Here is a 55,839-nt window from a genome sequence, read left to right on the forward strand (position 1 = left end):
CTTTATCGCTCTCCCAAGCGACAACTATATCAGTATATCACCTATCTACTCCCTTGTCAACACTTTTTTTGAAATTTTTTTATCTTTTCTTCCAACCCCCTCTAAAACTACCTTTAACTCAATAACTTAAAAGGGAAAGGCAACCTCTCCCTCTTACCTCTCCCTTATTCTCTATATCACCGTGCTGCTAAAGTCTTTTAATGCTCTAGCTACAATTAAATTCATTCAAATATACTCAAACTAGTATAATACACAGTCCAATCAATCACATAAAGAAATTTACTTCGACTTGCTATTAGAAGTTAATAAGAAATTACTTTATCCCTCATTCATAAGCGGAAACAAGTAGCGCTCCTCCCCTTTTTTTCGTTTTTCCAAACCTTTAAAAGCTAATTGAAGGAGATCGGATGCAAATGATTGAATAGAGTCTTGATCCGCTTGTGTTAACTCGATTTGAGAATACTTTCGGCGAAGATCTTTATAAGCACGACCTTCCAATTTAAAGAAATCGCAATCCTTCAGATATGTAGTCACTTCCTCAAGGTTAGCTAACAAGCCTAAATGAAAGGCTGCTGGCGCGAAGGTTCTATTAAGAGGCTGAGCGCAAGTGCTCCTAAATTCGATCGTTCCTCGCGTCGTCAAATCCTGATATTGGTAGCTTCTGTGATAATGAAAATCATCTGCACGAGGACTGACTAGGCTTTCCTTGCCACTCAAATTGTATCCCTTGATTTGCCCCTGCTTTAGATACTCTCCAGCTGCAATAGGAGGGAAATAGTAGGTGTCACCCTCTCGCTCAACATTGAAAATGGCTGTATGATTTAAATAATTGAAAAAATCTTCCTCATCTTTGAAATCATGGGGATTAACACCGACATTTTCTACTAACAAGCCATGCATGGACTCTTCCCAGAAGCGGTCTCTCGAGATTCTAGTGTTGAAATCTTCTGTAAGTAATTCTGAATTGGCAAAAAGATAAGCTTTGGCAGCCTCGATTTGATTAAAGGTGTTAATTACCTGTATGAAATTTGCCCGTGAAACATCTAACTGTACCTGGCTCCCACAGATATAGCTACCATAATCAGGATGGCGATGGAAGAAATCTCCTCCAATTTTTTCACTCAAAGTTAGATATTGCATTAACATTTGATAGCGGGGATATTTAACAGGACCATTATCATTCTCCTTCCAGAATGGATGTAAACCATGTCCCTGGAGTTCATGATGATTTTTGCGCAAAAACTTTTGAATGGCGTCTAGGTAATGATTAAAGTGTCTTTCGACTTCCTGAATCGTTTTCGCTTTTTCAAATGCGAACTCTAAAATATTGTAAGACACTTCAAAAAGTATCCGATCTTCGCTATCTGAAGCTTTTAATTGGATGGGATTGCCCTCTGAATCCCTTCTTTCTACGATAAAGCCATAGTCTGAATTTAATCTTACTAATAGCTCCTTTGTTACACGAGTATCTGTCGCACCTCCCTGAAGATTCACAATCGGAAATTCTAACTCAATCCCAATGTACAAGTCTGGATTTTCTTTTATATTTGCCAAATAACGTTCTTTCAAAATAGCAATCGAATCTTGCATTTCTTCTCCTTCCCTCAAGAAAGTTTTTCTTTTCCCATTCAAAAACGCCTGCTTACGAAATTGTTTTTCACTAAAAGCAATTTCGTAAACAAGCGTCTACCCTTTCATCATGATGATGAGTGTTCCCGCTAGGAAAAATCCTAGCGGTAGACCAGAGCTAGACTAAGAGTATAAGAACTCCATCATCATAACACTCAACAAAATTGATAAAAATTATACTAATTCAATAATTGCCATTGGCGCAGCATCCCCACGGCGTGGTTCAGTCTTAAGAATACGAGTGTATCCACCATTGCGCTCAGCATAGCGAGGTGCCAATTCAGAGAATAATTTTTGAAGAGCTGTAGTTGTAGTGTATTTGTTAGTCTCTTCATTGTAGTTTTCTGATGCAATTTCGTTACGTACAAAAGCTGCTGCTTGACGACGAGCATGCAAGTCACCACGTTTACCAAGAGTAATCATTTTTTCAACTGTTTTACGGATTTCTTTAGCACGAGCTTCAGTTGTTACGATTGATTCATTGATAATCAAGTCAGTAGTCAAATCGCGAAGCATTGCTTTACGTTGTGAGCTAGTGCGTCCTAGTTTACGGTAAGCCATGTATTCCTCCTTTATTTATCGTTTCTTAACCCAAGACCAAGGTCAGCAAGTTTAACTTTAACTTCTTCAAGACTCTTGCGGCCCAAGTTACGAACTTTCATCATTTCAGGCTCTGATTTTTCTGTCAAATCAAAGACAGTATTAATTCCTGCGCGTTTTAGACAGTTGTATGAACGAACTGATAAATCCAATTCTTCAATAGTACGTTCCAAAATGCGATCATCTGAAGATTTTTCTGCTTCCTTCATCACATCAGTTGAAATAGCAACTTCTGTCAAATCAGTGAAGAGGTTCAGATGCTCTGTCAGGATACGAGCTGATAGTCCCAAAGCGTCTTCGGGAATAATCGTTCCATTCGTTAAAATTTCAAGGGTAAGTTTATCAAAACCATCGTTGCTACCAACACGAGCTGGTTCAACCTGGTAATTTACTTTTGTCACAGGCGTATAGATAGAATCTACCGCAAGTGTGCCTACTGGTGCATCATCTTTTTTATTTTCGTCAGCTGGCACATATCCACGACCGCTATTCACAGCCATTTTCGCTTTAAAGCGAGCACCTTCACTGATTGTAAAGAGATAATGATCAGGGTTTACAATTTCGATATCACTGTCTGTCAAAATGTCTCCAGCAGTTACTTCTGCAGGACCTTCAACATCCAATTCAATCATCTTTTCGTCTTGGACGTAAGATTTTACAGCAATCCCCTTGATGTTCAGAATAATCTGCATAACATCTTCACGGACCCCAGAAATCGTATCAAATTCGTGCAATACTCCTTCAATGTTGATAGAAGTCACTGCTGCACCTGGAAGTGAGGCGAGAAGTACACGACGAAGCGAATTTCCAAGTGTTGTACCGTAACCGCGTTCTAGCGGCTCAACTACAAACTTGCCATAATTTTTATTTTCATCAATTTTTGTTATATTTGGTTTTTCAAACTCAATCATTTAGTTAACTCCCTCTTAAACGAAAAGCAGTGTAATTGTTTATGATTATACACGGCGACGTTTTGGAGGACGAGCACCATTGTGTGGCACAGGAGTCACATCACGAATAGCAGTTACTTCCAGACCAGCTGCAGCAAGTGCACGAATAGCTGACTCACGACCAGAACCTGGACCTTTAACTGTAACTTCAACTGATTTAAGACCGTGTTCTTGTGCAGACTTAGCAGCTGCTTCAGATGCCATTTGGGCAGCAAATGGTGTAGATTTACGAGAACCTTTAAAACCAAGAGCACCAGCAGATGACCAAGCAATCGCGTTACCATGCACATCAGTAATCATAACAATAGTGTTATTAAATGTAGCGTGAATATGTGCAATACCAGATTCGATATTTTTCTTCACACGACGTTTACGTGTTGGTTTAGCCAAGACTTTTACCTCCTATATTATTTTTTCTTACCTGCAATCGCAACGGCTTTACCTTTACGAGTACGAGCATTGTTTTTAGTGTTTTGTCCACGGACAGGAAGTCCACGACGATGACGGATACCACGGTATGAACCGATTTCCATCAAACGTTTGATGTTAAGGTTTACTTCACGACGAAGGTCACCTTCAACCTTGATTGCATCCACTTCGCGACGGATAGCGTCTTCTTGATCTGATGTCAAATCTTTGACACGGATATCTTCTGAGATTCCAGCTGCAGCCAAAATTTTCTTAGAAGTTGGAAGTCCGATACCATACACGTAAGTAAGTGAAACGACTACACGTTTGTCATTTGGAATGTCAACTCCAGCAATACGAGCCATGTTTTCTCCTTTCTATCTTATCCTTGACGTTGTTTGTGTTTTGGATTTGCTGGGCAAATTACCATAACACGGCCATTACGACGAATAACTTTACAGTATTCGCAAATTGGTTTGACCGATGGTCTTACTTTCATTTCTTATCCCTCCAAGTTTTTCGATTATTTAAAGCGGTAAGTGATCCGTCCACGTGTCAAATCATAAGGACTCATCTCGACAGTAACACGATCTCCCGCTAAAATACGAATATAGTTTTTACGAATTTTACCAGAAACTGTTGCTAAAATCTGATGTCCATTTTCAAGTTCAACCGTAAACATTGCGTTCGGCATCGTATCAACTACTTTGCCTTCGACTTCAATCACATCGTCTTTTGCCACGCAAAAGCACCTCCCTAAATTTCGATAGATTCCTCTGAGCACAGAGGTAACAATTATAAGTCAGACTAACTCATTGTATCACTACTTGTCAAATATTGCAAGCGGGAAAAACACTTTTATTTTAAATTTGACAAGACTTTTTCGATATCTGAGAAAACTGCCTCAATCTCTTGATTGCCCTGAATGTCGTGAACGAGTCCTTGAGAACGGTAATGATCAATAATTGGTTGACCTTGAGCGATATTAACATCCAGACGACGTTTTACTGTTTCAGGTTTGTCGTCTTCACGTTGATAGTAATCTTCTTCTTTGTAATCCACTGGTGGGTTGAAAACTTTATGGAAGGTTTCCCCTGTTTCGCGGTGGATAATCCGTCCACTCAAACGTTCTAACAAACTATCTGGATTTACTTCGATATTGATAACTGCGTCAAGTTGGATGCCTAGATCCGCAAGGATTTTATCCAAAGCATGTGCTTGATCAATTGTCCGTGGATAACCGTCCAACAAGAAACCTGTTTCTTTAATATCATCTTGTGCCAAGCGCTCTTTCACGATTCCGTTTGTCACTTCATCTGGCACCAACTCTCCTTTAGAAATGTAGGATTTCGCTAAAACACCCATTTCTGTTTCATTGGCCATAGCAGCACGGAACATATCCCCAGTTGAAATATGTGCCACGTGGAATTGTTCCACAATTTTGGCTGCTTGTGTTCCCTTGCCTGCACCTGGCAAGCCCATAATCAAAAGATTCATGTTTTGTCTCCTTTTTTGTTTTTAAAGCAATCTATTAAAACACTTAATAAACTTTTTTAAAAACAAAATAGAAGGTTGACTAAGTCAACCTATTTCTATTCTGTTGTAGTATCCATAAATCCGATATACTTACGCTTCAGAAGGTAACCTTCCAACTGTTTCATCCCTTCAATACCAGTCGAAATGATGATAAGAAGACTAGTTCCTCCAAGAGCAACTGCATCGGTCAGACCGAAAAGATCTTTGGCTAGGATCGGAATGATTGTAATAATCCCTAAGAATAGCGATCCAACTGTCGCCAAACGGCGAAGCAATTTAGACATATATTCTTCCGTTCCCTTACCTGGACGAACACCTGGGATGTAGGCTCCACTCTTTTGTAAATTCTCTGCTGTCTTTTCAGGATTAATTTGTACAAATGTATAAAAGAAAGTAAAGAGAATAATCAAGAGTGCATAGGTAAACATACCACTGATGGTTGTAGTCGCCAGAAGCGCCTGTGCCGTCCGAACCCAGGATGCGTTATAGCCCATAGCACTTACAAATTGGAAGATAGCTGCTGGAGCAGCTGTAATCGAACTTGCAAAGATAACTGGGATAACACCAGCAGGATTCACTTTTAACGGTAGGTAGGAACTTGAAGGGGCACCTTGAGCAATCTTCGTATATTGAATTGGAATTTTGTACTCAGCTTGTTGCACAAAGGTTGTGAAATAGATAATCACCAAAACTGCAACAATTAAAATGCCAACGAAAATCAAAGACGAATTGAGTCGATCGCTCGGGATATTAACAAAGTAATCTTCATAGATCCCTTTGATCATACCAGGAATACCAGATACAATCCCTGCAAAGATAATCATGGATACACCATTACCATAACCCTTATCTGTGATTTGCTCTCCTAACCAGGTCACAATAACTGAACCTGTCGTGAGGAGGGCACCAATCAAAAGATAGGTTTGCCAATTTGGATTCGCTACTAGTTTGGTTCTTGACAAAGTCGCAAATCCAGCTGTAATCCCGATGGATTGGACAAATGCCAATACCAGGGAAATATAGCGAGTTGCTTGATTAAGCTTTCTCCGTCCTACTTCCCCTTGCTTGCCCCACTCTACAAATTTTGGAAGCAAATCCATTTGCAAGAGCTGAACCACGATTGAAGCCGTGATATAGGGACTAACCCCAAGGGCAAAAACAGAGAAGTTACGCATGGCATTCCCAGAAACCAAACTAAGCATGTTTAAGAAAGGTAAATCGCTTAAACTATTCAATGCTTTCGCATTAATTCCTGGAACGGTTATAGTTGTACCAATACGGAAAACTAAGATGATGAACAGTGTGAACAAAATCTTAGACCGTACTTGTTTTATTTTAAGTGCGTCTTTTAATAGCTTGAAAAACATAGGTCACCTCTCTTAGATGACTTCGACTGAACCACCTTTAGCAGTGATAGCTTCTTCAGCTGATTTAGAGAATTTAGCTGCTTTAACAGTCAACTTCTTAGTCAATTCTCCGTTACCAAGAATCTTAACACCAGATTTTTCAGCTTTTACAATACCTGCTTCGATGAGAACCACTGGAGTTACTTCTGCACCATCTTCGAAAAGATTTAATTGGTCAAGGTTAACAATCGCGTATTCTTTACGGTTTACATTCAAGAAACCACGTTTTGGTACACGACGGAACAATGGAGTTTGTCCACCTTCAAAACCAAGACGAACACCACCACCGCTACGTGCTTTTTGACCTTTTTGACCGCGACCAGAAGTTTTACCGTTACCTGATGATGTACCGCGACCTACACGGTTGCGAACTTTACGTGAACCTGCAGCAGGTTGTAATTCATGAAGTTTCATTATATTATTTCTCCTCTTTTGTAAAATGCTAGCGCTCATATAGGAGAAAAGGTGTCTCCTATATAAACTCGCCTATACATATATTTAGTTTTAGGGGCTGAGAAAGTTCTCAAATCCCCTAATGTATCTTAATAAAAGTTATTCAGCTAACCAGCCTACTTAACTTCTTCAACAGTTACCAAGTGAGATACAGCAGTAATCATACCGCGTACTGCTGGGTTATCTTCTTTGATAACTGAGCTGTTCAATTTGCCAAGTCCAAGTGCTACAACAGTTTTACGTTGTGACGGAATGCGTCCGATTGGAGACTTAGTCAAAGTAATTTTAATTTGAGCCATGAGTTCCCCTTTCTTAAGCCAAGTCAGAAACTGAAATACCACGAAGAGCAGCAACTTCTTCAGCGCGTTTAAGTTGTTTCAAACCTTCAACAGTTGCGCGAACGATGTTGACTGGAGTGTTTGAACCAAGTGATTTAGATGTAATATCTGCCACACCTGCCAATTCGATGACGGCACGAACAGCACCACCAGCAGCAACTCCAGAACCTTCAACAGCTGGCTTAAGCAATACTTTCGCTCCACCAAATTCTGAAAGAACTTCGTGAGGAATAGTTGTACCAACCATTGGGACTTCGATCAAGTTTTTCTTCGCATCTTCAACTGCTTTACGGATAGCTTCTGGTACTTCTTGAGCTTTACCAGTACCGAAACCAACACGACCGTTGCGGTCACCAACTACTACAAGAGCTGCAAAACGAAGACGACGTCCACCTTTAACAACTTTAGTAACACGGTTGACAGCAACTAAGCGTTCTTCAAGTTCAACTGCATTGTCTTTAAATGCCATTTTCTAGTGTCCTCCCTATTAGAATTTCAATCCGTTTTCACGAGCTGCATCAGCCAAAGCTTTTACACGTCCGTGATAGAGATATCCACCGCGGTCAAACACCACTTCAGAAATACCTTTAGCAACTGCACGTTCTGCAACGAGTTTACCTACAACAACGGCTTGTTCAGTTTTAGTTCCTTTTGAAACTTCTTTGTCAAGAGTTGAAGCGCTTGCGAGCGTTACACCCGCTACGTCATCAATCACTTGAGCGTAGATGCCTGTATTAGAACGGAATACGTTCAAACGTGGGCGATCAGCAGTTCCAGAGAGTTTTCCGCGAACGCGACGGTGGCGTTTTTGGCGGATTTTATTTTTATCTGGTTTCGTAATCACAATTTTCACCTCTTATTATTATTGACGTGCCTCAGCACAAAATCGGAAAATAAACTGGCTGGCTGAAATCATCAGCCAATCAAGATTATTTACCAGTTTTACCTTCTTTACGGCGAACGAATTCACCAACGTAACGGATACCTTTACCTTTGTAAGGTTCTGGTGCACGAAGGCTACGTACATAAGCAGCTGTTTGACCAACCGCTTCTTTTGAAATTCCGCTAACAACGATTGTTGTTGGGTTTGGAAGTTCAAAAGTAATTCCTTCTGGAGCTTCAACTTCGTCTGGATGAGATTTACCAACAGCCAAGACAAGTTTATTCCCTTGAAGTTGTGCACGGTAACCAACCCCGCGCATTTCAAGTTCTTTCTTGAAGCCTTCTGATACACCAACAACCATGTTGTTAAGAAGGGCACGAGTAGTTCCGTGGATAGTTTTCATTTCTTTTGAATCGTTTGGACGGTGAAGAGTTACTTCAGTACCTTCCACACGGATTTCAATATCTTTTGAGAACTCACGAGTAAGTTCTCCTTTAGGTCCTTTTACAGTTACTACGTTGTCATTGTTAGTGAGTTCAACACCAGCAGGCAACACGATAACTTTATTACCAATACGTGACATGTTTATTTTCTCCTGTTAGATTGTCAGGCCATGACGGCCAGTTTTCACGGGGTTAAATCGATTTCTCGATTAAAGGAACATTTAGGTTTCAATTCAAAGTGAATCTAGGCATCATCTCGCAGGCATAACTTGAGTTAGGCAAAAGACGATAACGAATAGCCACAAAGAAATTGGGAGCTAAATATTACCAAACGTAAGCGATAACTTCTCCACCAACATTCTTTTGGCGTGCTTCTTTATCAGTAAGCAAACCTTCAGATGTTGAAAGGATAGCAATTCCAAGTCCGTTCAAGACTTTTGGAAGATCTTCGCGTTTCTTGTAAACACGCAGACCTGGTTTCGAAACACGTTTCAAACCAGTGATAACTTTTTCACCATTTTGACCGTATTTAAGGAATACACGGATGATGCCTTGTTTGTCATCTTCGATGATTTCAACGTTTTTTACAAAACCTTCACGCTTCAGGATTTCAGCAATCCCTTTTTTGATATTTGATGCAGGTACTTCAAGTACTTCGTGGTTCGCTTGGTTAGCGTTACGGATACGAGTCAAAAAGTCTGCAATTGGGTCAGTCATAACCATTTTATATTTCTCCTCTTACTAGTAGTTTGCAAGTTGCACTTGCTAGTTAATGATTGAGCTGGGCTCAGATAGTATTGACACATTCAAATGAGAAAACTCTTATTTGAACACGAGCTACAACCTGGGCAAAAAAGATAAATTTGTTTTGGAGCATCGCTCCTTCACCAAATTTCCTATTTTTGCTGTGGTTGTTACGCTCTTTGTATCATGATATTACCAAGATGCTTTGGTAACGCCAGGGATTTGTCCTTTGTATGCTAATTCACGGAAGCAAACACGGCAAAGTTTAAACTTGCGGTATACTGAATGTGGACGGCCACATTTTTCACAACGAGTATAAGCTTGCGTAGAGAACTTAGCTGGACGTTTGTTCTTAGCAATCATTGATTTTTTAGCCATTTGTTTTACCTCCTATATTATTTTGCAAAAGGCATTCCAAGGCCTGTAAGCAATGCGCGTGACTCTTCGTCAGTATTAGCTGTTGTTACGATAACGATGTCAAGACCGCGAGTCTTATCAACATCATCAAAGTTGATTTCTGGGAAGATCAATTGTTCTTTCACACCAAGTGTATAGTTTCCGCGTCCATCAAATGATTTTGTTGGAACACCATGGAAGTCACGTACACGTGGAAGTGATACAGTAACCAATTTATCCAAGAATTCATACATACGTTCGCCACGAAGGGTTACTTTCGCACCAATCGCTACACCTTCACGAAGACGGAAGCCGGCGATTGATTTCTTAGCTTTAGTGATAAGTGGTTTTTGACCTGAGATAAGAGCAAGCTCTTCAGCAGCTTTTTCAAGGTTTTTAGCATTTGATACAGCGTCACCGACACCCATGTTCAAAACGATTTTATCCACTTTTGGCACAGCCATAACAGATGAGTAGTTGAACTTTTCAGTCAGAGCAGGAACTACTTCTTTAAGATATTTTTCTTTTAAACGATTTGCCATTATACTTCTCCTTTCCTTCGTGATTAGTCAAGTACTTCGCCTGATTTTTTATTGTAGCGAACTTTTTTGCCATCTACAAATTTGTAACCAACGCGTCCTGCAACACCATTCTTGTCAAGAACTTGAACGTTTGACACATGGATTGGTGCTTCTTTTTCAACGATAGCACCTTGAGGGTTTTCGCTATTTGGTTTTTGGTGCTTCTTAACAAGGTTAACACCTTCAACAACAACTTTGTTTACTTTTGGAAGAGCTGCAACAACAAGTGCTTCAACACCCTTGTCCTTACCAGCAATTACGCGAACTTTGTCGCCTTTTTTTACAAACATTCTTAGGTTTCTCCTTTAATTTCTTACGCCCATGAGGGCACCCTGGAAAACTTCCAGGGGACTTGTTTGATTTTTTAGATTAAAGTACTTCTGGAGCCAATGATACGATCTTCATGAAGCCTCCGTCACGCAATTCACGAGCAACTGGGCCGAAGATACGAGTTCCGCGAGGAGTTTTGTCTTCACGGATGATGACTGCAGCGTTTTCGTCGAATTTGATGTATGAACCATCTTTACGACGAGCACCTGATTTAGTACGAACGATAACAGCTTTTACAACGTCACCTTTTTTAACCGCACCACCAGGAGTAGCTTGTTTTACAGATGCCACAATAACATCACCGATGTTCGCAAATTTACGTTTAGAACCACCAAGAACTTTGATAGTCAAGATTTCGCGTGCACCGCTGTTGTCTGCGACTTTCAAACGAGTTTCTGTTTGAATCATTTCAGTTTTCTCCTTTCAGGCTTGATTAGATGATAACCGCTTCTTCAACAACTTCTACAAGACGGAAACGTTTTGTAGATGAAAGCGGACGAGTTTCCATGATACGTACGATATCGCCTTCTTTGGCAACATTGTTTTCATCATGTGCTTTGTACTTCTTAGAGTAGTTAATACGCTTACCATAGACTGGGTGGTTACGTTTTGTTTCAACTACAACTGTGATTGTCTTATCCATCTTGTCAGAAACGACGCGTCCGACAAGAGTTTTACGTTGATTACGTTCCATTTAGAATTTCTCCTTTCCCAAGTCTATTATTTAACTTCTGATTGAACAGTTTTGATACGTGCGATTTGTTTTTTCACTTCTTTCAAACGCGCTGTCTGCTCCAATTGACCAGTAGCGGCTTGGAAACGAAGGTCAAACAATTCTTTCTTCAATTCATTTTCACGCTTCGCGAGTTCTTCTTGAGAAAGACCACGAAGTTCTTTAACAAAATCTTGAATTTCTTTAAGTTTCATGCCTTCTCCTTATTCTGCTTCACGCTTTACGAATTTACATTTAACTGGCAATTTGTGGCTTGCAAGACGAAGAGCTTCACGAGCGATTTCTTCTGATACACCAGCGATTTCAAACATCACTTTACCACGTTTAACTGGTGCTACCCAACCTTCTGGAGCCCCTTTACCAGATCCCATCCGTACACCGATTGCTTTTGCAGTGTATGATTTGTGTGGGAAGATTTTGATCCAAACTTTACCACCACGTTTCATGTAACGAGTCATAGCGATACGGGCAGCTTCAATTTGACGGTTAGTGATCCAATGGCTAGTAGTTGCTTGAAGACCATATTCTCCAAAAGTTACTTCTTTACCACCTTTAGCTTCACCACGCATTTTTCCGCGGAATTCGCGACGGTGTTTAACACGTTTAGGTACTAACATTGGTTATTTACCTCCTTTAGTGTTTTTACGAGCTGGAAGAACTTCTCCACGGTAGATCCATACTTTAACTCCAAGTTTACCGTAAGTAGTATCAGCTTCTTCCCAAGCGTAATCGATATCCGCACGAAGGGTGTGAAGTGGAACAGTTCCTTCAGAGTATCCTTCGCTACGGGCGATATCTGCACCATTCAAACGACCTGATACTTGAGTTTTGATTCCTTTAGCTCCTGCACGCATTGCACGTTGGATTGCTTGTTTTTGAGCACGACGGAAAGCAACACGTTGCTCCAATTGACGAGCAATTCCTTCACCAACAAGGTGAGCATCCAAATCTGGAGATTTGATCTCGATGATGTTGATGTGTACTTGTTTTCCAGTTAATTTGTTAAGTTTTGCACGAAGTGCATCAACGTTAGCTCCACCTTTACCGATAACCATACCTGGTTTAGCAGTGTGAAGTGAAACGTTAACTTTGTTTACTGCGCGTTCGATTTCAATAGTTGAAACAGCTGCGTCAGCCAATTCTTTTTGAACGAATTTACGGATTGCAAGATCTTCATGAAGGTAATCCGCGTATTCTTTTTCAGCATACCATTTGGCATCCCAATCACGGATGATGCCGACACGCATACCAATTGGATGTACTTTTTGACCCACGATGTTACCTCCTTATTTTTCTGCAACAACCACAGTGATGTGGCTTGTGCGTTTGTTGATTGGTGAAGCTGAACCTTTAGCACGTGGACGGAAACGTTTCATAGTTGGTCCTTCGTTTGCGAAAGCTTCAGATACTACCAAGTTAGCTTTTTCCAAACCAAAGTTGTTTTCAGCATTAGCGATTGCAGAGATCAATACTTTTTCGATAATGCCAGCAGCTTTGTTTGGAGTGAATTTCAAGATTGCGATTGCGTCAGCGACGTTTTTACCACGGATATTGTCAAGAACTAGACGAGTTTTACGAGGTGAAACACGCACTGTACGAGCCATTGCTTTAGCTGAAGTAATTTCTGCCATTTATGTTCTCCTTATTTTCTACGTGTTTTCTTGTCGTCTGCAGCGTGACCTTTGTAAGTACGAGTTGGTGCAAATTCACCAAGCTTGTGACCTACCATGTCTTCTTGGATGTAAACAGGCACGTGTTTACGTCCGTCATAGACTGCGATTGTGTAACCGATGAAACTTGGGAAAATCGTTGAACGACGTGACCAAGTTTTGATAACTTTTTTCTTTTCGTCGTTAGCTTGAGCTTCAACTTTTTTCATCAAATGCTCATCGACGAAAGGTCCTTTTTTAAGACTGCGTCCCATTTTTATGTTTTCTCCTTTAAAATAAGTACCACAGCGGCCTGCGCTGCTAAGCAGCGCTACCGAGCTGGCGGATAGATTGTTTTAAATTATTTCTCGTTGCGACGACGAACGATAAGTTTGTCAGATTTCGCTTTCTTGTTACGAGTTTTAAGACCAAGAGCAGGTTTGCCCCATGGAGTAGATGGCGCTTTACGACCAACTGGTGCTTTACCTTCACCACCACCGTGTGGGTGATCGTTAGGGTTCATTACAGAACCGCGAACTGTTGGACGGATACCTTTCCAGCGGCTACGTCCTGCTTTACCAAGGTTAACCAAGCCATGTTGTTCGTTTCCGACAACACCAACTGTAGCACGGCAAGTGCCAAGGATCATACGAACTTCGCCTGATTGAAGACGAACAAGAGTGTATTTACCTTCTTGACCCAATACTTGAGCAGAAGCTCCAGCAGCACGGACCAATTCACCACCACGACCTGGTTTCAACTCAATGTTGTGAACCAAAGTACCAACTGGGATGTTAGCAAGCGGAAGTGCGTTACCGATCTTGATATCTGCTTCAGGACCTGAAACGATGCGTTGACCTACTTCAAGACCTTTAGGAGCGATGATGTATGCTTTCACACCGTCAGTGTAGTGTACCAAAGCGATGTTTGCTGAACGGTTTGGATCGTACTCGATAGTTTTAACTACTGCTTCAACAGCATCTTTGTTACGCTTGAAGTCAATCAAACGGTAGTGACGTTTGTGACCGCCACCTTGGTGACGAACAGTGATGCGTCCGTTGTTGTTACGACCAGCTTTGCTCTTAAGAGAAACGAGCAAAGATTTTTCTGGAGTGCTAGTAGTGATTTCAGCGAAATCCAAAGAAGTCATATTACGGCGACCGTTTGTTGTTGGTTTATAAACACGAATTCCCACGATATTTCCTCCTTAGATTATTCTGCTTCAGCAGCTCCGAACAACTCGATTGCTTTAGAATCTGCTGTCAGAGTGATGATAGCTTTTTTAGTTTTGTTTGTAAAACCAGTGTAACGTCCAACGCGTTTTGCTTTAGGTTTTACGTTGATAGTGTTGACATTAGCAACTTTAACTCCTTCAAAAGCAGCTTCAACAGCTTGCTTGATCAAAAGTTTGTGAGCGCGAGTGTCTACTTCAAATACGTATTTGCCTGCTTCAAGCTGAGCCATTGAGCTTTCAGTGATGACAGGCTTTTTGATAACGTCATACAAATTCATTATGCAAGAACCTCCTCAATTTTAGAGATAGCTGCTTGAGTAACAAGAAGTTTGTCGCTGTTTGCGATGTCAAGAACACTTGCTGTTGTTGCTGTTGCAACTTTAACATTTGGAAGGTTACGTGCTGAAAGTGCAGCAAATTCATTTCCTTCTTCAAGAATAACAAGTACTTTTGTGTCGATGCTCAATGCTGCAAGCACTTTTGCAAACTCAGCAGTTTTTGGAGCTGTAAATGAAAGGCTGTCTACAGCTACGAATTTGTTTTCAGCAACTTTTTCAGAGTAAACTGATTTCAATGCCAATCTACGAACTTTTTGTGGAAGTTTGTAGGCATATGAACGAGGAGTTGGACCGAAGACGATACCACCACCACGCCATTGTGGAGAGCGGATAGAACCTTGACGAGCACGTCCAGTTCCTTTTTGACGCCATGGTTTGCGTCCGCCGCCTGATACTGCAGAACGGTTTTTAACAGCGTGAGTTCCTTGACGGAGGCTAGCGCGTTGGCTGATGATCACGTCGAAGACAACTGATTCGTTTGGTTCGATACCAAAGATTGCGTCGTTAAGAACTACTTCACCAGCTTCTTTACCAGTTTGGTCAAATAATTTTACGTTTGCCATTGTGACTGATTTCCCCTTTCTTTATTATTTACCAGCTTTAACTGCTGATTTGATAGTGATAAGAGATTTCTTAGCACCAGGTACGTTTCCTTTGATCAAGATAACGTTTTTCTCTGGAACAACTTGAACGATTTCAAGGTTTTGAATCGTTACACGGTTGCCACCCATACGTCCAGCCAAGTGTTTGTTTTTGAAAACACGGTTTGGCGCAACTGGTCCCATTGAACCAGGACGACGGTGGTAACGTGAACCGTGAGCCATTGGACCACGAGATTGGCCGTGGCGTTTGATTACACCTTGGAAACCTTTACCTTTTGAAGTTCCTGTTACATCAACAACATCACCAGCTTCGAATGTATCAACTGTGATTTCCGCACCAACTTCCAAGCCTTCAATGTTTTTGAATTCACGAATGAAGCGCTTAGGAGCCGTGTTAGCTTTCGCTACATGTCCTTTAGCAGGTTTGTTGCTCAATACATCACGAAGGTCATCGAAACCAACTTGAACTGCGTTGTAACCGTCTGTTTCAACTGTTTTAACTTGAAGAACCACGTTTGGAGTTGCTTCAACAACAGTTACAGGGATTAATTCGCCAGCTTCAGTGAAGATTTGAGTCATTCCCACTTTTTTCCCTAAGATTCCTTTTGTCATGAGAAAATGTTTCCTTTTCTAAAATTTTGTTTAAAAAGTTTTTAACGAGCGTTTTTCATGCTCAAGATATCAAGCTTTGGATTAAAGTTTGATTTCTACGTTCACACCACTTGGAAGATCCAATTTCATCAAAGCGTCAACTGTTTTTTGAGTTGGGTTGATGATGTCGATCAAGCGTTTGTGAGTACGCATTTCAAATTGTTCGCGAGAATCTTTGTATTTGTGAGTCGCACGAATGATTGTGTAGAGGCTACGCTCAGTTGGAAGTGGGATTGGGCCCGCAACTTCAGCACCTGTACGTGCGGCAGTTTCTACGATTTTTGCAGCCGCTGTATCAAGTGTACGATGTTCGTAAGCTTTCAAACGGATGCGGATTTTTTTGTTTGCCATCTTTTTTCTCCTTTTCGTCTATTTAAGATAATAGGCTAGCTCCACAAGAAAACCGACAGGTGGTTGCGTGGCAATGCAACCGAGCGTGTCGCAACCTCTTGCATCAAAGCTAAAGACTGTTTTACACAGCACCATAGTATCTTAACACAAAGAACCAAGCATTGCAAGGGATTTGAGCAAGTTTTTTAAGGATTTTTAGGATAATTTTTTATGAAAGTGTTTTCTAAGTAATTTATAAGCCTTGTAAGCCATTATCTAGAAGAAAATTTAGACTTTTTCACCTATTTATTCGAGTTTGTATTCAGAAAATACAAAATCCCACTGACGCACATCAGTGAGATTGAAAATTAAAATTTACCCTTGGCTACTTTGTCTTATAACAAGGTGCTGTCCTTTTCGATGCGAAAGCTGTTGTCCGACTGGCAGATGACAAGGTCTGCAGCCACTAGATAGAGTTGATAAAAGTGCTGATATTGCTCTCTCCGATCTAAATGCGTCTGCTCTATCCACTCCGGTCTACGTTCTCGCACAGCTACATCCCGAGCCAAGCGGCGCCCTAGCTCTATCTCCTCATCTGTATAAAAGCAAATAGATAGATCAAACAAGCCTTTAGGCAAAAAAGCCGCTGACATGCCTTCTACTATTAGAATCGGCTTTTGAGCTGACAAACGCAAACTCGGTGACCAAGCTTTACCAATGGTGAGAATATCCAGACCAGACTGCAAAGCACAAATATCGCGCTCCAGACTGCTGAGTTCATGAACGGCTGGAATACAAGCCGTTACCTTTTGATGAGGAAAGTCTTTAGCACTGAGCAAATCGCGATGCTCCCCAGTAATTACATAAGGATCTGTTTCCAAAAGATTGGTTCCTTCCTCATCCAAGGCTAGCTGGAGTTTTCTAGCAAAAGTTGACTTACCCGAAGCACCATGACCATAAATACGCAAAGCGTGCTTTTGACCATCCGACAGGTAGTCTACCAAGCTTTCCAACAATTTTCCTTCATCAGACATATTTTTCCCCTTCACTGAAGACTCTTAGAAATTTCTCTTAGAGCGGTTGTAGCCGTAGCGCTCGACAAAATCTTCACGGAATTCTAACAAGTTATCATCCATAATAGCTTGGCGAACTTTCTTCATAAGGTTTACTAAGAAGTAAAGATTGTGGTAACTTGTCAAGCGAAGTCCAAAGGTCTCGTCAGCCTTGAGCAAGTGGCGGATATAGGCCCGCGTATAGTTTGTACAAGTGTAGCAATCACAGTCATGATCCAGCGGTGTGAAATCTTCCTCAAACTGGGCATTTTTGACAACCAGACGACCCTCGCTGGTCATACAGGTACCGTTTCGGGCAATCCGAGTCGGCAGAACGCAGTCAAACATATCAACCCCGCGGATAACACCGTCAATCAAGCTATCTGGCGCTCCAACTCCCATGAGATAGCGAGGTTTGTTTTCAGGCAGCAAGGGCGTTGTGAAATCCAGCACCGCATTCATCTCTTCGTGAGACTCACCGACAGCGAGACCTCCAATAGAGTAGCCTGGGAAATCCATGCTGACCAAGTCTTGAGCAGATTGGCGGCGCAAATCTTCAAAGCCAGCGCCCTGAACAATCCCAAAGAGACCTTGGTCATGCGGACGTCTGTGGGCCTTGAGTCCACGCTCCGCCCAACGGCTAGTCCGCTCAATCGACTTCTTAACATAATCATAAGGCTGGTAGAACTGCGGGCATTCATCAAAGGACATCATGATGTCGCTACCTAGGTTGTTCTGGATAGAGATAGCCTTTTCTGGCGACAGGAACATCTTGGAACCATTGAGGTGGTTCTTAAAGGTTACTCCTTCTTCTGTGATGTTGCGGCTGTCAGCTAGAGAGTAAACCTGAAAGCCACCACTATCGGTCAGAATAGGCTGGTCCCAGTTCATGAACTTGTGTAGGCCACCTGCACGGGCAATCAGCTCATCACCCGGCCGCAACCAGAGGTGGTAAGTATTGGCCAAGATGATACCAGAACCCATTTGCTTGAGCTCTTCTGGCGACTGGGTCTTGACCGTAGCCTGAGTTCCGACCGGCATAAACATAGGCGTTGGGAAGGTTCCGTGAGGCGTGATAATCTCCCCCAAACGAGCACCTGTGTGCTTTTCTTTTTTGATCAAACGATACTGAATCGGTGAATCTGACATGTTTCCTCCTGCTGGGAAAAACAGTCCCAGCTATTTTCTTCTATAAAATAAGCGACGAGCGCTCATAAGATACCGTATGATTTTACCAAAAAAAGTCTTGTCTGTCACGATATGTGGTATAATAAAAATCATGAAATGGAGGTCTGTATGAATTTAAGCGAAATACGTGCCCAGGCACGCACTATCCGAAATCAAACCAATGGCATTTACTCGCTCTTTGCCATTCCAACTCTGGTAACCATTTTATCTACCTATCTGTCACCTAACCGTCATTTAGAGGAAATTGTCCCCCAGTTGGAGATCAATCAGGCCTTTGTTGTAATTTTTGGTCGTCAAATTTTTCCACAAATCGTAGAATTTATCATCGCCCTGCTCTTTTTATCTGCTAGCTTCAGCATGATGGAAGTCGTCCGGAAAAAACGCGATACAGTTGGCTTTACGGATATTGGCCGAATCTTTTCTGCCGAGCTTTTTTCACCGATTTTTATCACACAACTGACTAAAAGCATCCTCCTCTTGCTGTGGAATTCTATCAGTCTTGTTGGTTCATTTTTCCTTATTTTCAGCAGTTACAAGGTGCTAGCTATTTATGGGAAAATATCCGATTTGTCCCAATTGACAGCCGCTAGTCCTGAGGTGGAGCAAATCGTCAGCCATGCTCCCATGATGTTTCTCGGCACTCTCATTGTCTTGGCTGGTACGGCAGTCTTCCTGATGGCAAACTATGCTTACTCTCAAACCGACTTCATCCTTTATGATCAGCTGAGTACAGGCACCTACCAAGGTCCTTGGCAAGTCATTGTGCAAAGCAGACGCATGATGAAAGGCTATAAATGGAAACGTTTCTTGCTGGATCTTAGCTTTATCGGCTGGTATATCCTGATCGGTATCACACTGGGAATCGCTGGAGTCGTGGCCTATCCTTACATCACAACAGCTCGGGTGCTCTTTTATGAAAATTTAAAATCACTAAGTAAGTAAAATGAGAGTGGGACAGAAATCGGTAATTCGTTAGAATTCGATTTCGTCGTCCCACCTCCGCACAGTTGAGTAGGGCTGTAAAAGCTGATGAAATCAGCGTAGTAGAGCCCACTCAACCACTGCGTCTTGCTCGATAATCCAAAGACAATTGAGAGGCTAGGACTTTTGTCCCAGCCTCATTTTTTCGTCTAGATTTAACGCAGTTGGACTTTCAGTACCAAGGGTAAGTCGTCTGCTACACTCGGCATGAAAAGACGCAAACCTTGGGGCGTTTGTTCCCAATTGAGTGGTTCTTCATAACCTAACAAGGACACTTCTTCTATGATGCCATGAAAGCGAGACGCGGGATTTTCTCTTTCGTCAGCCAAGGCCTGAATCGTCAGCCACTGATTTGCTACAGGTTCCATCAGAAAGGCATACACCGCTCCGCCCTTGGCCGTGAAACGGGAATCCTGACTCGTGTAAATCACGGCGCTTCCATCTGAAAACGGCCCACTAGCTGGCTGCGTTGGTCCTTCTCCAAATTGCCTCCACGCGCGTGAATCATAGATCGCTTGGCCATTCACTTGGAGCCAAACCCCGATCTCTCTCAAGATTTCTTGATCTTTTTCTGGAATCGCCCCGTCTCCTTTTGGCCCGATATTGAGCAACAAATTCCCATTTTTGGACACGACATCAATCAAGGTCTGGATGATTTCTTTAGCTGACTTATAGTCAAGGTTCTCTGTGTAGCCCCAAGAATTTCGCGCAATAGCCGTATCCGTCTGCCAAGTGAAGGGCTGGATCTCTGCGAAACCACCGCGTTCCACTTCCACAATCCCCGCACCAAAAGCCAGCGCATCATGCTTGTAGCAAATGCTAGTCTGCTTCCCATAGGCCGCACCTAAATTATAATAATAGGCCGCAAAAAGCTTCATGTGCTCTTTAAATGCTGCATGCTGAATCCACCAGTCAAAATACAAAATCTCAGGCTGGTAATCTCGGACCAGCTCACAAGTCCGCAGGAGCCAATCATCTAGAAACTCCTGACTCGGATAAGGCTGACCAAACAAATCATGGTGGTCCGGCTCTGGCATAGCCGGCCAGTAGAGTTCCTCGCGACTGACTTCGCTGGCAATGTCACTGGCAAACTCCTTTCCATGCGAAAAGAAAAAGTGATGCTCTGCCCGATGGGAGGAAGTACAAAAATGAACTTGCTCTCTTTGAGCTGCCTGACTCAATTCCCCCAAGATATCACGTTTTGGTCCCATTTCCGCACTATTAAAAGGAGAGAGCTGACTGGCATAAAGCTGGAAGCCGTCGTGATGCTCCGCCACTGGAAAAATATATTGAGCTCCCGCTTCTTTAAAGATGCGCAGCCACTCGTCCGCATGAAAATTTTCGGCAGTAAAGAGTGGGATAAAATCCTTGTATCCGAACTCTTTGTGGGGTCCATAAGTTTTGATATGATGGTCAAACTCTGCCGTACCCTGGATGTACATATTTCGAGAGTACCACTCGCTCCCAAAGGCAGGAAGGCTGTAAAGTCCCCAGTGGATAAAAATCCCAAACTTAGCCCTTTTGAACCAGTGGGGAACTTGATAGGTCGCAAGAGAGTCCCAGTCTGGATAGAAAGGGCCTTGGTTGGCAACTCTTTGAATTTCTTCTAAAGATATTTTCATCGTTACTACCTCATTATTCGATTAAAACGCTTTCTTTTATTGTACCAATTTTTTGGAGAAGAAAGAGCCTTTTTACAAAAAATAATCCAAAACAGTCCTGCTAGCAAACTTTCCTTATAAAACAGAGAAAAAGGAACAGCAATCAATTCTGTTCCTTGTTTTTATATTGTCAGCATGACGAGCATCTCGGAACGCCACACGCACCACGATTCTCATCATTCAACACATCAATTCGCTACTCGATAGTAGGGATGTTGAGATGCGTAAGTGAAATCTTGCCCCACTAAAATGCGTTCTTTCGGATTTTCACTTCCAGTATCATAAAGACGAGCTCCTTTAGGAATGGCTGTGAAGGAGGCCACTTCATTCCCTGATTTATGAGTTAAAAACGCTCCAAACTTACCTTCATATACTTGACTATTTGTCAAAGTGTAGTCGCTTGACTCATTTCCTCTGTAAGTATGGGACAGCAAGCCATTTGCATCAAATACTAATTGGTTGCCTAAATCGTCTTGCCAAGTACCAGCAATGCTAGAGAAATCGCCATTTGCTAGAGCATTGACATCCATACCGGAAGTTGTTGGAGCCACTGGAGTAGCCGGAGTTGTTGGAGTGTTCGAATCTGCTGAAGTCTTGTTTTCCACGGGCTTCTCAGCCTGGCTGGAAACACTCTGGTCGCTAGAAGGCTTGGTAGTAGAGGATGCTTTTGCTTCGTTGGAAGCAGAACTTTGCTTAGCTGATGGTTTAGTCGAAGACTTGCTAGAACTGCTAATCTTAGAGCTCTGAGAGGTAGAACTACTAGCCTCCGTGGAAGGTTTAGAGCTACAGGCTGCGAGCAGGAAAGCAGAGCACAAGGCAGTGGCTGTCAATAAAATAAATTTACTACGTTTCATAATGAAATCTCCTTATCAGTTTATCATCAATTTGCTACTCGATAGTAGGGATGCTGTGCAGAAGAGATTGCATCACTTCCAAGCATGATTTGTTCTTTAGGCGCTGGAGCACCATTAAGTGGCAATGCTACGCCCACTGGAACAGCGAATAAAGGATCACTACTGCCTGCTCCATTATAACCAAAATCAGCTCTAAACTTATCTCCTTCTACATGACCATTATAAATAACGTTATGGTTCAATGTCTCACCATTATTACGTTGCAATGTTACTAATCCATTTGCATCAAAAACTAATTGGTTGCCCAAATCGTCTTGCCAAGTACCTGCAATGCTAGAGAAATCATCATTTGCTAGAGCATTGACATCTATACCGGAAGTTGTTGGAGTATTTAAATCTGCTGAAGTCTTGTTGTCCACAGGTTTCTCAACTTGACTGGAAACACTCTGGTCGCTAGAAAGCTTAGTAGTAGAGGATGCTTTTGATTCGTTGGAAGCAGAACTTTGCTTAGCTGATGGTTTGGTGGAGGACTCGCCTGAGCTACTAGTCTTAGATATCTGAGAAGTCTGGGAAGTGGAACTGCTGTTCACCTTCGTAGATGGCTTAGAACTACAAGCTGCAAGCAGGAAAGCAGAGCACAAGGCAGTGGCTGTCAATAAAATAAGTTTACTACGTTTCATAATGGAATCTCCTTGTCGGTTTATCATCAATTTGCTAAACGATAGTAGCGATGTTGGCTTGCATAGGGGACATCTTACCCCACTAAAATATATTCTTTAAAGCTTTTTGTAACAAAAGAAATATTTTGTAATCTAATTGTAATCCTATGAAATAATTTTGTCAACATTTTGTGTAATATTTTTCTCAATATTTATCTGAAATTTATGAAATACCTTTTTAATGCAAAAACGAGGCTGGGACAAAAGCCCTAGCCTCTCAATTGTCTTTGGATTGTCGAGCAAGACGCAGTGGTTGAGTGGGCTCTACCACGCTGAGTTCATCAGCTTTTACAGCCCTACTCAACTGTGCGGAGGTGGGACGACGAAATCGAATTCTAACGAATTACCGATTTCTGTCCCACTCTCGCTTCGTTTCAAATTTCCTCTAAATCCTGAACGATCCGCTCAAAGGCTGCTTCTAGAGAATCTTCGTTCCTAAAGAATGATTCTTCTTGCCAGCCTAAGAAGTCTCGGTCTTTCCACCAGCGCTTCATGTCGGATGGGGTGAATTCTTCTTGTTTTACTCTAGTCCGATGGCGGCGGACGGTTTCTTCAAAAGTCAAATCATAGTAATAGGCTAGAGTCTGAGAAGCAAACAAAGTCCGCAACCGCTCTAGCATGTGCCCATAAATATCTGTCTCATAGAAACCTTCTACCAAGACCAGCAAATCATGTTCGTAACCGAAGCGTGCCAATGTCTCTGTCAGGTCAATAGACAAATTCCCTGGCTCTACTTTTTCCTTGAGCATGTCCCGTCTAACTGTGTCCTGCGCAATCAAAAGAGTCCCTCGGCCATAGTGTGCCTGCAGTTTCTTGGCCAGACTCGACTTGCCAGAGCCGGAATTGCCACGAATGATGACTAACTTGGCCATTTATTCGCCTAGAATCAAGCGGGTATGCTCGCGTTTGATGCAGCGATCCATAACGATATCTTCGCGACCAGCTGCCCGTAAAATCTGCTCAGCTTCTTCATTTTCCAAGCCCAACTGAGCCCAGAAAATCTTGGCATCTGCTTCCAGAAAATCACGCGCCACATCTGGCAAAAACTCGCTACGACGGTAAACATCGACAATATCCACTGGGAAAGGGATATCTTTGAGACTGGCATAAACAGTTTCACCAAAAATCTGACTGCCCGCTGCCCGTGGATTGACTGGAATAATGCGATAGCCTCGCTCCTGCATCTCCTTGGACACACGGTTACTGGTCGTTTCTTCGCGGTCAGACAGTCCAACAACAGCAATCACTTTGCTGTTTTTCAAATAATGCTTGACGATGGCATCGCTAGGATTTTGAAAATGGTAAGTCATAATGTTCCTCCTGTTTTATAAATAATTTTCAACTTTTTTACAATTATATATTAGCCAAATGCGGTACAAAAAAGATGGTTTTCCTCGAGTCTGGGACAAAAGTCCTATCCTCTCAATTGTCTTTGAATTGTCGAGCAAGACGCAGTGGTTGAGTGGGCTCTACTACGCTGATTTCATTAGCTTTTACAGCCCTACTCAACTGTGCGGAGGTGGGACGACGAAATCGAATTCTAACGAATTACCGATTTCTGTCCTACTCTCTATGTCAGCTTTCTATTTTCACTTTGTGTTTTACGCCCTTGATATCTTAAACTGAACACGAGCTAAAACCTTGGAAAATCGATAATCCGTTCTAGGTGCATCGCTCCTTCGTCCGGCTGCCTAATTTTCAGTCGGTTTTGACGCTCTTTGTATCTTATCTTACTTCGCCTCGTACCAAGTTTGGCCGGCATTTTCATCAGCTACTAGTGGAACGGCCAGCTCAATCGCGGATTCCATGGTTGCTTTGACTAACTGGCGGACGGCTGTTAGCTCGTCATTTGGCACTTCCAACACGATTTCATCGTGAACCTGCAAGAGCATGCGAGACTTGAAATTCTTCTCTGTTAGAGCTCGATCCAGATTAATCATAGCAACTTTGAGAATGTCTGCGGCGGAGCCTTGGATCGGGCTGTTAATAGCTGTGCGCTCCGCAAAATTTCGGATGTTAAAGTTGCGGGAATTGATGTCCGGCAAGGAGCGACGGCGATGGTAAATAGTCTCCACATAGCCCTTATCACGCGCTTCACGGACGATGGTTTCCATATAATTCTTGATACCAGGGAAGCGCTCAAAATAAGTTTGAATATAATCTTTGGCAGCCTTGCGGGAAATGCCGAGGTTATTGGCCAGACCGAAGTCGGAAATTCCATAGACCACTCCGAAGTTGACAGCCTTGGCATTGCGGCGGTCATTAGGCGTCACATCCTCTGCCTTTTCAATACCAAAGACCCGCATGGCTGTAGCCGTGTGAATGTCTTCTCCGTGCTGAAAGGCAGCAATCAGATGCTCGTCCTGCGAAATGTGAGCCAGCACCCGCAGCTCAATCTGGGAATAATCCGAGCTGAGTAGCACACTGTCTGCCCACTCTGGCACAAAGGCCTTGCGAATAAGGCGCCCCTGCTCCAAGCGAACAGGGATATTCTGCAGGTTGGGGTCAACCGAGGACAGGCGGCCCGTCTGAGTCAAATCCTGAACATAGCGAGTGTGAATCTTGCCATCAGCTGCTATCGCCTCCTGTAGTCCGATGATATAAGTAGACTGGAGCTTGCTGATTTGACGGTATTCCAGAATCTTAGACACAATCGGTGCAATCGGCGCTAAGCGCTCCAGCACATCCACAGCTGTCGAGTAGCCTGTCTTGGTCTTTTTTGTGTACTCCAGTGGCAGTCCCATATCCTCAAAGAGAATGGTTCCCAGCTGTTTAGGTGAGTTGATATTGAATTCCTGACCAGCCAGATCATAAATCTCCTGAGTCAGACTTTCCAGCGTCTTTTCATTTTCTGCCTGCATGCCCTGCAGGGTTTCCCGCTCAACCTTGATTCCCGCAATCTCCATCTTGGCTAAGACAAAAGCCAGCGGCTGCTCCATTTCAAGCAACAAATCCAGCTGGTCGTGGGCACGGAGCTGTTCCAGCATAGGCTCTTCTGTTTCCAGCAGTACTTGAACCTTACGAGCCAGATGCTCAAAGAGCTGCTCTTGCTCTGGCAGAGCACGCTTGGCACCCTTGCCATAAACCTCATCATCAGTCGGCAGAATTGTTCGGCCGTAGAGGCGAGCAATAGTCGCCAGCTCATTGTCCTCGACCGTCGAAAGCAGATACTTGGCTAGACGCGCATCAAAGGATGCTGCTGGCAGTTCAATGCCGTAATGACTGAGCAATACCTTAGTTCGCTTAAGGTCGTAGGTTTTCAGAGCTGTTTTTTCCAAAAATTCCTGAAAGAGAGGCTGCTGCAGTAAATCGTTGGTGCCGACATAAATCTGACGGCTATCGCCCCAGGCAAGACCAACAATCTCTTCCTTGTGGTAGTTGTCACCCAAGATTTCAAAATAGAAGAATTGCTCTGGTGCCAGCATATCTGCTGTCACCTCGGTCACTTTGGTAAACTCAATGGGTTTGACTTCTACAGGAGCCTGAGCCGTTCCTAGCTGAGCCTTGAGCTGCTTGAAGCCCATCTCGTCATAGAACTTGCTCAGGGCCTCTAGCTGCGGACCCTTATAAACCAAATCATCCAGTCCGATTTCAATTGGAGCCTGAGTATTGATAGTGGCTAGGGTTTTAGATAGGAAGGCCTTGTCCTTGTCATTGATCAGATTTTCCTTCATCTTGGAAGCCTTGAGCTGGTCGATATTTTCATAGAGATTTTCCAAAGAGCCATACTCCAAGAGGAGCTTGAGGCCGGTTTTCTCACCAATCTTGGTCACGCCAGGGATATTATCTGACTGATCGCCCATCAGCGCCTTGAGGTCGATGAACTGCTCAGGCGTGATACCCATCTTTTCCATGAGATAGGCTGGTGTAAACTCCTCAAACTCGGCCACACCTTTCTTGGAAATTTCCACCACAGTATTATCATCCGTCAGCTGAATCAAGTCTTTATCGCCGCTGACAATGGTCACATCGTAAGGCACAGTCGTCTTTTCAGCCATCTTGTCCAAGGTTCCAATGATGTCATCCGCCTCGTACCGAGCCAAGTCGTAGTAGTGAATGCCTAGGTGCTGCAGCATCTCTCGGATAAAGGGCAGCTGTTCACGAAATTCATCCGGTGTCTTGGCCCGACCTGCCTTATAGTCAGCATACATCTCGGTCCGGAAGGTCGTCTTGCCAGCATCAAAAGCGACTAGGATATGAGTCGGCTGCACGCGCTCCAAGAGATGATTGAGCATGAGGTGGAAGCCATAAATGGCATTGGTGTGCAAACCCGATGGACTCTTGAAACGGTCGATTTGATTATAAAGCGCAAAAAAAGCGCGAAAAGCAACGGACGAACCGTCGATTAATAATAATTTATTCTTTTTTTCCATAGGTTTATTATAACACGAAAGGTGGGCAAAGACAGAAAAGGCGGCGTGGAAAATTTAAAAGTGATTTTAATAATTCCTGTATGTTATAATAATAAAAACTAGGAGGTAAAAGATGTTCCCAATAACCATTCCAACTCTTGTGACTGAGGAAGTCTATCAACGATTTGCATGGTCTGTTTTCATACGTGGAAAAGGATTTTTACTAAATATTCTCATCTTTATAGGAATCCTGGCTCTCTATCTAACCTTCCTACCTGAAAACCTGAGGCGCTTTTCTTTCTTTACCGTGCTATTTACATCTTTGATTATATTCCCAGTAATGTACTTTGGCACGGACTTTCAGATAAAGAGGGCTTATCAAAAAAATCCTTTATTTCAGAACATGGAAGTCACTCTGATATTTGACAGAGATGCTTTTATCGCAAGAAATATACGCGGAGAATTTCACTATACCTATGATGATATTGTCAAGGTCATTATGACAAAGCAAGATTTTTATATCTTGATAGGGGAGAGCACTGGTTTCGCAATTGAAAAAGAAAACTGCACTCCCGAGGCTCTTGAGTTCTTGCTGGAACTTCACATTGAGCATATGTAAAAGAAAAAGCAGGCTAGACTGACAGTAGATCAGTTTTGGTCTGCTTTTTCTTTTGTAAATAATTGCTTGATATCCATCAACTTCTCTATTTTCTGATTGATTTCCGGTCGGTAGTCACAGAAGTTAATGATCTGGATGCCACTGTTAACAGCAACATCCACATCCAGCGTCCGGTCACCGATATAGTAAGTCTTCTGCTTGTCTAGACTATATTTCTCAACTAAATAGTCGACACCTTCTGGGTGGGGCTTGCGCTCAAAGCCGTTGGCTGTTGTGACGATTTCTGTAAAATAGTTATGAATTCCCAAGTCTTTCAGGATTTGATGAGCATTGAGTCCCTTGTGGGTATAGACGAACTGGGCAATGCCCTGCTCTTCAGCCCAGGCCAGAATCTCCGCAGCTCCTTTCATCAGATGGACCTGAGCATTCTTTTCCTTTAGACTTGCTCCACGAAAGACATTCATCTCGGCAGCGTCCAGACCTTTCTCAGATGCCACTTCCTCCAAGAGCTTCTGGACAGAGTGCTTTAGGATATAGCTGTGAATACTAGCCCTGTCGAAGTCCAAATCATAGTGAGCATAGGTTTCCTCAATTCCCGCCAAAATAGCATCGTAAGAGTCCAGCAAAGTTCCGTCCAAATCCCAGATAAACGTTGTTGTCATGTGATTTTCCTCATTTTTCTATGATATAAGGTTTTTAAAAGCAGCCAGCGGAAGCCATTGTCCAAAAGGGTGCCGACCCAAACTCCAGCCAGACCCCAGCCACAAGTCACGCCCAGCAAATAGCCAGCGATAATTCGGATCAACCACATACCCATCGTCGTAGCATAAAAGGGTAGTCTGGCGTTGCCCAGCCCCTGCCAAACCGCTGTGTAAATCACAGTTCCTACTGTCATGGGAGTGCCCAGCAAGGAAAAGAATATGACTAAAAGACTGGCTGCAAGAGCTCCGCTATTGTCCGTATAAAGCAAGGTCAGCGGCCGACCAAGGGCGAAAATCCCTAAAGTCAAGGGCAGCATGCAAGCAAAAGACAGCCAAAAACTCCGCTGACGAATCCGACCGACCGCTTGCATATCTCCCTCGCCAACCGCATGGGCTGCCAGCATGACCGTTGCTGTCGCGACCCCGAAGGCTGGCATGTAGTTAAACTGAGTCAGAACTTCACCAATGGCATTCCCTGCTACTGCATCCGTTCCAAAGGTGACCACAATGGCGATGATAACTACGTCACCCGCCCGCATCATGAGCCGCTCTCCAGCAGCCGGTAGAGACAGACGCAAGAGCTCTCCATCTAAGCCCCAACTCCAGCAGATAGTGAACAAATCCAGCTCCCGCCAAAGTATGAAGACACCAATCAAGCGAGCCAGCACCGTCCCCAGCGCTACACCGATAATGCCTAGCTGAAAGACATAAATGCCCAGACTGGAAAAGAGGGCATTGAGGACGTTGGTCAGAAGACTGACATACATGGGAAATCGAGGATTGCGCGTGACCCGCACCAGAGCTCCAAAGGAGGTCATCAAGCCCAGCAGGACAATAGTCCCACCAACCAGAGCCAGATACAGACCACCAGCCTCGGCCACTTCCTTTTCTGTCCCCAGAAGGTTTATCATCTGCCTACCAAAGAACAGGGAAAGCAGGCCTAAGAAAGCACTCAGAAGCAGCGTCAACTTGATAGCTTCAGCTCTATGATAAGCCAGACGCTCTTTGTCTCCCTGAGCCAGACTCTTAGAGATAAGACTGGAAATAGCAGCACCCAGGGCGATAAAAATCGCCTGATAAATGGTAATGATGTTGCTGGCCACCGAGACACCAGAAATCGCAATCAGCCCCAGACTGGCCACCAGATAGCTGTCGACCATTCCCATGAGCATCTGCAAAAAGTTCTCCGCCATAGCCGGCAGAGCAATGTTCATGATTTTTTTATAAGTCGTCATCCACAAAAATTCCTAATCCAATCAAACTACTGTCCATTATGTTCCTGCCGGAAGGCTTCCATGGCCTTGAACTGCTCTAGTTCTTTTTCATTGGCTGGTTGCTTGCCTAAGTATTTATACTCAAAGAAATCCATACGTGCACTTAGCCCATAACCACTTTCTAACCACGGGGCGTAGTCAAAGTCTACTGATAACTTATTATTTTCATCCAAATGAATGATACAAATATACCAATCTGCCAAGTCGTTCTCAACAAATACTTTTTTAATTCTTGCGACTTCTCAAACAATCGATCTGTTTGACTATAAATTTCGAATTTATCTACACCAAAATCTCTAGGAATGTATAAATAATAGTGATATTCATTCTTATATTTAAAATAAAAATAAACTTCTCCACTAAATGTTTTGTCCATTTCAATTACAATATACAAATCATCCCACTCAACTGGAATCATATCATTTACTTGATGCACGATCTCTATAATCTTTTCATTAATTTGTTTTTCCATTTTATCCTCCGATTTGGATTTTAACATCGTTTCACTATAATCCAAGTATACCATAAACCGTATGTACAAGCTTTTATCAAACTACAAGAAAACCACCCCAAAGGGTGGTTACATCATTATTAATCGTCCATTACTCCGCCTGTCAGCTGGTACATGAGGTAAATGTGCTCCAAGACTTTTACCTTATCCATATGATCCACATCTTTTACGCCTCCCAAGGCCAGTAAAGGAACAAAACCGAAACATTGGTTATAAGACAAGGGACCATGTTTTGACACAGCTTGTCTATATAAATCCAGTTCAAAGTTATCAGTCACATATGAGTTATCTAAATACTTAAGAAAATATTTCAAGCTCTTTATAATAATGTCGCAGTCTTGAAGGTTATATTTTACAATACCAACAAATTCATTCTTTTCCCATGTAATAATATCTCCAAATGCTGTTACGAACATAGGAAAAGCGACATCTCCTCTGAAATAACTATCTTGGAGAAGTTCAAGATAGTCATCTGGATTGATGACTTTTAGATAACCATCTAAAAAGGTTCCCAGACCATCTTCCTGCCAAATTTGAACTAACTCAGCTGGAACTTGATCTTTGCATTTTTCAATAACTTCTTGGGGCATATCCGCCTCTTTTACAAAGTTTTCTAACATTTTATCCTCCATTTCACTTTATAGACAAGAACATTAGATACTATTTTCCGCATTCGCTACCTAGAAAATTAGATAAATCAGGCTCTTGATCATCCCCTAGCAAGTCGAGTAACTCTACGAAGCGGAAAAAATTTCTTCATCTTGTTCATTCAGAATCGCCTGAATATCTCCACCATTAACTACTACTAGGTAGTCCGCAGGTAGAATCAAAGCTTTTATTAGCTTTGGATTCTTTTTTAATATTTCAAAAGCATATATGCCGACAAAATCATCAGTATCTTGATTTTGATAGCCAACAAACCAGCCCGAATCGCCTTTTTGATCAGTGTCTTGTCTCTGCAAATAGTAATGTTCGCACTCAAAGACACCTTTGGCCAACACTATTTTCTCATCAAATCTGATTTCAGAAGCTTCAATCTTAAGCTCTTTAGCTAGTGTACTTTGTTCAGACTGAACCCAAAGAGTCAAGGTCAAATCATCAGTAAACTCTTTAAAAGGGTTTGTTTCATAGTTGACTGACATTATCCTAAATTGGTCCATATTCAATTGAACAATTTTATATATGCTGAAACCGATTTGTAATAGCAGGCCATCTTGTATTCGTTCTTTTGAGGGCAGTACATTCACAACTTTGAGCCATTCCTCAAAAAGACCTTCAGAGAATGTCCCGTAAAAGATCAGACCATTCTTCTCTACTTTTGTATCAAGCACTTCCGTCATTTTTCAACCTCCTGAAAATTTCATTTTGTAGCTTCGTTCTAGCTTCACGCTCCAAAGCTATCATTTTTTCTCTTATCTCAGCCGGAATATCTCCTAATTTAGAATGCCCCTGCCAATCACTCCAAGTTTTAGCCCCTTTGGAACTATTGGAAGGTTTACCTAATCCCATAAAATTATCCTCAAGATTCAAAACCTCTACTTTATCAACATCAGATAGAGAAGAGAATCCATCCATTTCGGTAATTTCTTTCATAGAGACAATATGGTCTGCTTCGAGGGTTTCAACTGGATAACCATAAATTGGATCAAATTTTTCTCCATCAATATTATTGACATGATCGCGTATCTCTTGACTTGGTGTTTTCTTGCGAAGCGAATTATATTCTTTTTTTGAAATTCCTTTAGAAGTACTCGCAGCAGCATCGCTATGTTTAGCTAACTGCTCGCTGGCTTCTTTGCCGAACTCTGCCGTTACCTTACGAGCTCCTCTACCTGTATTAGCAGACATGTTGTAGACACGGGCACCACTTCGGCTAAAATCGTCACTAAAGTGAGCGTTAGCATAGGCAAAGTTATCGCCCAGATTCGATAGGCCATTCCGGAAACTCTCACGAAAGGCATGATAGCTTGGTGATACTTCAGCTAGGTTGTCACCAAGCTAATTTTATAACTCTAGTATAGCATAAATAACATGACAACTTCTTCTGTATATGAGAGAACTATATTAGAGATTGCCAAGCTCTTGGACTACAAAAAGATTGACGGCTCCACGATACTAAAAAATCAGCCAGATATCCAGCCGATTTTAGTCTTTTTAAGCAAACTTTATAATCCCAAGTAATCCTCGACTGCGGCCTGCATTTGGTCGGCAGCGACTGTAGTTTTGTGGCGAACTGGGGCTGTTTCTAAGCCATCCACAGCTGGTGGCAGGGCTACGCCAGAAAGTTCGTGCAGTTGGTTCAAAGCCTCGAAGTCACTGAGTCCTGTTTGATCGGTCACAGCCTCAACGGCCACAACTGGGAATTTATAAGGACTAGCAGTTGATGCGATAACAGTCTTGCGCTGATCGCCAGTCTCTGCCAAGTATTTTTGATAAACAGCAGAGGCAACGGCTGTATGAGGGTCTTCGATATAGTCAGACGCTTGATAGACCCGCTTGATTTCAGCTGCTGTCTCTGCCTCTGTCGCATAGTCAGCCGCAAAGAGCTCTAAAATCTCAGCGTCAAAGTCTGTCAATTCATACTGTCCATGTTCATTGAGAGCCGCCATTAGGGCAGCTGTTTTCTCAGCGCTGTTACCAGACAGATGGAAAATCAAGCGCTCCAAGTTAGAGGAAACCAAAATATCCATGGACGGACTAGACGTCACCTTGAAGCTCCGCTTCTTGTCATACACCTGAGTCTTGAAGAAGTCTGTCAGGACATTGTTTTCATTCGATGCACAGATCAGCTTGCCAACTGGAAGACCGATTTGTTTGGCATAGTAGGCCGCTAGGATATTCCCAAAATTACCCGTTGGAACGGTAAAGTTGACCTTGTCGCCTGCTGTGATCTCCCCAGTCTTCACTAGCTGAGCATAAGCATAGACATAGTAAACAATCTGCGGCACCAAACGGCCGATATTCATCGAATTAGCTGATGAAAACTGCAGTTTGTGCTCCAAGAGACGAGCTCGTAGGTCTGTGTCATTGAACATGTGCTTAACATTGGTCTGGGCATCGTCAAAGTTGCCGTCAATGGCAACCACATGCGTATTGGCACCTGTCTGAGTCGTCATTTGCAGCTCTTGGACCTTGCTGACACCGTCTTTGGGATAAAAGACGATAATTTCTGTCCCAGGAACGTCCGCAAAGCCTGCCATAGCCGCCTTGCCTGTGTCTCCAGAAGTTGCTGTCAGAATGACAATTTTGTTTTCCAAGCCGTGCTTTTTGGCTGCGGTTGTCATCAAATGAGGCAGAATCGACAGAGCCATATCCTTAAAGGCAATGGTCGCTCCGTGGAAAAGCTCTAGATTATACTGGCCATCCAGCTTGATCAAGGGAGCAATCGCCGCATCGTCAAACTTGCTGTCGTAGGCATGGTTGATACAGTGGTCCAGCTCTGCTTCAGAAAAATCATCCAAAAAAGCAGACAAAACCAGCTTGGCTACTTCCTGATAAGAAGCATCCTTAAGCTTGGCAAAGTCCAAATCGACCTGCGGATAGGCAATGGGCGTAAACAGACCACCATCTGTTGCCAAGCCTTGTAAAATCGCCTGGCTGGCTGTTACTCTATTCTTCTCATCGCGTGTTGATTGATAAACTAAAGTCATTCTCTCTCATCCTTTATCTGTAGTTCGTTTTATTATACCAAAATTTATCAGAAAATTCTCGCTTTTTATCAAAATTAAAAAGCAAAAAGAGTCTGGGACAAAAGTCCTAGCTCTCAATTGTCTTTGGATGTCAAGCAAGACGCAGTGGTTGAGTGGGCTCTACTAGGCTGATTTCATCAGTTTTTACAGCCCTACTCAACTGTGCGGAGGTGGGACGACGAAATCGAATTCTAACGAATTACCGATTTCTGGCCCACTCTCAATCAAATGTCAAAACTCAGACAAGGCTTTTATTTGCTGTCCCTTTTCATCAAAATTGTCTGGACTCAGCCATTTCTCCAAACGACTCTTGACAGCTGGCCAGTCCTTATCAATCATGGAGAGCCAATCAGTGTCTCGGTTGCGCCCCTTATAGACAACCGCCTGACGGAAGGTGCCTTCGTAGGTAAAACCAAGCCGCTCTGCCGCTCGCCTTGAGGGCTGATTGAGTGAATCGCATTTCCATTCGTAGCGGCGATACTCCAGCTCTTCAAAGACATAGCGAGCCAGTAAATATTGAGCTTCCGTAGCTAGTCTGGTGCGCTTCAACTTGGGCGAATAGGTCACAGACCCCACTTCAATGACACGGTTGCCTCGGTCAATCCTCATTAAAGCGAAGGTCCCCAGCGCCTTGCCACTCTCCTTGTCCACAATGGCATAGTGGAAACGATCCTGAGCTGCCAGCATCCGATCCAGCAAGCTATCCCACTCCTCCTGACTCTGAGCAGCATTTTGAAAGAGATAAGTCCACATGTCCGCAGGTGAATCCGGACCATATACTTCGTATAAATCTGCTCTATGCTTGTCTTTGGACAACCGCTCAATGACAACATACTGACCTTCTATTCGCTCTAGCTTAGGTAAGTCCCCTGGCTTAAAATCTGGCAGAGCCTCTCCAATAGGCTGGCCTAGTTCATTGATTCGCATAAAAAACCTCACAATATAGCTTTACTGATTTCCAAAAGCTGGATAAAATGCTTGAACGGATTAGAAGCTGTAATTGACAGTAGCTCCTATCTCCCTTGCTTCAGATCCAAACTTGGAACATTACTTGTGTAAATTATATCACTTTTTCTTTCATCCGACGCAAACTTCAGGAAATACCTCTTCAGAAAAAGGCGGTCATAATATCTATAAATGTTGAGATTACAGTCTGCTCATACTTTAATGGAAAGCCAGATCTGACAATTATCGGTTTTGTAAACGCTTTATTTCCGCTAAACCATGTTATAATGAAAATACGTTTTTATTATTTTGACCAAAGAAAGTGACCCATCATGAGACACCAGCAAAATATCTTGGCCATCATCGAAAGCTGTTACGACACTATGACCGATGTCGAAAAGCGGATTGCCGACTATTTTTTGAATCCGACCGATATAGAAGGGGATCTGTCCTCCCTCGAAGTAGCGCAAACCTTGCACATCTCACAGGCGGCCTTGACCCGTTTTGCAAAAAAATGTGGCTTTAAGGGCTATCGGGAGTTCAACTTCCAATATCTCCAACAACTGAAAATTAGCAAAACGGAGCATACAAATCTGAAAAATGATTCGTCCCGCCAAGTCCTACGCAACTATATTCAAATTCGGCAACAAACCGAGGACTTGATTGACGAAAAAAGATTGGAGCGCGTAGCCCAGCTGATTGAAAAAGCAGATCGTGTCTATTTTTTTGGCACGGGAAGCTCGGGGCTCGTCGCTCGCGATATGAAACTACGCTTCATGCGCTTAGGGGTTATTTGTGAAGCCCTGACAGATGCGGATGGCTTTGCTTGGACAACGAGCATTTTAGACAAAAACTGCCTAGTCATCGGCTTTTCTCTTTCAGGTCAAACCCCATCCATTATTGACAGCCTGATTGATGCTAAGGGCATGGGAGCCAAGACTGTGTTAATCACTGGTCAGCCTGATTTGATTAAAGAAGACTTTTCAGAAATCATCCCAGTTGCAATTCAAAATAAACCCCAGTTTATCCAACGAATCTCAGCTCAGTTCCCAATGTTGCTGATGATTGACATACTTTACGCCTTTTTCCTAGAAATAGACCGCGAGAGAAAGGAAAAAATCTTCAATAGTTACTGGGAAAACCACAAACTTAACGGTTATTACCGTAGACATCAATAAAATCCAGCAGAAACCTGTTGGATTTTTTGCATGTTCTTTACAGCCTTACTCTAAACAATGACTAAACTGACTTAGAGTAAGATTCTGGTTGTACTGGTTTCCTATGTAACTCCTTAAAATCTGAACCAGACCCAACTCACCCCAGCCACTTGAAAGTCGGCTAACTATCGATGGAAGAAGCATTACTAAAACACAAGAAACCTGAGGTCACCCCCAGGTTTGCTTGGATTACTGATGTTTATTTTTAAAGTGGTAGTAGGCTCCGAACATGCCTGCCGTATTTTGGTGATAGGCAAAGGCTAGTTTGGTCTTCTCAGCTATGCTCGGTACCAGAGCATCCTTGAGAGCCGCTTGGATACGCGGTCGGAGGATAGCCTCTTGTCCCATAATACCACCGCCCAAGATGACGATTTCCGGATTGACGACATAGCAGATATTGGCAATGCCCTGCCCCAGATAGCCTACCATGCGGTCAATTCCTTTGATACAGAAGGGATTGCCCTCGGTCGCTTCTTTGAAAATCCTGCGACCATTCCAGAGAGAGGGATCATCTCCGTGCAAGTCAGCGACATATTGAACCAAGGCTGTGGTAGAAGCTACATCCTGAAAAGCCCCATCCGGCAGGTGGAGATAGCCTACTTCGCAGGCTGAGTTGCTAAAGCCGTGAAAAACTTGCCCATCCGCTACTAAACAGCCTCCAATCCCTGTCCCAATTGTCAGGCAGACAGCAATTTTTGCTCCCTTACCATGGCCAGACATGACCTCAGCCAGACCGGCACAGTTGACGTCGTTCTCAATCTCGCAAGGAATGGAAAATTCCTCCTCTAAGACCTTCTTAAATTGCGTCCCAGCATAGTTAGGAATCTGAGGACCAGCGTAAAAGATTTCTCCCTTGTCTGGATCGACCATGCCAGCTGAGGAGATACAAATCCCCTCAATTGAACCAGCCTGCACATAATCAGCAACTATCTTTTGAACCGTACGCATAATCTCTGGACCACCCTTATGGGCTTCCGTAGGTATTTCATGGGCTTCTACCAACGTTTCGTGGTCGTCTATCAGGCCGTATTTGATATTGGTACCGCCAATGTCAATCGTAACATAATTTCCCATAAGCATCCTTCTTTCTTTTTAGAGGAAGCGCTTCTTAGTTTCTTGAATCAAGGCCGCTGCTGCTTCTACGACTGGACGGTCTGCGTCTACGACTGGTGTCAAAGGAGCACGGACAGAGCCGATAGTCAGTCCTTCGTTGAGCTTGAGAACTTCTTTGATAACAGCATACATATTGCCGTGAGCACTAGTTAGCTTGCCGATAATGTCGTTAATGGCAAACTGCAACTCTTTGGCTCTTTCTAGTTCCTTGTCTGCAATCAGTTGATTAAGCTTGAGGAAGAGCTCTGGCATAGCCCCGTAGGTGCCACCAATTCCAGCTGCCGCTCCCATGAGACGACCGCCCAAGAACTGCTCATCTGGACCGTTAAAGACCAAATGGTCACTGCCTCCAAGTGCTGCAAAAGTTTGGATATCCTGAACTGGCATAGAGGAATTTTTCACCCCAATCACGCGCTCATTTTTCAGCATTTCCTTATAAAGACTCGGAGTTAGCGCTGCACCAGCCAATTGCGGAATATTATAAATCACAAAATCGGTATGTGGGGCAGCCGCACTGATATCATTCCAGTACTGAGCGACAGAGTATTCTGGCAGACGGAAATAAATCGGCGGAATAGCCGCAATGGCATCAACTCCTAGAGCTTCAGCGTGTTTGGCTAACTCAATACTGTCTTTAGTATTATTGCAGGCTACGTGAGCAATGATGGTCAGTTTGCCCTTAGCAACTTTCATTACTTCTTCCAAAATTACTTTTCTGTCGGCCACGCTCTGGTAGATACATTCGCCTGACGAGCCGTTGACATAGAGACCTTGCACGCCCTTGTCGATGAAATACTCCACCAAAGCGCGAGTCCGCTCCGGGCTGATTTCACCCTCCTCGTCATAACAGGCATAAAAAGCCGGTATGACGCCGTGATATTTCTTTAAATCTTTCATTTTCAAATTTTCTCCAAATGTACTAATTGTAGATTATAGACTGCTGTATTTAGCGAAGATTTTTTCCAAAATAGGAAGCTGCAAAAAAGCCAGACCTGCAAAGCCGATAAAGGCAAAGAGGGAAAATCCTAACAGCAACACAAAGCCTGAACTATAGATGATGACAAGGATCGCAGCTACAACCGCCATCATGACAACAAACCAAGGAAAATTCAGACTTACAATCACTAGGCTGGTCTGTAAAATGTCTCTAAAAGACATGAGAAATTTACCAGCCAAGGGATAAACGCAAAGAGAAAGCAGGATTGTAAAAATAATCATTCCAAAACAAACCGCCTTTAAAACTTGGAAAGACAGGGCTTCCTGCGTCCGAAAAAGCAGGAGGTCAAAGAGACTGAAGCCGACTAAAGCCAATTCCAGCAAGCCCAGTTTGAGTCCTTGCTTCCAATTTTCTCGAAAGATTCGAGTGTAAGTTCTGATTACTTTTACCCGACGGTTTCCCTTGATTTCAAAAAGTGTTTGATAGAGGCTGATCTTGGCAACCCCAATGGTCACCAAGGGCAGACAAGACAAGAGAAAGAGAAGATTGACCGTCATCAAATCTAGGATTTTCTCACAGATTTGCATGAAAAAATTATCCGTATCAAATATAGCTCTGATGAGTCCTGTTCCTTTATCTGACATAAGTTTCTCCTTTCTCTGCCAGCCTGGCACACTCAAAAATCTCGCTAGCCTAGGACTAGTCTATTAAAACTTTAAAAAGATACTTTCTGACATTTTCTTCCAGACCCGCATAGCCATTTGGCTGATGGGCCTCTCCTGGAAAGAAAATCGCAAAATTATGGTAACCCAACAAGAGAGGATAACGATTTTGACAATGAACAAAGCCGATATCTGCCTCTTCATCAAAAGCCACTGCCTCATCAACCATCTGGCTACCATAGGCAGAATATTCATGCCCTGCTACTAACAGATGAAAATCTGCATATTTTTTATGATACTCAAATTGATCATTGGTCTCTTGATTGAGGGTATTTTCCTGAACCAAGAGAAAGACCTTGTCTCCATCCACTTCATAGCGTCCCAAGTCAAAGCTGTCTTTGCGGTGCTCATAGAGATAATCAATCGCTTTATCCAGATTCGGATGAAGGCCCTTGTAACGAGTCACATTTTTTAAATCGTCAAAAATCATAGTTTTATTTCCTCTATTGAGTGCCTTATCCTTTGACAGCTCCCATAGTAATCCCTTGGGTGAAGGATTTTTGGAAGATGAGGAAAACTGCTACGATTGGCACTGCCGCCAAAGCCGCACCGGCCATAATCAGACCGTAGTTGGTTGCCATCTCAGCCTGCATAGTCGCAACCCCTAACGAAATCGTCAGATTATTCCGCGAGGTCAACATTACGAGCTGCATGAAGTAGTCATTCCAAGTGTTGATAAAGGTGAAGATTGCCAGAGCAGCAAAGCCTGGTTTGACGATAGGAAAGGCTACACTCCAGAAGGTCCGGATTTCACCACAACCGTCGATCTTAGCTGATTCCAGAAGCTCTGTCGGGATATTTTCACTAAACTGCTTCATAAGGAAGACCCCGAACGGCCAGCCAACTAAAGGTAAAATTACTGCCCAAAGAGTATCGTGGATTCCCATAAAATTGACAATCCGCACTAGAGGTACTAGGACAACCTGCTTAGGCAAGGCCATAGCCGCGATAAAGATTGCAAAGAGAATCCGTTGCCCGTAAAAGCGTTTCTTAGCCAAAACGTAACCAGCTAGAGATGATGTCGCACAAACCAAGAACATGGTCGCCAGCGAAATAAAGACACTGTTCCACATCCACTGCAAAGCTGGATTTTGAACGGCTAATTGCTGGAAGTTCTCTGTTGTCGGGTTTTGTGGCCACCATTGAGGCGGAATCATAATTGTATCCGGCTGAGATTTAAATGCTCCAGTCAGAATCCAATAGAATGGAAAGATAAAGAGCACGGTCAAAAGTGCTAAAATCACAGATGAGAACACTTTAAATGAACTAATTTTTTGAGGTTTCATATTCCTGCTCCTTTCTTTAATATTCCACATCGTTACCGAGGATCTTGAACTGAGCGAAACTGATAATCGCAATCATAATCGCTAGAAAGACTCCCATGGTGTTTGCATAGCCATATTCAGATAGCTTGAAGGCTTTTTCATATAGATAGTACATAAGCGTACTAGTTGAATAGTTTGGTCCACCTGATGTCAACAGCTGAATCAAGGCGAAACATTGGAATGAGTTAATAGTTGTGATGATAGCAATATAAAGTGTCGTTGGTAAAAGACTCGGCCATTTGATTTTCCAAAAGACTTGCATCTCTGTTGCCCCATCCACACGCGCAGCTTCCACTAGAGAATTATCGATATTTCCCATAGCTGCAATGTAGAGAATGATCGGCTGACCGACAGATGTTGTCAGCAAAATAACGATGATAGCCATCAGAGCCCAGTGTTTATCGCCCAACCAAGAAATGTTTTGGTTGATGATGTGCCCAGATTTCAAAACAAAGTTCAAAATACCAGACAGGGGATCGTAGATCCACTTCCACACAACCGTCACGGCAACACTACCTGTAACAACTGGTAGGAAGAAGACGAAACGGTAAAAGGAGCGAGAAACAGCATTCATCTCATAGGTTTGTGAAGCTACAAACAAAGAGAAGAGCACAACTACCGGAACAGAGCCGATTACAATAATGACTGTATTAATAAGTGACTTAACAAAAACTGGATCATTGAACATCCGAATGTAGTTATCAAACCCAACGAATGTAAATGAGGTCATTGTATAATTAAAGAAACTAGTGATAAATCCCATTATCATAGGCGCCAAAACAAATACTGTAAAGAATATAAGAATTGGAGCTAAAAACGCATATGATACTAGGGTTTCTTTCATTCTGATTTTATTGACTTTCACAATGAGTTACCCCTCTTTCAAGATTTTCTGACAAAATACCCCTTTTTCCATTTTTAGAGACTGACAACAGAAAAAGGGGCGGATTTTAAACTTGCTTATTTTTTAGTAATCGTTTCGTTTGCTTTTTCAGTAAATGTCTTCAAAGCAGGTTCAACTTTTTCATCTCCATTAGATACAGATTGCAGCATTGGGAACCAAAGTGTTCTCATTTCTGCAAAGCCGTCAATGGTGTTGTAGTATGGTGAGTAGTATTGAGTCCAGCTGCTGATTGTTTCCATACGTTTGTCATCATAGAGTTTGCCAAATGATGTACGAACCGGGAAGGCACCTGTACGAACAACGTTCTTAGGACCCCACTCTTTGTCATCAGCGATGAATTTCACGAATTTCTTAGCTGCTTCTACTTTCTTGTCGTCTTTGTTGTTAAAGACTGCAAAACCATTTACAAGGTATTCAAGGGCTGGTTTGCCTGAGTCTGATGGGAATGGTACTTCAACCACTTCTACTTTACTTGCTTCCAACAATTTAGCTTGGATACCATTTTGTGCTGGTGCCCAAAGAACAGTGTAAGAAGTTTGTCCGTTAGCGAAGTTTTGGATGTCTGCTCCACCATCGTATTGAGAACCGTTCATCATGAGGCCATCGTTGATCCAGCTCACTGCTTTTTCAAGACCTTTGACAAATTTCGGATCATCAGTTGTATATTTAGTTACTTTTTCGTCTGTAACAGATCCACCATAGAGGTTAGCGATGAAGGCGCGAGTTCCTTGGTCACCACCTTGACCGTTACTGAAGAGAGAGCCAGGTGTATAACCTTTATCTTTAAGCGCTTTTAAAACTTTTTCAAAGTCATCTGTTGTCCAGCCTTCTTTAACTAGGTTGAGGACACCAGCATCTTCCAACATTTTCTTATTCATTGCCATGTAGAATGGAGCAGAGCTGATTGGATACATATAAGCTTTGTCTCCAGCCTTGCTGGCCTGGATAATGTTGTCGTTGTTAACATCTTTGACGAAATCATCTGTGAAGAGATCGTTCAAGTCTGCCAACTTACCGTTTTTACCGTATTGAATAATCCGGCCTGGTGCATCGAAGAGCACGTCTGGCGCTGTTCCAGCCTCGATAGCTGTCGTAATTTTTTCTGGACCTGACTTGAAGTCGATTGTTTCCAAGTTGACATGAATGTCTGGATTTGCTTTTTCAAATGCTTCAATGATGGATTTCTCATAAGTTCCCACACCGTCATTAGCATTTTCTTGAGTGAAGACTGGGAATGCCCACCAAGTAATCTCTGTCTTACCAGATTTATCACCAGAGCTAGCTGCTTTATCTGAGCTACCGCCACCGCTACAAGCTGCTAACGTAAGAACTGCAGCTCCTGCTACCAATGAACAAAGCAATTTCTTCATTTTCATTTGTTTTTCTCCTTTAAAATTAAGATTCCAAGCTGACCTAAACAGCTTCTACCTGCCTATTGGAGAATGGGACGGACCTCTTTCATTAGGCGCCCCAGCCTCGTTTTTCCTGTGTTATTTCTCTGGACAAGCGTCCACCAATATTTGATTAAAATCCTAAACTTTTAAAAGTACAATCACTCCTTTTCTGTGACCTTTCTTTTATCCTAAAATAAAGTCAGTCAGTTCATTTTAGGTTGTTTTACAAAGTAATTCGTTTTTGAGTCTCACTGTCAAACAGATGACTCTTAGGTAATTTGAAAGTGAAGCGGAGCTTCGAACCTGGCTCCAGATAATTGGAAGCATCTACCTTGGCTGAAAACTCTTGGCTGCCCACCTTACAGTAGAGCACTGAGTCACTACCCAGCAACTCTGACACGACAACTTCCGCATCTACTACGTCGCCAGGGAAAGTATCCTCCACAATCAAGTCCGCTGAGATATCCTCTGGTCGGATACCCAAGATGACTTTCTTACCTTGGTAGCCTTTTTCTGTCAAAAGCTTCTCTTGACCACCTGTCAGGGTAAGATTGAGTTGATCACCATCAGTCAGTTGATGACCAGATACCATCACTTCAAAGAAGTTCATAGCTGGACTGCCGATGAAGCCTGCAACAAACTTATTCGCTGGTTCATTGTAGAGCTCTTGCGGACTTCCGACTTGCTCAATCCGGCCGATGGTCCCCGTTCCCGCTTCGTTTTTCGTCGCCGACATGATAACAATGCGGTCGGCCAAGGTCATTGCCTCGGTTTGGTCGTGGGTAACGTAGATAGTGGTCGCTCCTATACGGCGGTGGATCTTAGCAATCTCAGCACGCATGGATACCCGTAGTTTCGCATCCAAGTTTGACAAAGGCTCATCCATCAGGAAGACCTTGGCATCTCGGACGATGGCCCGTCCCATGGCAACCCGCTGACGTTGACCGCCAGACAAGTCCGCTGGTTTGCGGTCTAAAAATTCTTTCAAACCAAGAATTTCAGCTACTTCATGAACCCGCTTGTCAATATCTTCCTTGCTGTACTTGCGAAGCTTGAGCCCGAAAGCCATGTTGTCATAGACTGTCATGTGCGGATAGAGGGCATAGTTCTGGAAGACCATGGCGATATCACGGTCCTTGGGAGCAATATCATTGACCAGAGNACGGTCCTTGGGAGCAATATCATTGACCAGAGTCTGATCAATATAGAGCTCACCCTCGGTGATGTCCTCCAACCCAGCAATCATGCGCAAGGTCGTAGATTTTCCACATCCAGAAGGACCAACAAAGACGATAAATTCTTTATCTTTGATTTGCAAGTCGAAATTTTCTACAGAGTAGAAATCACTATTAGGATATTTTTTGTAGAGCTTATTTAACTTTAAGGTCGTCATTGCTTTACCTCACTTTATTTTACTGCCGCAACGAAACGCTCGGTGATTTCCTTTGGTCGAGTAATAGCTCCGCCTACTACAATACCGCGGGCACCTAAATCATGGATTTGCTTGGCTTGATCTGGATAGTGAATCTTGCCCTCAGCAATCACATCTACTCCTGCATCACAGAGCTTCTTGACCAGTTCAAAGTCTGGTCCGTCTACCTTAGGACTGTAGGAAGTGTAGCCTGATAAGGTTGTACCGACAAAGTCAACACCAGCTGCTACAGCTGCCATGCCTTCCTCAAAGGTACTGATGTCGGCCATCAGCAGTTGCTGCGGATATTTCTCCTTGACTTGGCGGATAAAGTCCTCAATCTTCAAACCATCATAGCGTTCTCGCTGGGTGCAGTCCAGAGCGATGACCTCGATATCAAGGGCAGCCAACTCATCTACTTCCCGCATAGTCGCAGTGATAAAAGGCTCCTGTGGCGGATAGTCCCGTTTGATAATCCCGATAATCGGGAGATCGGTTACTTCCTTAATCTCCTTGATGTCTCGCACGCTATTGGCTCGAATACCAACTGCCCCACCTTCTTCAGCTGCCTTGACCAAGAGAGGGATGACCCCACCAGCCTCCGTATAGAGGGGCTCATGAGGCAGAGCTTGACAGGAAACGATAATGCCATCTTTGATTTTTGCAATTAATTGATCTTTGCTAATCTGTGACATAAATAATCTCTCCTTTTTCTATGTTTTCTCCGTTCTTTTTATAATGTCATTATATACAAAAAATAAAGCGCTTTCAATAAGTTTTGAGATTTAGATTTTAGTTTCTAAAAACCGGCTTCCTTTCTTAAAAGCTGAAACTACTTTCAGTCTTCGAAGTGTTTTTGAACAAAAAAGTTACAATAGATGTTGAATAATTTATCATAAAAAGCCTGAGATTCTCATAATCTCAGGCTTAGTTTCTTTCTTAGTACTATCTATTTTTACCAGTCTTTAAAAGCTTCCAGCAAAGAAGGATGGTCAATCTTTGAACCGCAAAGCCAGTTGAAGACCCTATCATTGACATAGACATTCATGGCTTCATGCTCGTACTCTGGCGTGAGATGGTGCTCCTTAGCACACTCCAGCCGATTGTAAATCGCAAACTGGGTAATCGGATAGCAAACATCGTCAGCCAGTCCTGTTATCATCCGCACCTTACCTTGAATGCGGTGAGCCATATTTTTTACATCGATGTAGGACAAGGTCTGGATAATCTCATCCTCCGTTTCATGGAAAGGATCGTGAAATTTAAAATACCGAAAGAGCTCATCATAGGCCTCGCTGGTATTGCCAATCTCTAGCACCCGCCGAAAATCTGACAAGAAAGGATAGATAGCTACTGTCTGCTTAATGCGCGGATTGAGAGCCGCTGCCACCAAAGCCAAGGCTCCGCCCTGAGAAGCCCCATAACTGGATAGATGATCCTCGTCCACAAAGTCCAAACTCGCCACAATCTCAACCAAGCTGTAGATATCTAGATAGACATCCTTATAAAAGAGACACTCTGGTCCATCCACTGCCCCACGAATAATCTGTCCCTTGACCGTATTGCCCCTTACAGGCGCCCCTCCATCCAAGGAATAGCCTGACTGGCCGCGTACATCCATAGATACAACACCATAGCCAGCAACCGTATAAGCTAGCATATCGGCCCAATCCCAGCCACGCCCCATATAACCGTGGAAATGAAAGATAACCGGAACTTTTTTACCCGATTTAGGCAGGACCATACGGGCATAGATCCGCCCCTGATTCGTCCCCTCAAAAACTAGCTCATAGCAGGTCACCCCAGCGATTTGAAAGTCTTTTTCAATCAGCTGATAGTCCGGCAAGCCGCTCAAACTGCTAATCTGACGATCCCAAAAAGCATCAAAATCCGCTGGAACTTCATCCCTGCCTCTGTAATCCTTTGCCTCTGCTAATAAATCTGGATTGCGCATCTCATCCTCCAACACCATTATTTTTGTAAACCCTTACAGATATAATAGCACAGCGCTTTACCTTTTTCAATCCTTTACAATATTAAGAATTTAGTTTCTGTTTTTGCTATGATTCTTTTTGAAACTAGTTTCAAAAAAGATTTCTGTGCTATCTTTTCCCATTTTTTGAGAAAGTCGTCCTTTCATGAAAGAAAAATCCCCCACTAAGTGAGGGAATTGTTAAACATTATTTACGGCGTCCTGGACGTTCTCCGTAACCATAGTAGGCATCTGCCATGATTTCTTCCATGTCAGCTACCATTGGCAAGCGTGGATTTGCAGGTGAACATTGGTCTTCATAAGCTAGAAGAGCGATTTCATGCAAGCTGTCTTTCCAAGCTTTTTCATCGATTCCTTGGTCTTTGAAGTTCATCTTGATACCTACTGCAACACCAAGTTCGTAAACAGCTTTAGCGTATGCTTCAACTGCTTCTTCTGGAGTTGAGTGAGGCAAACCAAGCATTTTCGCGATGTCTTGGAATTTCTCATCCGCTTTCCAGTAGTTGTATTTAGGCCATGTAGTCGTCTTAGATGGACGAGTACCGTTGTAACGGATGACGTATGGAAGCAAGATTGCGTTTGTACGTCCGTGAACAGTATGGTGAACACCACCGATCTTGTGGGCCATTGAGTGGCTCATACCAAGGAAGGCATTGGCAAAGGCCATACCAGCCATTGTAGACGCATTATGCATTTTTTCACGTGCTTCTGGGTCAGCTGTCTTAACAGATTTTTCCAACCATTCAAAGACAAGCTTGATGGTTTGAAGCGCAATACCGTCTGTGTAGTCGTTAGCAAAGTTTGAAGTGTAGGCTTCAGTCGCGTGAGTCAAGACGTCCATACCAGTATCAGCAGCGATGAAGTCTGGAACTGATTCAACCAAGGCAGGGTCAACAATCGCAATAGTTGGTGTCAATGAGTAGTCAGCCAATGGGTATTTGCGGTTGTTTTTCTTATCAGAGATAACGGCAAATGGTGTTACTTCTGAACCTGTACCAGATGTTGTTGGAATCCCAATGTATTTCGCTTTCTTACCAAGTGATGGGAAGCGGAAGGCACGTTTACGGATATCCATGAATTTTTGAACCAGGTCACGGAAGTCGATTTCTGGTTGTTCGTAGAAGAGCCACATTACTTTAGCCGCGTCCATTGGAGAACCACCACCAAGAGCGATGATTGTATCTGGTTCAAATGCTTTCATCACTTCAGCACCACGTTCTACCGTTGTGATGTCTGGATCTGGCTCAACATCTGAGAAGACTTGGATAGTGACACGGTTGCTACGTGCGTTCAATTGGTCGATAACACGTTGAACAAAGCCAAGTTTTTCGATAGATTTGTCAGTAACAATCATAACGCGTTCAATATCTTCACATGTTTGAAGGTATTGGATAGAGTTGCGCTCGAAGTAAATTTTTGAAGGAACTTTAAACCATTGCATATTATTTCTACGTTTCCCTACTTTCTTGATGTTTAGAAGGTTAATAGCGCTCACGTTATCACCAACTGAGTTGCGTCCGTATGAACCACATCCAAGTGTCAAGGATGGAATGAAGGCATTATATACGTCCCCGATACCACCGAAAGTAGATGGAGAGTTCCAGATGATCCGCATAGCTTTGATTTCAGTACCAAAGCGTTTAGCCAATTCTTCATCTTTTGTATGGATAGCTGCTGAGTGACCAAGTCCGTTAAATTCAACCATTTGGCGAGCTTTTTTAAGACCGTCTTCTCTATCTTCAGCTTTCAAGACAGCAATAACTGGTGAAAGTTTTTCGCGAGTCAATGGCTCATTTGGACCTACTTCAGCACATTCTGCAGCCAAGATGTTTGTACCTTCTGGTACTTTAAAGCCCGCTTGTTCTGCAATCCATGTAGCTGGCTTACCTACAATATCTGCATTGAGCTTGGCACCCGCACAGTTTTTGCTGTTTGCTTTAGCGCCAAAGCAGAATTCTTCAAGAAGAGCTTTTTCTTTTTTGTTTACAAAATAAGTGTGATATGATTTGAATTCTTCTACAAATTCGTCATACACTTCTTTATCAATGATAACAGCTTGTTCTGACGCACAGACCATACCGTTGTCAAATGATTTAGACATAACAATGTCATGTGCTGCTTGACGAAGGTCTGCAGATTTTTCTACATAAGCAGGAACGTTTCCGGCACCTACCCCAAGAGCTGGTTTCCCACATGAGTAAGCAGCCTTAACCATGGCATTACCACCAGTTGCAAGGATAGTCGCAACACCTTCGTGGTTCATAAGCGCTCCAGTTGCTTCCATAGATGGTTCTGTAATCCATTGAACACAGTTTTCAGGTGCTCCAGCCGCGATAGCTGCATCACGAACGATTTGTGCTGCGTGAGCAGAAGATTCTTGAGCTGATGGGTGGAAGGCGAAAACGATTGGATTACGTGTTTTCAAAGCAATCAATGATTTGAAAATAGCTGTCGATGTTGGGTTTGTTGTTGGAGTGACACCACAGACTACACCGACAGGTTCTGCAATTTTAGTCAAGCCTGTAACTGGATCATCTTCGATAACACCGACAGTTTTAACACCACGCATGTTATTGACAACGTGCTCACAGGCAAAAAGGTTTTTTGTAGCCTTATCTTCAAATACACCACGACCAGTTTCCTCAATCGCGTGTTGTGCAAGGATACCGTGTGCATCAAGAGCTGCAACTGAAGCTTTCGCTACGATATAGTCAACTTGTTCTTGGTTCAACTTGCGCATTTCATCAAGCGCAACCAAGGCTTTTTTCACTAACCCGTCGACATGCTTTTCAGCAGCGAGTTGTTTTTCCTCAGGTGTTAACGTTTTTTTATCAGCCATCATAGTCCTCCAATGGTTTCTGCCAAAAGGTTAAATGAAGATTTTAACCTTTGTTAATTATTTCACAATATAATTATACTCTATTCCCACAAATTTGTAAACACTTTCAACAAAAGTTCACAAACTTTTTATGGATTATTTTTTAAACACTGATATTTCAGGCTTTTTTACTAAAGCCTTTATTTTTTCTCAAAAATTTCACATACTTTTCTCTAAAAATGTGTTGGCGTTTTCTTTTTTGTTATAAAATTAGCCCGGCTAAATAACCGAGCTAGTTTTATAGCTTAACACTGCCATTTGAAGCGGCAGCCAAAGCTTCTTTTATCATGTTAGAGTAGAGTTTACCTCCCTCTGCCATAGACTCTGAATCTGCCCCATAATGGACATAGTCTGTTCCAATCCAAATCTGCGGATTATTAATCGCTACCTGATACCAGTCTGCTACATATACAAAGTCGTATTTCTTAGCAAGTTCAAGTTCGTATTGTCGCATCTTAACAGGAATACTACTTGGATCATTGGCTGTTCGGCCATCATATGGCGTGACTAAAATCAAGCGATGGCCTTTTGGTAAGAGCTCGATATACTGATCCAGCAATTCTTCATAATTGTCAACCGGATTGGTTCCCAATGCCAAGACGACATTTTGAAGCAGTGTTTGGTTAGCAATATCGTTCTTGAAAAATTCCAGACCAGACACTAAATTACGACTAACCACTGCATCGACTTGAGCGTCAGGTATAGCCTCTTGGATCCATTCAGCGGAGCGCAAAGTGACCGAATCACCAATAACAGTCGTTCCCTCTGCCACGTTATAATTTGTCGCAGTTTTCTGGTCTGCGTGCTTACGAGTTGTCTGCATTTTCGTATCGGCTTGGTTCAAAGAATTGACAATCAGGCTTTCCTCAAAGGCACCAACAGACGGAGCTGTGATAGTGATAATAAGCAAGATAAATGTCAGTGGAATGAAACTGTAGAAGACCGGCTTAGTAATAGATGATAAATCCATCTCGGTTCCCATGATCTTAGGCTGTCGTCCTGCCAGAGTAGGCTCCAAAATATAGAAAGAGAGAGCTGCAAAGCTGAAACTCAAAATTGTTGTCAACAGTACAGCCCAGCCATTGCTCATCAACTGAGTAAAAATAATATAGAAAGGCCAATGGAAGAGGTAAACTCCATAGCTAGTGTCTGCAATAAAGTTGAGAGGACTAGGCTCCTTAATATTTGGCAATTTATCGTGCAAGATGCGGGTTGCTGCTATCATGACACAAGCCAGAAGTGTTGAAATCAAGAAACCAAATAAATAAGTCCACAAGCTGTCAAATTTCAAAATAAAACTGAGCAAAAGAAGAAGAACAAAACTGCCAGCTAGAGCCATCAAGACTTGCTTGATTTCTACCTTTTCTTCCAGTTTCTTCATCTGAACGCCCACATTTCCGACTCCAGAGAAAGTCGCTAGCACTGTCCCAGCAAAGAAAGGAAAGACATGGGTCAAACTTGAGAAATAAATATTGGAGTAATTCTTGCTGAAAAAGGCTCCGATAAACATGGCCAAGAAACTGAACAGAAACAGAGCAGCTGAAGTCAGAGAAATCAGCCCCCGATATTGAGCAACTGACTTGCTAATCTTGCTAATTCCCCAAGCAGCCAAGCCCCAGAGGATATAGTAATGCACTTCCAGTGCTAAACTCCAAGTGTGAACCAGCAAATGCGGCACAAACTGGCTTTCATAACTGCCGCCCGACATCATTTCATAAAAATTGGTCACAAAACCAAGAGCAGCTGAAATCTGCGTCCCGATACCTGCTACAAAGTCCCGACGGATCAATAAAGTAAAGGGCATGATGACCAAAATCATAAAAACGAGCGGAGGAACGATACGATAAAAGCGCCGTTTCAGAAAGCCCATAATATCAATCGTCCGACTTCTTGTAAACTCATCAATCAATAATGAAGTAATCAAAAATCCTGAAAAAGTGAAAAAGATGTCCACTCCAATAAAACCTCCAGGAAAAACTCCCTGAAAGTAATGGTAGAGTAACACCAAGGCCAGTCCAGTAATCCGAACCAGTGAAAACCATCTAATGCGCATTTTGATAAATTCCTTGCTTGAACCTTCCTTCGTAGACGACATTACTTTCTGTCGTCAGCTTGCCTTTGCCATCGACCTGACCATTAGCAAACTCACCTTCATATTTCCAACCAGCCTTGGAGGTAAAAGTCCCTTTGCCGTCAAAAGTCCCATTTTTGAAATGTCCTTTATAACTATCTCCATTTTTAAAAGTCAGGGTACCTTCGCCGTTCATCTTTCCGTGAACTAGACTGCCTTCATATTTTATTTTACCTTGATCTAGCGTTAGCGCACCCTTGCTAGGGATATTAGAGGTAAACACTAAAATTGCTGACAAGGCAATCACAGTCACTGCTAGGATTTCTAGATTCTGACGGGTCAGATAGATTTTATATTTATCGTAAAATTCTTTTATTTTATCCATTTTTCACCCATTTAAGCGTTCTAGCCACTTGTGGCAACCAGCCAAAACCAGTTCATAAGTCTCATCGAAATCGCCCGTGTACCAAGGATCTGGCACACCGAGATCAGCAAACTGGTAGATTTTATCCTGAAAATCCACTGGCGCCATTTTCTTCAAATCTCGAACATTGGCTTCATCCATGCCGATGATATAGTCAAATTCTGCAAAATCTTGCGAGGAAATCTGCTGAGAACTTTTTCTCTTATCATAAGAAATCGCATGTTTCTTAAAAATAGCCTGAGTCCCCTGATGTATAGGGTTGCCATGCTCCCAACTAGATGTCGCTCGACTCTCAATGTGTATGTCATCGGTCAGACTTTTCATAACAAACTCTGCCATCGGACTACGGCAGATATTTCCTAAACAAACAAATACAATTTTCTTCATGAATCTATTATACCAGAATAAAAAGAAAACTGCGGAGCTTTCTTGATTATTCTGTGACAGCGGAAGCGGACTCTGAAAAACCGCTAATTATGCCGTTAGCTTTTGTGTCTGAGTTTCAGAGTGCAGGTCATTTAGGCGGTAAGCCACTCAATCTAGCTTGCACCAGATTCAACTTTACTTTTCTTCAGAAAGACTTTCAAAACTTAATTGTGGCCACTTAGCCTGCCAATTTTTCATGCTAAGTCTTTCCATATAGAGCTTCTTTCGCTCCGCATCCGCCAAAAAATGTGGTGTTGGTCGCACCTGAAATGCCCGAATATCTGCCAAACCATAGGGAGCAAAGAGCTCTAGCTTGTCATCTTCAAGCAATCGCAGACCAATAGCCGTGCAGCACTCAGGATACTTGCTCATGGCATCCTTCGAGCTAGTATAAGGCTGGCTGTTGGGGCTATGAATATGCATATAGACTTGATTTTTCAGCTCCCAAGAATAAGCGGGAAAAGCTTTTCTCAGCTCCATCTCCAGCTGCAAAGTTTTCTCATAAGACACAGTTGGATCAAAGAATATGACATCCACATCCGTTTCAGCATCAAAGCCCGGCTTGCCAGACAAGATATTCCAGATAAAATTTCTAACACTGCCCGCAGCCAGCCAAGAATCCTTCAATTCTAGGCTGCGGATTATCTCTAAAATCTCTCGGATAGCCTGATCCTGACCCAGTCTCTCTAAAATCTCCTGTTCTTTCATCATTATCTTTCATCATTCCTTCATATACTCATATCCTAGATGCTCATAGGCTTTACGAGTCGCCACGCGCCCAGTCCGAGTCCGCATGACAAAACCCTTCTGAATCAGGTAAGGCTCATACATGTCCTCTACTGTTTCTCGCTCCTCAGCAATATTGACTGAAAGTGTCCCCAGTCCTACCGGACCGCCACCGTAGACCTCAATCATGGTTCGTAAAATTTTCTGATCCACGTAGTCCAACCCTTCCTGGTCCACATCCAGCATGGAGAGGGCCTGATCGGTTATCTTATCATCAATCAAGCCATTGCCCATAATCTGTGCATAGTCCCGCACCCGCTTGAGCAGACGGTTGGCAATCCGCGGTGTACCTCGGCTGCGCAAAGCCAGCTCCTTAGCAGCCTCGTGGGTAATATCCATCTCAAAAATCTCTGCCGTTCGCTCAACGATTTCAGTCAAGTCGCCAGCTTCATAATACTCCATGTGACCAGTAATCCCAAAACGAGCCCGCAGAGGATTAGACAGCATGCCTGCCCGAGTGGTCGCCCCAATCAGAGTGAAAGGCGGCAATTCCAGATGGACGCTGCGACTGGTCTCGCCAGTCCCAATCATAATGTCAATGTAGAAGTCCTCCATGGCGCTGTAGAGCACTTCCTCTACTGCCATAGGCAAACGGTGAATCTCATCGATAAAGAGGACATCGCCTGGCTCCAAATCATTAAGAATGGCCACCAAATCACCAGCCTTTTCAATGACCGGACCAGAAGTCTGCTTGATATTCACACCGAGCTCATTGGCGATGACAAAGGCCATGGTCGTCTTTCCCAGACCCGGAGGGCCAAAAAGCAAGGCATGGTCCAAGGCCTCATCCCGCAATTTAGCCGCTTCAATAAAAATCTTCAGCTGATCCTTGACCTTGTCCTGACCGATATATTCTCGTAAATACTGAGGACGAAGAGTACGTTCTACTAGCTCCTCATCCCCCATCAATTCATTATCTAAAATTCTACTCATAGAACTATTATAGCAAAAAATAGGGCAGAGGAAGCAATCCGACCCGTTTCTGAATACAAAAAAAGCCACCGAATTTGGTGGCTTTTATGGGAGATTATTATGAAAAAGTTTTAGGATTTCTATCAAATAAAGTTAGGAGGTCTTCATTTGATGGTATTAGTATAACGTCCTTATCTTAAAATTTGCTTAAAGAAAAAATATTTTTTAAAAATAAAATACTTTTAAACATCTTACTAAGATGATACAAACTAATATGAATTGTTCAGTCTGATTAAAATAGCCTCTATTTCATTGACTGTCTCAAAAACTCATGATACAATGAAAAAAATCGAAAAGGAGATTTTAGATATGAACAACCTTAAAAAGAAAACTTATCGGAATACACCAGCCTTTATGTTTATGGCTTGGGGCTCATTCGCCTTCTTTGTGACTCTTGTTCTCGTCGGCCTCTATACCTTGAAAGAGCCTTTGATGGTTAAAGGATACTATCTCATGGGTTCTGTCGGACTGATTTCTTCTTCATTCACTCTTGCAAAAGTTATCCGTGATAACCAAGAAGACGAAGAACGTTACAATCAATTCTTCCAACCACAAGACTTAGACAACCAATAAAATAAATAGTAAAAACGGCAGAGGGGGAATCTGCCGTTTTCTTGTATCTGAGGCTACTATCGCCATGTGAGATACACTTCAAATGAAGCACGTTTGCTGTTTATTTCACTCCTGCGAAGTAAACTGTGGTGCTGGTGAAAATGTGGCCTGCCTTGAGAATGACCTGATCCTTCAAGTCACTATGAATCGCATCAGGCAAGGCTTGTGCCTCCAGTGCCAGACCATTATGCTGAATCATTGGCCGTCCATTTAAGATGACTGATTCATCGACAAAATTAGCCGAATAAGTCACGACACAAGGAGCATCTGTGCGGAAAGTCAGATAACGACCTGATGCCGCATCATAAAGACATCCTGCCTCTTCCTGATCTTTATCGAGAGCAAAGGGATGATCCAGCCCTGACACGACCTGAATTTGCTCGTCTTGGTCAGCAAAAATCTCTTTTAGCTCCAAACCTTTTTGCAAGCCTTTGACAAAGCCACGATTCGCATCCGTCTCTTTTGCTGGCACACCGTCAGGAGCAATCGGATAAACCCCTTTGGTATGCAGCTGGAGGACATGCTGATCAATCGGCTGACTAAAATCACCTGACAGATTGAAATAGCTGTGGTTGGTCGGATTGACCAGACTATCTTGGTCTGTCTGAACTTGATAGGAAATCTCCAGCTCCCCTTTTTCCGACAAGGAATAGGAAATCCAGATTTTCAAATTACCTGGAAAGCCGCCCGTCCCGTCTGGGCGCTCTGTGTAAAACGTGACTCCCTCGTTTGTAACTTCCTCCGTTTGGAAAATCACACTGTCCCAGCCAGTAGAACCACTGTGGTTGCAATTCTGACCATTATTGACTTCCAGCTGATAGGACTGACCATTCAGCTCAAAAGTAGCCTTGGCAATCCGCCCCGCAACTGGTCCCACGCTGGCACCATGCTTAGGACTATTGCCAACATAATCATCAAAGTGCTCAAATCCTAGAACAATATTGGCAAAATCACCATTTTTATCCGGCGTCCGATATTCTAAAATCGTTGCGCCATAGTTCATGACCTTGAAGCGATAGCCCAGAGAATTTTCAAAGGTATAGGCTAAGACATCCTGCCCTTTAAAAGTCCCAAAAATAGATTCTTGATAAGATTTCATATAATCTCCCTCTGTCTCGAGTCTGGGACAAAGTCCTAGCCTCTCAATTGTCTTTGGATTTTCGAGCAAGACGCAGGGGTCGAGTGGGCTCTACTACGCTGATTTCATCAGCTTTTACAGCCCTACTCAACTGTGCGGAGGTAGGACGACGAAATCGAATTCTAACGAATTGCCGATTTCTGTCCCACTCTCTTTCTTGACTTAGTCAAGGGACAAGGAGGGAATATCATCCTGTTTATCTGAAAGTCCTTTTAATAACTAGCTTTCCCATGACTAACGTTTGACTTTTCCATATTCAGCTTTCTACTGCTGGAAAGGGTGGATGATAACTCCCTGAACGACCCGATTGACCGTACCTGTAGGAGACGGTGTATCTGGTCGATTTTTTACTTTCAAAGAAGTCAAGAGAGAGAAGAGCTGAGCATAGACGATGTAAGGGAAGGCTCGATAGCTATCTTCCAAGATATCACTTTCAAGAACCACTTGCTCCACATTTTCCAAATCTTCTCTACGCTCTGTAAAGAAGACCACCTTGCGAGCAATCTGATCTCCTGCCACTTCACGCACCAAATCCAAGTCGTAACGTTTGGTGTACTCATCTCTCGAGCCAAATACCAGCACAAGCGTCTCTTCGTTAATCAGAGATTTTGGCCCATGGCGGAAGCCAACTGGGCTCTCATACATGGTCGCAACCTTCCCCGCAGTCAACTCCAAAATTTTCAGCTGTGCTTCATGCGCCAGACCAAAGAATGGCCCTGCTCCAAGGTAGATGACA

At 43.0% G+C, this 55,839-nt stretch carries 67 protein-coding genes and 1 pseudogene (1 of these 68 only partly in view); 4 read left to right on the top strand and 64 right to left on the bottom strand.

Going from position 1 to position 55,839, the window contains the following annotated elements; translation table 11 throughout:
- Positions 1-318: 318 nt before the first annotated feature.
- From FXF62_RS08795 to tgt, 32 genes are all read right to left on the bottom strand, one after another.
- Complete coding sequence (locus tag FXF62_RS08795; protein ID WP_149518455.1) at positions 319-1,590, bottom strand: glutamate-cysteine ligase family protein; 1,272 nt, start codon at positions 1,588-1,590, stop codon at positions 319-321.
- Between the two features lie 213 nt (positions 1,591-1,803).
- The gene (gene rplQ / locus FXF62_RS08800) at positions 1,804-2,190 is read right to left on the bottom strand and encodes a 50S ribosomal protein L17 (RefSeq protein ID WP_005591286.1); all 387 of its coding nucleotides are present in this window, start codon (positions 2,188-2,190) and stop codon (positions 1,804-1,806) included.
- A gap of 11 nt (positions 2,191-2,201) precedes the next feature.
- A complete protein-coding gene (locus tag FXF62_RS08805; RefSeq protein ID WP_005591287.1) occupies positions 2,202-3,140 on the bottom strand; it encodes a DNA-directed RNA polymerase subunit alpha in 939 nt (312 codons plus the stop codon).
- Between the two features lie 45 nt (positions 3,141-3,185).
- Positions 3,186-3,569, bottom strand: a complete 384-nt coding sequence (gene rpsK / locus FXF62_RS08810; RefSeq protein ID WP_001118385.1) for a 30S ribosomal protein S11 — start codon at positions 3,567-3,569, stop codon at positions 3,186-3,188.
- Between the two features lie 17 nt (positions 3,570-3,586).
- Positions 3,587-3,952 (bottom strand): 30S ribosomal protein S13, encoded by a 366-nt coding sequence (rpsM, locus tag FXF62_RS08815; RefSeq protein ID WP_005591288.1) that lies wholly within the window; start codon positions 3,950-3,952, stop codon positions 3,587-3,589.
- A gap of 17 nt (positions 3,953-3,969) precedes the next feature.
- Positions 3,970-4,086: a 50S ribosomal protein L36 gene (gene rpmJ, locus FXF62_RS08820; protein ID WP_001808836.1), complete on the bottom strand. Its 117-nt coding sequence runs from the start codon at positions 4,084-4,086 to the stop codon at positions 3,970-3,972.
- 24 nt (positions 4,087-4,110) lie between these two features.
- Positions 4,111-4,329 (bottom strand): translation initiation factor IF-1, encoded by a 219-nt coding sequence (gene infA, locus FXF62_RS08825; RefSeq protein WP_001029883.1) that lies wholly within the window; start codon positions 4,327-4,329, stop codon positions 4,111-4,113.
- A 116-nt stretch (positions 4,330-4,445) separates the two neighbouring features.
- On the bottom strand, positions 4,446-5,084 hold the full coding sequence (locus tag FXF62_RS08830) for an adenylate kinase (protein WP_149518456.1): 639 nt from the start codon (positions 5,082-5,084) through the stop codon (positions 4,446-4,448).
- Positions 5,085-5,179: 95 nt separating this feature from the next.
- Positions 5,180-6,490, bottom strand: coding sequence for a preprotein translocase subunit SecY (gene secY / locus FXF62_RS08835; RefSeq protein WP_149518457.1), 1,311 nt, complete (start codon positions 6,488-6,490; stop codon positions 5,180-5,182).
- Between the two features lie 12 nt (positions 6,491-6,502).
- Positions 6,503-6,943: a 50S ribosomal protein L15 gene (gene rplO / locus FXF62_RS08840; RefSeq protein WP_015604254.1), complete on the bottom strand. Its 441-nt coding sequence runs from the start codon at positions 6,941-6,943 to the stop codon at positions 6,503-6,505.
- 155 nt (positions 6,944-7,098) lie between these two features.
- Complete coding sequence (rpmD, locus tag FXF62_RS08845; RefSeq protein ID WP_002894509.1) at positions 7,099-7,281, bottom strand: 50S ribosomal protein L30; 183 nt, start codon at positions 7,279-7,281, stop codon at positions 7,099-7,101.
- A gap of 13 nt (positions 7,282-7,294) precedes the next feature.
- Complete coding sequence (gene rpsE / locus FXF62_RS08850) at positions 7,295-7,789, bottom strand: 30S ribosomal protein S5 (protein ID WP_037617759.1); 495 nt, start codon at positions 7,787-7,789, stop codon at positions 7,295-7,297.
- 18 nt (positions 7,790-7,807) lie between these two features.
- Positions 7,808-8,164 carry a 50S ribosomal protein L18 gene (rplR, locus tag FXF62_RS08855; RefSeq protein ID WP_009659213.1) on the bottom strand — a complete coding sequence of 119 codons (357 nt, stop codon included), beginning with the start codon at positions 8,162-8,164 and terminating at the stop codon, positions 7,808-7,810.
- Positions 8,165-8,249: 85 nt separating this feature from the next.
- Complete coding sequence (gene rplF, locus FXF62_RS08860) at positions 8,250-8,786, bottom strand: 50S ribosomal protein L6 (protein ID WP_149518458.1); 537 nt, start codon at positions 8,784-8,786, stop codon at positions 8,250-8,252.
- Between the two features lie 184 nt (positions 8,787-8,970).
- A complete protein-coding gene (gene rpsH, locus FXF62_RS08865; protein WP_002899666.1) occupies positions 8,971-9,369 on the bottom strand; it encodes a 30S ribosomal protein S8 in 399 nt (132 codons plus the stop codon).
- Positions 9,370-9,582: 213 nt separating this feature from the next.
- On the bottom strand, positions 9,583-9,768 hold the full coding sequence (locus FXF62_RS08870) for a type Z 30S ribosomal protein S14 (protein WP_001085697.1): 186 nt from the start codon (positions 9,766-9,768) through the stop codon (positions 9,583-9,585).
- Between the two features lie 17 nt (positions 9,769-9,785).
- Positions 9,786-10,328, bottom strand: coding sequence for a 50S ribosomal protein L5 (rplE, locus tag FXF62_RS08875; protein WP_148887769.1), 543 nt, complete (start codon positions 10,326-10,328; stop codon positions 9,786-9,788).
- A 23-nt stretch (positions 10,329-10,351) separates the two neighbouring features.
- Positions 10,352-10,657 carry a 50S ribosomal protein L24 gene (rplX, locus tag FXF62_RS08880; RefSeq protein WP_015604250.1) on the bottom strand — a complete coding sequence of 102 codons (306 nt, stop codon included), beginning with the start codon at positions 10,655-10,657 and terminating at the stop codon, positions 10,352-10,354.
- A 79-nt stretch (positions 10,658-10,736) separates the two neighbouring features.
- The gene (gene rplN / locus FXF62_RS08885) at positions 10,737-11,105 is read right to left on the bottom strand and encodes a 50S ribosomal protein L14 (protein ID WP_037617768.1); all 369 of its coding nucleotides are present in this window, start codon (positions 11,103-11,105) and stop codon (positions 10,737-10,739) included.
- A 25-nt stretch (positions 11,106-11,130) separates the two neighbouring features.
- Positions 11,131-11,391 carry a 30S ribosomal protein S17 gene (gene rpsQ, locus FXF62_RS08890; RefSeq protein ID WP_037617770.1) on the bottom strand — a complete coding sequence of 87 codons (261 nt, stop codon included), beginning with the start codon at positions 11,389-11,391 and terminating at the stop codon, positions 11,131-11,133.
- Between the two features lie 26 nt (positions 11,392-11,417).
- Complete coding sequence (gene rpmC / locus FXF62_RS08895; protein ID WP_005591297.1) at positions 11,418-11,624, bottom strand: 50S ribosomal protein L29; 207 nt, start codon at positions 11,622-11,624, stop codon at positions 11,418-11,420.
- 9 nt (positions 11,625-11,633) lie between these two features.
- On the bottom strand, positions 11,634-12,047 hold the full coding sequence (gene rplP, locus FXF62_RS08900) for a 50S ribosomal protein L16 (RefSeq protein WP_005591298.1): 414 nt from the start codon (positions 12,045-12,047) through the stop codon (positions 11,634-11,636).
- Positions 12,048-12,050: 3 nt separating this feature from the next.
- Positions 12,051-12,704, bottom strand: a complete 654-nt coding sequence (gene rpsC, locus FXF62_RS08905) for a 30S ribosomal protein S3 (RefSeq protein WP_005591299.1) — start codon at positions 12,702-12,704, stop codon at positions 12,051-12,053.
- A 12-nt stretch (positions 12,705-12,716) separates the two neighbouring features.
- Complete coding sequence (gene rplV, locus FXF62_RS08910) at positions 12,717-13,061, bottom strand: 50S ribosomal protein L22 (RefSeq protein ID WP_005591300.1); 345 nt, start codon at positions 13,059-13,061, stop codon at positions 12,717-12,719.
- Between the two features lie 11 nt (positions 13,062-13,072).
- Entirely contained in the window at positions 13,073-13,354 is a 282-nt protein-coding gene (gene rpsS, locus FXF62_RS08915) for a 30S ribosomal protein S19 (RefSeq protein WP_000533766.1), read from the bottom strand.
- Between the two features lie 86 nt (positions 13,355-13,440).
- Positions 13,441-14,274 (bottom strand): 50S ribosomal protein L2, encoded by an 834-nt coding sequence (gene rplB / locus FXF62_RS08920; protein ID WP_125388353.1) that lies wholly within the window; start codon positions 14,272-14,274, stop codon positions 13,441-13,443.
- A 17-nt stretch (positions 14,275-14,291) separates the two neighbouring features.
- Entirely contained in the window at positions 14,292-14,591 is a 300-nt protein-coding gene (locus FXF62_RS08925) for a 50S ribosomal protein L23 (protein WP_005591301.1), read from the bottom strand.
- On the bottom strand, positions 14,591-15,214 hold the full coding sequence (gene rplD, locus FXF62_RS08930) for a 50S ribosomal protein L4 (RefSeq protein WP_005591302.1): 624 nt from the start codon (positions 15,212-15,214) through the stop codon (positions 14,591-14,593). Before rplD ends, FXF62_RS08925 begins: the two co-directional genes overlap by 1 nt.
- 24 nt (positions 15,215-15,238) lie before the next feature.
- Entirely contained in the window at positions 15,239-15,865 is a 627-nt protein-coding gene (gene rplC, locus FXF62_RS08935; RefSeq protein ID WP_045498245.1) for a 50S ribosomal protein L3, read from the bottom strand.
- An 81-nt stretch (positions 15,866-15,946) separates the two neighbouring features.
- Positions 15,947-16,255, bottom strand: a complete 309-nt coding sequence (gene rpsJ / locus FXF62_RS08940) for a 30S ribosomal protein S10 (RefSeq protein WP_005591304.1) — start codon at positions 16,253-16,255, stop codon at positions 15,947-15,949.
- Positions 16,256-16,629: 374 nt separating this feature from the next.
- A complete protein-coding gene (locus tag FXF62_RS08945; RefSeq protein ID WP_149518459.1) occupies positions 16,630-17,268 on the bottom strand; it encodes a nucleoside/nucleotide kinase family protein in 639 nt (212 codons plus the stop codon).
- 24 nt (positions 17,269-17,292) lie between these two features.
- Complete coding sequence (gene tgt, locus FXF62_RS08950) at positions 17,293-18,435, bottom strand: tRNA guanosine(34) transglycosylase Tgt (RefSeq protein WP_149518460.1); 1,143 nt, start codon at positions 18,433-18,435, stop codon at positions 17,293-17,295.
- A 147-nt stretch (positions 18,436-18,582) separates the two neighbouring features.
- Here tgt and FXF62_RS08955 point away from each other — a divergent pair, with 147 nt between their 5' ends.
- Entirely contained in the window at positions 18,583-19,416 is an 834-nt protein-coding gene (locus FXF62_RS08955; protein WP_149518461.1) for a DUF975 family protein, read from the top strand.
- 194 nt (positions 19,417-19,610) lie between these two features.
- Here the strand turns inward: FXF62_RS08955 and FXF62_RS08965 are convergent, their stop codons facing one another.
- From FXF62_RS08965 to polA, 6 genes are all read right to left on the bottom strand, one after another.
- Positions 19,611-21,077, bottom strand: coding sequence for an alpha-L-fucosidase (locus FXF62_RS08965; RefSeq protein WP_149518462.1), 1,467 nt, complete (start codon positions 21,075-21,077; stop codon positions 19,611-19,613).
- A gap of 227 nt (positions 21,078-21,304) precedes the next feature.
- Positions 21,305-21,970 carry a DUF6287 domain-containing protein gene (locus FXF62_RS08970; protein ID WP_149518463.1) on the bottom strand — a complete coding sequence of 222 codons (666 nt, stop codon included), beginning with the start codon at positions 21,968-21,970 and terminating at the stop codon, positions 21,305-21,307.
- A 26-nt stretch (positions 21,971-21,996) separates the two neighbouring features.
- Positions 21,997-22,650: a DUF6287 domain-containing protein gene (locus FXF62_RS08975; RefSeq protein ID WP_149518464.1), complete on the bottom strand. Its 654-nt coding sequence runs from the start codon at positions 22,648-22,650 to the stop codon at positions 21,997-21,999.
- A 413-nt stretch (positions 22,651-23,063) separates the two neighbouring features.
- A complete protein-coding gene (locus FXF62_RS08985; RefSeq protein ID WP_149518465.1) occupies positions 23,064-23,561 on the bottom strand; it encodes a kinase in 498 nt (165 codons plus the stop codon).
- Entirely contained in the window at positions 23,562-23,999 is a 438-nt protein-coding gene (locus FXF62_RS08990; RefSeq protein WP_149518466.1) for a CoA-binding protein, read from the bottom strand.
- 420 nt (positions 24,000-24,419) lie between these two features.
- A complete protein-coding gene (gene polA, locus FXF62_RS09000) occupies positions 24,420-27,062 on the bottom strand; it encodes a DNA polymerase I (protein WP_149518467.1) in 2,643 nt (880 codons plus the stop codon).
- Between the two features lie 112 nt (positions 27,063-27,174).
- On the opposite strand from polA, the gene FXF62_RS09005 reads away from it, so the two are divergent.
- A complete protein-coding gene (locus FXF62_RS09005; protein ID WP_149518468.1) occupies positions 27,175-27,660 on the top strand; it encodes a YcxB family protein in 486 nt (161 codons plus the stop codon).
- Between the two features lie 29 nt (positions 27,661-27,689).
- Here the strand turns inward: FXF62_RS09005 and FXF62_RS09010 are convergent, their stop codons facing one another.
- The 8 genes and pseudogenes from FXF62_RS09010 to FXF62_RS09045 form a co-directional block, all read right to left on the bottom strand.
- A complete protein-coding gene (locus FXF62_RS09010) occupies positions 27,690-28,322 on the bottom strand; it encodes an HAD-IA family hydrolase (protein WP_149518469.1) in 633 nt (210 codons plus the stop codon).
- Positions 28,319-29,596 (bottom strand): MATE family efflux transporter, encoded by a 1,278-nt coding sequence (locus FXF62_RS09015; protein WP_149518470.1) that lies wholly within the window; start codon positions 29,594-29,596, stop codon positions 28,319-28,321. The genes FXF62_RS09010 and FXF62_RS09015 overlap by 4 nt, the downstream gene beginning before the upstream one ends.
- 26 nt (positions 29,597-29,622) lie before the next feature.
- Positions 29,623-30,107 (bottom strand): annotated as a pseudogene (locus FXF62_RS09020) (immunity protein YezG family protein).
- A gap of 119 nt (positions 30,108-30,226) precedes the next feature.
- Entirely contained in the window at positions 30,227-30,766 is a 540-nt protein-coding gene (locus FXF62_RS09025; RefSeq protein WP_149518471.1) for a T6SS immunity protein Tdi1 domain-containing protein, read from the bottom strand.
- 114 nt (positions 30,767-30,880) lie between these two features.
- The gene (locus FXF62_RS09030) at positions 30,881-31,486 is read right to left on the bottom strand and encodes an immunity protein Imm33 domain-containing protein (protein ID WP_149518472.1); all 606 of its coding nucleotides are present in this window, start codon (positions 31,484-31,486) and stop codon (positions 30,881-30,883) included.
- Complete coding sequence (locus tag FXF62_RS09035; protein ID WP_149518473.1) at positions 31,470-31,994, bottom strand: transposase; 525 nt, start codon at positions 31,992-31,994, stop codon at positions 31,470-31,472. Before FXF62_RS09035 ends, FXF62_RS09030 begins: the two co-directional genes overlap by 17 nt.
- A gap of 317 nt (positions 31,995-32,311) precedes the next feature.
- Positions 32,312-33,796 carry a threonine synthase gene (gene thrC / locus FXF62_RS09040; RefSeq protein ID WP_149518474.1) on the bottom strand — a complete coding sequence of 495 codons (1,485 nt, stop codon included), beginning with the start codon at positions 33,794-33,796 and terminating at the stop codon, positions 32,312-32,314.
- A gap of 270 nt (positions 33,797-34,066) precedes the next feature.
- Positions 34,067-34,762, bottom strand: coding sequence for a GNAT family N-acetyltransferase (locus FXF62_RS09045; protein WP_149518475.1), 696 nt, complete (start codon positions 34,760-34,762; stop codon positions 34,067-34,069).
- A 350-nt stretch (positions 34,763-35,112) separates the two neighbouring features.
- Between FXF62_RS09045 and FXF62_RS09050 the strand changes: the two genes are divergently transcribed.
- Entirely contained in the window at positions 35,113-35,958 is an 846-nt protein-coding gene (locus FXF62_RS09050) for a MurR/RpiR family transcriptional regulator (protein WP_048791787.1), read from the top strand.
- 228 nt (positions 35,959-36,186) lie between these two features.
- On the opposite strand, the gene FXF62_RS09055 is transcribed toward FXF62_RS09050, so the two are convergent.
- From FXF62_RS09055 to ruvB, 16 genes are all read right to left on the bottom strand, one after another.
- The gene (locus tag FXF62_RS09055; RefSeq protein WP_149518476.1) at positions 36,187-37,071 is read right to left on the bottom strand and encodes an ROK family protein; all 885 of its coding nucleotides are present in this window, start codon (positions 37,069-37,071) and stop codon (positions 36,187-36,189) included.
- An 18-nt stretch (positions 37,072-37,089) separates the two neighbouring features.
- The gene (locus FXF62_RS09060; RefSeq protein ID WP_015604217.1) at positions 37,090-38,007 is read right to left on the bottom strand and encodes a dihydrodipicolinate synthase family protein; all 918 of its coding nucleotides are present in this window, start codon (positions 38,005-38,007) and stop codon (positions 37,090-37,092) included.
- 33 nt (positions 38,008-38,040) lie between these two features.
- Positions 38,041-38,691: a DUF624 domain-containing protein gene (locus tag FXF62_RS09065; protein ID WP_149518477.1), complete on the bottom strand. Its 651-nt coding sequence runs from the start codon at positions 38,689-38,691 to the stop codon at positions 38,041-38,043.
- A 55-nt stretch (positions 38,692-38,746) separates the two neighbouring features.
- Complete coding sequence (locus tag FXF62_RS09070) at positions 38,747-39,199, bottom strand: YhcH/YjgK/YiaL family protein (RefSeq protein WP_149518478.1); 453 nt, start codon at positions 39,197-39,199, stop codon at positions 38,747-38,749.
- 25 nt (positions 39,200-39,224) lie between these two features.
- Positions 39,225-40,055, bottom strand: a complete 831-nt coding sequence (locus FXF62_RS09075; protein WP_015604214.1) for a carbohydrate ABC transporter permease — start codon at positions 40,053-40,055, stop codon at positions 39,225-39,227.
- A gap of 16 nt (positions 40,056-40,071) precedes the next feature.
- On the bottom strand, positions 40,072-40,959 hold the full coding sequence (locus FXF62_RS09080) for a carbohydrate ABC transporter permease (protein WP_149518479.1): 888 nt from the start codon (positions 40,957-40,959) through the stop codon (positions 40,072-40,074).
- A gap of 95 nt (positions 40,960-41,054) precedes the next feature.
- Positions 41,055-42,374, bottom strand: a complete 1,320-nt coding sequence (locus FXF62_RS09085) for an ABC transporter substrate-binding protein (protein WP_149518480.1) — start codon at positions 42,372-42,374, stop codon at positions 41,055-41,057.
- A gap of 241 nt (positions 42,375-42,615) precedes the next feature.
- On the bottom strand, positions 42,616-43,785 hold the full coding sequence (locus FXF62_RS09090; protein WP_149518481.1) for an ABC transporter ATP-binding protein: 1,170 nt from the start codon (positions 43,783-43,785) through the stop codon (positions 42,616-42,618).
- A 14-nt stretch (positions 43,786-43,799) separates the two neighbouring features.
- Positions 43,800-44,498, bottom strand: coding sequence for an N-acetylmannosamine-6-phosphate 2-epimerase (locus FXF62_RS09095; protein WP_149518482.1), 699 nt, complete (start codon positions 44,496-44,498; stop codon positions 43,800-43,802).
- Between the two features lie 260 nt (positions 44,499-44,758).
- A complete protein-coding gene (locus tag FXF62_RS09100) occupies positions 44,759-45,757 on the bottom strand; it encodes an acetylxylan esterase (protein ID WP_149518483.1) in 999 nt (332 codons plus the stop codon).
- A 226-nt stretch (positions 45,758-45,983) separates the two neighbouring features.
- The gene (gene adhE / locus FXF62_RS09105; protein ID WP_149518509.1) at positions 45,984-48,635 is read right to left on the bottom strand and encodes a bifunctional acetaldehyde-CoA/alcohol dehydrogenase; all 2,652 of its coding nucleotides are present in this window, start codon (positions 48,633-48,635) and stop codon (positions 45,984-45,986) included.
- Between the two features lie 277 nt (positions 48,636-48,912).
- Positions 48,913-50,727, bottom strand: a complete 1,815-nt coding sequence (locus FXF62_RS09110) for an acyltransferase family protein (RefSeq protein WP_149518484.1) — start codon at positions 50,725-50,727, stop codon at positions 48,913-48,915.
- On the bottom strand, positions 50,717-51,130 hold the full coding sequence (locus FXF62_RS09115; protein WP_149518485.1) for an MORN repeat-containing protein: 414 nt from the start codon (positions 51,128-51,130) through the stop codon (positions 50,717-50,719). The genes FXF62_RS09110 and FXF62_RS09115 overlap by 11 nt, the downstream gene beginning before the upstream one ends.
- A gap of 3 nt (positions 51,131-51,133) precedes the next feature.
- On the bottom strand, positions 51,134-51,556 hold the full coding sequence (locus FXF62_RS09120; protein ID WP_149518486.1) for a low molecular weight protein-tyrosine-phosphatase: 423 nt from the start codon (positions 51,554-51,556) through the stop codon (positions 51,134-51,136).
- A gap of 174 nt (positions 51,557-51,730) precedes the next feature.
- Complete coding sequence (locus FXF62_RS09125) at positions 51,731-52,306, bottom strand: nucleotidyltransferase family protein (RefSeq protein WP_149518487.1); 576 nt, start codon at positions 52,304-52,306, stop codon at positions 51,731-51,733.
- A gap of 9 nt (positions 52,307-52,315) precedes the next feature.
- Positions 52,316-53,314, bottom strand: a complete 999-nt coding sequence (gene ruvB / locus FXF62_RS09130) for a Holliday junction branch migration DNA helicase RuvB (protein ID WP_149518488.1) — start codon at positions 53,312-53,314, stop codon at positions 52,316-52,318.
- A gap of 348 nt (positions 53,315-53,662) precedes the next feature.
- Between ruvB and FXF62_RS09135 the strand changes: the two genes are divergently transcribed.
- The gene (locus tag FXF62_RS09135) at positions 53,663-53,926 is read left to right on the top strand and encodes a YiaA/YiaB family inner membrane protein (RefSeq protein WP_179856134.1); all 264 of its coding nucleotides are present in this window, start codon (positions 53,663-53,665) and stop codon (positions 53,924-53,926) included.
- 100 nt (positions 53,927-54,026) lie between these two features.
- On the opposite strand, the gene FXF62_RS09140 is transcribed toward FXF62_RS09135, so the two are convergent.
- On the bottom strand, positions 54,027-55,064 hold the full coding sequence (locus FXF62_RS09140; RefSeq protein ID WP_149518489.1) for an aldose epimerase family protein: 1,038 nt from the start codon (positions 55,062-55,064) through the stop codon (positions 54,027-54,029).
- A 303-nt stretch (positions 55,065-55,367) separates the two neighbouring features.
- Positions 55,368-55,839: the 3' end of an SIS domain-containing protein gene (locus tag FXF62_RS09150; protein ID WP_149518490.1), read on the bottom strand. 692 nt of this gene lie beyond the right edge of the window; only the last 472 of its 1,164 coding nucleotides appear in the window; its start codon lies off the right edge, out of view; it ends in the stop codon at positions 55,368-55,370.

The organism is Streptococcus cristatus (assembly GCF_008369405.1).
In the GTDB taxonomy this organism is placed as follows: Bacteria; Bacillota; Bacilli; order Lactobacillales; family Streptococcaceae; genus Streptococcus; species Streptococcus cristatus_G.

Bases quoted from the DNA above. Each gene is read 5' to 3' on its own strand.
- rplF (WP_149518458.1), bottom strand. From the start codon at position 8,786: ATGTCACGTATTGGTAATAAAGTTATCGTGTTGCCTGCTGGTGTTGAA.
- FXF62_RS08830 (WP_149518456.1), bottom strand. From the start codon at position 5,084: ATGAATCTTTTGATTATGGGCTTGCCAGGTGCAGGCAAGGGAACACAA.
- FXF62_RS09140 (WP_149518489.1), bottom strand. From the start codon at position 55,064: ATGAAATCTTATCAAGAATCTATTTTTGGGACTTTTAAAGGGCAGGAT.
- FXF62_RS08985 (WP_149518465.1), bottom strand. From the start codon at position 23,561: ATGGCCAAGTTAGTCATCATTCGTGGCAATTCCGGCTCTGGCAAGTCG.
- FXF62_RS09025 (WP_149518471.1), bottom strand. From the start codon at position 30,766: ATGTTAGAAAACTTTGTAAAAGAGGCGGATATGCCCCAAGAAGTTATT.
- FXF62_RS08955 (WP_149518461.1), top strand. From the start codon at position 18,583: ATGAATTTAAGCGAAATACGTGCCCAGGCACGCACTATCCGAAATCAA.
- rpmJ (WP_001808836.1), bottom strand. From the start codon at position 4,086: ATGAAAGTAAGACCATCGGTCAAACCAATTTGCGAATACTGTAAAGTT.
- FXF62_RS09045 (WP_149518475.1), bottom strand. From the start codon at position 34,762: ATGCGAATCAATGAACTAGGCCAGCCTATTGGAGAGGCTCTGCCAGAT.
- FXF62_RS09075 (WP_015604214.1), bottom strand. From the start codon at position 40,055: ATGAAACCTCAAAAAATTAGTTCATTTAAAGTGTTCTCATCTGTGATT.
- FXF62_RS09070 (WP_149518478.1), bottom strand. From the start codon at position 39,199: ATGATTTTTGACGATTTAAAAAATGTGACTCGTTACAAGGGCCTTCAT.
- FXF62_RS09030 (WP_149518472.1), bottom strand. From the start codon at position 31,486: ATGACGGAAGTGCTTGATACAAAAGTAGAGAAGAATGGTCTGATCTTT.
- ruvB (WP_149518488.1), bottom strand. From the start codon at position 53,314: ATGAGTAGAATTTTAGATAATGAATTGATGGGGGATGAGGAGCTAGTA.
- rplP (WP_005591298.1), bottom strand. From the start codon at position 12,047: ATGTTAGTACCTAAACGTGTTAAACACCGTCGCGAATTCCGCGGAAAA.
- FXF62_RS09085 (WP_149518480.1), bottom strand. From the start codon at position 42,374: ATGAAAATGAAGAAATTGCTTTGTTCATTGGTAGCAGGAGCTGCAGTT.
- FXF62_RS09050 (WP_048791787.1), top strand. From the start codon at position 35,113: ATGAGACACCAGCAAAATATCTTGGCCATCATCGAAAGCTGTTACGAC.
- rplE (WP_148887769.1), bottom strand. From the start codon at position 10,328: ATGGCAAATCGTTTAAAAGAAAAATATCTTAAAGAAGTAGTTCCTGCT.
- FXF62_RS08795 (WP_149518455.1), bottom strand. From the start codon at position 1,590: ATGCAAGATTCGATTGCTATTTTGAAAGAACGTTATTTGGCAAATATA.
- rplQ (WP_005591286.1), bottom strand. From the start codon at position 2,190: ATGGCTTACCGTAAACTAGGACGCACTAGCTCACAACGTAAAGCAATG.
- FXF62_RS09120 (WP_149518486.1), bottom strand. From the start codon at position 51,556: ATGAAGAAAATTGTATTTGTTTGTTTAGGAAATATCTGCCGTAGTCCG.
- FXF62_RS09060 (WP_015604217.1), bottom strand. From the start codon at position 38,007: ATGAAAGATTTAAAGAAATATCACGGCGTCATACCGGCTTTTTATGCC.
- FXF62_RS09115 (WP_149518485.1), bottom strand. From the start codon at position 51,130: ATGGATAAAATAAAAGAATTTTACGATAAATATAAAATCTATCTGACC.
- rplX (WP_015604250.1), bottom strand. From the start codon at position 10,657: ATGTTTGTAAAAAAAGGCGACAAAGTTCGCGTAATTGCTGGTAAGGAC.
- FXF62_RS08970 (WP_149518463.1), bottom strand. From the start codon at position 21,970: ATGAAACGTAGTAAATTTATTTTATTGACAGCCACTGCCTTGTGCTCT.
- rpsM (WP_005591288.1), bottom strand. From the start codon at position 3,952: ATGGCTCGTATTGCTGGAGTTGACATTCCAAATGACAAACGTGTAGTC.
- FXF62_RS08975 (WP_149518464.1), bottom strand. From the start codon at position 22,650: ATGAAACGTAGTAAACTTATTTTATTGACAGCCACTGCCTTGTGCTCT.
- rpsJ (WP_005591304.1), bottom strand. From the start codon at position 16,255: ATGGCAAACAAAAAAATCCGCATCCGTTTGAAAGCTTACGAACATCGT.
- rplV (WP_005591300.1), bottom strand. From the start codon at position 13,061: ATGGCAGAAATTACTTCAGCTAAAGCAATGGCTCGTACAGTGCGTGTT.
- rpsS (WP_000533766.1), bottom strand. From the start codon at position 13,354: ATGGGACGCAGTCTTAAAAAAGGACCTTTCGTCGATGAGCATTTGATG.
- tgt (WP_149518460.1), bottom strand. From the start codon at position 18,435: ATGTCAGATTCACCGATTCAGTATCGTTTGATCAAAAAAGAAAAGCAC.
- FXF62_RS08945 (WP_149518459.1), bottom strand. From the start codon at position 17,268: ATGTCTGATGAAGGAAAATTGTTGGAAAGCTTGGTAGACTACCTGTCG.
- rpsE (WP_037617759.1), bottom strand. From the start codon at position 7,789: ATGGCATTTAAAGACAATGCAGTTGAACTTGAAGAACGCTTAGTTGCT.
- FXF62_RS09015 (WP_149518470.1), bottom strand. From the start codon at position 29,596: ATGACGACTTATAAAAAAATCATGAACATTGCTCTGCCGGCTATGGCG.
- rpmC (WP_005591297.1), bottom strand. From the start codon at position 11,624: ATGAAACTTAAAGAAATTCAAGATTTTGTTAAAGAACTTCGTGGTCTT.
- rplC (WP_045498245.1), bottom strand. From the start codon at position 15,865: ATGACAAAAGGAATCTTAGGGAAAAAAGTGGGAATGACTCAAATCTTC.
- rpsH (WP_002899666.1), bottom strand. From the start codon at position 9,369: ATGGTTATGACTGACCCAATTGCAGACTTTTTGACTCGTATCCGTAAC.
- FXF62_RS08965 (WP_149518462.1), bottom strand. From the start codon at position 21,077: ATGAAAATATCTTTAGAAGAAATTCAAAGAGTTGCCAACCAAGGCCCT.
- FXF62_RS09035 (WP_149518473.1), bottom strand. From the start codon at position 31,994: ATGTCTGCTAATACAGGTAGAGGAGCTCGTAAGGTAACGGCAGAGTTC.
- FXF62_RS08925 (WP_005591301.1), bottom strand. From the start codon at position 14,591: ATGAATTTGTATGACGTTATCAAAAAGCCTGTCATCACTGAAAGCTCA.
- rpmD (WP_002894509.1), bottom strand. From the start codon at position 7,281: ATGGCTCAAATTAAAATTACTTTGACTAAGTCTCCAATCGGACGCATT.
- rplN (WP_037617768.1), bottom strand. From the start codon at position 11,105: ATGATTCAAACAGAAACTCGTTTGAAAGTCGCAGACAACAGCGGTGCA.
- FXF62_RS08805 (WP_005591287.1), bottom strand. From the start codon at position 3,140: ATGATTGAGTTTGAAAAACCAAATATAACAAAAATTGATGAAAATAAA.
- rplD (WP_005591302.1), bottom strand. From the start codon at position 15,214: ATGGCAAACGTAAAATTATTTGACCAAACTGGTAAAGAAGCTGGTGAA.
- FXF62_RS09110 (WP_149518484.1), bottom strand. From the start codon at position 50,727: ATGCGCATTAGATGGTTTTCACTGGTTCGGATTACTGGACTGGCCTTG.
- FXF62_RS09055 (WP_149518476.1), bottom strand. From the start codon at position 37,071: ATGGGAAATTATGTTACGATTGACATTGGCGGTACCAATATCAAATAC.
- secY (WP_149518457.1), bottom strand. From the start codon at position 6,490: ATGTTTTTCAAGCTATTAAAAGACGCACTTAAAATAAAACAAGTACGG.
- polA (WP_149518467.1), bottom strand. From the start codon at position 27,062: ATGGAAAAAAAGAATAAATTATTATTAATCGACGGTTCGTCCGTTGCT.
- FXF62_RS09135 (WP_179856134.1), top strand. From the start codon at position 53,663: ATGAACAACCTTAAAAAGAAAACTTATCGGAATACACCAGCCTTTATG.
- rpsQ (WP_037617770.1), bottom strand. From the start codon at position 11,391: ATGGAACGTAATCAACGTAAAACTCTTGTCGGACGCGTCGTTTCTGAC.
- FXF62_RS09065 (WP_149518477.1), bottom strand. From the start codon at position 38,691: ATGTCAGATAAAGGAACAGGACTCATCAGAGCTATATTTGATACGGAT.
- FXF62_RS09095 (WP_149518482.1), bottom strand. From the start codon at position 44,498: ATGTCACAGATTAGCAAAGATCAATTAATTGCAAAAATCAAAGATGGC.
- FXF62_RS08870 (WP_001085697.1), bottom strand. From the start codon at position 9,768: ATGGCTAAAAAATCAATGATTGCTAAGAACAAACGTCCAGCTAAGTTC.
- FXF62_RS09100 (WP_149518483.1), bottom strand. From the start codon at position 45,757: ATGCGCAATCCAGATTTATTAGCAGAGGCAAAGGATTACAGAGGCAGG.
- thrC (WP_149518474.1), bottom strand. From the start codon at position 33,796: ATGACTTTAGTTTATCAATCAACACGCGATGAGAAGAATAGAGTAACA.
- FXF62_RS09010 (WP_149518469.1), bottom strand. From the start codon at position 28,322: ATGACAACAACGTTTATCTGGGATTTGGACGGAACTTTGCTGGACTCT.
- FXF62_RS08990 (WP_149518466.1), bottom strand. From the start codon at position 23,999: ATGACTTACCATTTTCAAAATCCTAGCGATGCCATCGTCAAGCATTAT.
- rplO (WP_015604254.1), bottom strand. From the start codon at position 6,943: ATGAAACTTCATGAATTACAACCTGCTGCAGGTTCACGTAAAGTTCGC.
- FXF62_RS09005 (WP_149518468.1), top strand. From the start codon at position 27,175: ATGTTCCCAATAACCATTCCAACTCTTGTGACTGAGGAAGTCTATCAA.
- adhE (WP_149518509.1), bottom strand. From the start codon at position 48,635: ATGGCTGATAAAAAAACGTTAACACCTGAGGAAAAACAACTCGCTGCT.
- FXF62_RS09125 (WP_149518487.1), bottom strand. From the start codon at position 52,306: ATGATGAAAGAACAGGAGATTTTAGAGAGACTGGGTCAGGATCAGGCT.